Genomic DNA, 57671 nt, shown 5'->3' with positions numbered 1-57671 from the left:
CCGGAACGATGCCCGGCTGACTGGAACCGGTATTCGGGTTCACACGTTCGTCGCCGCCCTCGTATGGAGCATCCCCTTCCCAAGCCCGGATTTCGTTCGGGCTGTAGAGACGGCTGGCAATCATCGAAGCATAGGCGGTTGCTCGCGTTGCAAGGTCCACGCGGGTGATGTCGTCGCGCTCGAATACGACCTTCCAGCTTTTTTGCTCATCCCGGTTGAACAGGGCGCGGGTCAGCGCAGCCTCAAGGGCGCGAAGCCATGGCTCAAGCGTATAGGAGAGGAATTCTTTGGCCTTCTGCTCGCTGTTCGACCATGTGGCACGGGTCAGGTCGCCAATCATGGGAGCCGGGATATTGAAAGCGCGGGCAATCTCTTCGATCTGGAAACGGCGCAACTCCAAGAACTGTGCGTCCACGCTATTCAGCGTCATAGGCTTCCACTTGGCACCGTCCCATAGAACCGCCGTCTTGCCGGAATTGCTGATGCCCTCCATGGCCGCTTTCCATGCACGAAGCATCTTCTTCGCGCCGTCTTCACCGATGGGTTTTTCGTTCTCGATCACGCCGCCGGGACGTGCACCACGCTGGAATAGGTTGACGGCATGGGTTTCCATCACGTGGGCGGCTGTAATAGCCATACGGGCGAGAGTGAGCGGGCAGCGGCTGAATGGACCGCGCAGATGGATCACGTCATCGGTTTTGATCTTCTTGCCATTCAGGCGGTAGGTCGGCTCGCCGGTCCCTTTCGGATCGTACTGCACACCGATATTGCCGCTGTCGTAATGGATGATCTCATAAGGCTTGCCATCAACGCGATTGATCCACGCAAAGCCGCCTGCATCATTGCAAAGCGCCTCGGATACCAGATCGCGGATAAGCTCGAAGCCAGACAGCCAGCCGTTGGCCTGACTTGTCAGGAGGGAATAGGCAGGGTGAGAATAGTCGGGGGAGGCTTGGCCCTTGTCGTCAATGGTGACGATCTTCACTTGGAGCGTGGCGCAAGCTTCCGAGATAACACGCACGGCAGCGCTGACGGCTGGAACGGTCATGGCCGTAGCTGCGGACACTGGAGCCGCATTGGCTACCGATCCGGTGAATAGCTCGATCAGCCAGTCTTCAGGCACTGCCGTGCCGGACTTCTGTTCAACTGGTGCGGATTTGGAAAAGGGCCATATCTTCATTCATCAGTTTATGCCCTATGCCCCGCCAGTTATGATAACGGTTTAAGAACGGTATTCATGGTTTGAGCGGGGGTAATATGGATTGGATCAGGCAAACTTTACGGAACAACGAAAGAAGGCAGGAGCTAATTCAATTAAGGTACGAGTTGACTAGGTTGGGAACTGAGCTGAGTGAAAAGACAAGTAGCTTAAAGACCAAGTCAGAAGAATTTCAAAAGCTGCTTTCAGAGTACGGATTTGAAGCTGATTTAGTCATGTCTGAAATTGAAAAACTCGAAACTGAACAAATGATTGAACGCGCCGAACGATGGAAAATACCGGTGCCTAATCGACCTTATGGCTCGTATGAAGGAAAAGATGATAATTTTTGGAAACGTAATGACCTGCACGGCGTATACTACTTAACGAATGAGGCAAAGCAGATGATACGCCGTCAGGTTTTCGAAGAGAGGGAGATGCTAACGAAGCCTATTCTTAGTTGGGCAGCTCTTTTTATAAGTATAATTAGTTTAATTATTGCCCTCTTGAAATCTTAGGAAGGCGATTAGATCTTCTTCGAACGCATAATATCTTCCACCGATTTCCTTAATAGGCGTGCCTGGTTGCTTCGCTAATGTGTCGCGAACAAAATCGGGACCTACTCCTATTCGATGACCTATTGCGGGTAATGTCCAAATGATCTTGATCTTTGGATCAGTCATTTTGTCATGCGGCGTGAGGTGTTTCATAGCGGGTGCAGTTCCTCGCCGTTCGGATTGAACCATCTGACCTCAATCTTCGGGCTATCCCGGCGATAGTCGCGAACCAACTTATTGATCTCCTCGCGATACAGGTCGGTTGCTCGCAAGGTTTTTACACCGCCAGAGACGATATAGATTTGAAAGAGGCGCTCTTCTTCTTCGTCATACTTCGATAGCCATTGCGCCAAGATATGGACTTCCGTGGCTCCCTTTTTCGGGACGGACGATTTCCGGTGACTGACCGCGACGATCGGGCCGCGCCTCGGCTTGCTAGCGAGTAGGTTGCGCTCCATCGTCCGAATTTCCTCTTCTGACAGATCATCTTCAGGATTGCTCATCAGTTTGACCTCGCACGGATAAGACGGGCTTCAGTTGCCGCCAGACTGGCTTCGAGCGCCGTTAATGCGAAACGCTGGCGAAGCTCTTGGATAACCGGGTGCGGCTTCAGATGGTCGGGCGTGGTCGCCAGCCATTTCGCTGCCTCGGTCACGCGGGGATTGCCATTCTCACTCATGCGGCACCTCCATTGGAATGCGGGGCTTCGCCCCAACCCCCACTGGGGGATGATCCCCCAGACCCCATCGACCCGCTGCGCGGCTCGTTATTGGCTTCGAGAGAAGTCATCCGTTTCCTCCAGTCCGGCGGTAATTGTTTCGGATATTCATTTCTTGGCTGACAGCATCGGCCAATGCAGCTATCTCGGCTTCGACCATCTGGGCGCTCACGCCCGATGCCGCCATTTCCTTCCAAAGCCCATTTACAAGGCGGGTCCAATACGCCTTCCCCTGCGAGTAGCTTTTGACGGTCAGGGCTTCCGCTGCTTCGTTGACGAGTAAGCGTCTACGCGAGAGCGGGAATGCATGAATGGTTGCTGGCTTGCGATTGGTGAAAAGATCAAGCTGCATCGTCGCCCCCTTTACAATGGTCTATGGTAGCGGGACCACTGTTGTCCCGACCCCCTGGACCACTGTTGTCCAGACTTACGGCGTCTAAGTCGGGACCACTGTTGTCCAGACTTAGCGGCTCGTTATTCGGTAGTTTGATGTCCTCCGGCAGCGGATTAGGTAGCGACAGAAACAGTTCTCGAACGGTCAGAAACTTGTCCCTGGAGGGACGCTTCCACTCGGTTTTCGGAACAAACAAACCGAGCGCAGTGTAAATTTGGACTTCGCGGCTCATCGTTTTGGGAGAGCAGTAACCCGCCCGTTCCGCCATTTCCTCGTTACTGATCCTGATCGAGCCCGTTGCCCATCTGACCACCTTCTTTGAGATAGCCATGATGCGAAGGCCTGCTTTCTCGCGATGGATGATTTGCATCGCAACGTCATGCCAAGCATCGAACAAATCAAAGCGCTGCTTAGCCCCTTCCGGCCAGCGGAGCTTGACGCCCTTCACGGGCTTAAATTCCCGACGTTTGCCTGACCGACTATCGTTAGCTGGGCTTATTTTCGGATCAAAACGCAAATTTGCATTCAGTGTTACTGGCTTACGTACAGCACTCAACGGTCGTACCTCCGCAAGAAGTCTTCATATGAGCGGTCGGCGTTTCGGCAAGCCCAGAGCGCCAGCCACTGCCAGCAGCGGTTACGGAATGAATAGAGGAGCATCATTGATTGAACTCCGGGCTGTGCGGATAAAGCTGCTTGAGGAATTCAAACTCCAATCGGTTCGATCGGTTAAGAACGTCGTTCCATGCGAACGAAAGGCGGTCCAGGTCATCGGGCATGATCTGCACCTTGTTCATATCGTCGTAACGGCTGGTGCTGCCGATTATGGTATCCAGCATTTCCGCCAGAATGCCGGCCATGCACTTCAGATCGTGGAACTGGTATTCGATCGCCTTGAGATTGGAAATCGTGGCGTCTGGAGTGCTCATACTGATGCCCTCTTTTCTTCCACTAGCTTTTCCCAAAGACTGAAAACGTCCCGTGCCTTTTCCTGAGCTTCGAGGATTGAAAACGAAATGGCCTCGGAACGGTCATTGCTGCAAATGAGCAACTTATCGCTGGGGAAGCGCCTAATCTTTTCGATGGGCATCCCCTCCCAAACGACCTGAAGCATGTAGAGAAACGTCTTAAGCTCGCAGATCGGCGTTTCGAGATCGTACAAGCTCGGCACTCGCTGCCTTGCTTGGTCAGGAATTTCTGTGCTATTGCTATCCATGTTCTTCATTCCTTTAGGTGGTGTGAGGGAAACATGGCTCGGCGCTGAGGCTGCAACCTCTGCCGGGCCTTTTGCTTTCTGGGTCATACCTGACCCCCGATGTTGGCGCGAAGACCCAGCATTTCAGCGAGACGCATGACCGGCACTCTCTTCACACCTCCAACCGGAATGGTTGGTATATCGCCAGCACGAGCGGCTCTATAAGAAGCATCCCGTGATAGCCCAAAGAACAACTGCCCCGCCTCTAAGATTGTGATTGTGGGTTTCGTAAGCGCTTCATCAATCGTCATCATTTCTCTCCGTTTCGTGTGTTTCGTGCACACTAAACCGAATTTACACAAAATTAACTTGACCGCAACTATTTTGTGCGCACTTTATGCACTTAATAGTGGAGATTGTGATGGCGCGGCCAAAATTGGGTGAGAGTGAAACCGAGAGGCTTCACATCAAGATTACGAAGGATGAGTTGGAAGCGATTGACGACTGGCGCTATGCAAATCGCGTACCTTCGCGTTCTGAGGCCGTCCGACGCCTTATCCAAATCGGAAACACGTTAGAACAGGTGATCCCAACAGCAACCGACCATACCGAATGGTTAGTTCAAGAGGCTAGGCAGTTGTTTGATTACGCGCTGTTGAAATCGGAGAATGCTACCGAGGAGACTAAGGCAATATTTGATTACTTTGTCGGCTACTCCGAAAATATTTTGAGAAGAAGCGAAGCTATTTATCTAATGCTTGTGCGAGAAAGTAATAGAATTGTCCCCCTTCTCGATGAAAATCGTATGTCCGAGGCACTTCAAAAGGCAGGTTCTAATGAGGATAAAATAAGCAAGATCATCGATGCGTACTCATCCGACGCCGAAATATATTCCGACGCTACAGCAATTCGCCACATAAGATCAAAAATGTCTCCGGAAGAAAGGGAGGAGCACGAAAAAATGACGCCAGAAAAACGTATGGCATACTGGACTTTAAAGATTGCCGAATATCGGAAATCGTTGCCTGCATATATTGACGATGAGGAGATCGGTGAATGAAAGGCCACATTCGCGAACGCTCGCCCGGCAAATGGGCAATTGTCCTTGATGTTCCCGATCCAGAAACGGGCAAGCGCCGCCGCAAATGGCACACGTTTCATGGAACCAAGCGCCAAGCCCAAGTCGAATGCGCCCGGCTGGTTTCCGAACTCAATGGCGGCGTCTACATCGAGCCGGACAAAACCACGGTTTCGGAATTTCTGAAACGGTGGCTTGTTCACGTCAAGCCGAGCGTATCCAGTAAGACCCACGAGCGTTATACCGAACTCTGCGAACTGAACATCAAGCCGCTGCTTGGCGATGTCATTTTGAATAAGCTCAAAACTGAGCGCATTGACAACGCGCTATCAACAGCGCTCGTTTCTGGCCGCGTAGACGGCAAAGGCGGTCTATCGCCAACCACAGTCCGACATATTCGCCGTGTGCTTGTCATGGCGCTCGGTCAGGCTGTGACATGGGAATTGCTGCCGAGGAACCCGGCCACGACATCAAAGGCTCCGAAGCTGGTAAAAAAGCCAATGAAAGCTTTTGACGCCAACCAGACAGCAATGTTGTTGCAGGCCGTCGAAGGCAAGCGCCTGCATATACCGGTGCTTCTTGCGGTAATGTGCGGAATGAGGCGTGGTGAAATTGCGGCCCTGCGCTGGAAGCATGTCGATTTCGAAGGATCGCGGATATTCGTGATCGAGAGCGCCGAACAGACGAACAAAGAAACCCGTTACAAGGAACCAAAATCCGGGAAGGGGCGCGTTGTCGATCTCCCGACCTCTGTAACCAAGGCTTTGCAGACACATCGGGCCAAACAGGCGGAAAACCTTTTACTGCTTGGAATACGGCTGAACGACGACAACTTTATCGTTGCGGACCATGAAGGGAAACCGCTTCAGCCAAGATCGCTAACCGACGCATGGCAGGACTTGATCAAAAGCAATCCAGAACTGCCTCGCATCAGGTTTCATGACCTACGGCACACCCACGCCACGCAGTTACTTGCCGCTGGCGTTCATCCGAAGATTGCCAGTGAACGCCTCGGCCACTCAACTATCGGCATCACGCTCGATCTTTATTCGCATGTCATGCCGGGTATGCAGGCCAATGCGGCGGCACAGATTGACGCAATGATCACTCGTGCTGTAGGAAAGAAGAAAAAATAAATGGTAGCAAATGGGTAGCAAACTGCTAATCTGCGCAACCATCAAACTAGAAATTATGCAATAATATCAAATATCTGGAAGGGATGCATGCCCGGTGGCATGTCCGGACTTCAAATCCGGGAGGGGCTGATAGACGGTCTCTGGTGGGTTCGACCCCCATTTCCTTCCGCCATCATTCCCGCACATCTCCAGCAAAGCTGCTTCACAACTTCGCTGGAGATGAAGAAGTTCGATCAAACGCGTTCGAGCGCGATGGCAATGCCCTGACCGACGCCGATGCACATGGTAGCCAGCGCATATTTGCCGCCGTTCAGCGACAGTTCCAGCGCCGCGGTGCCCGCAATGCGCGCACCCGACATGCCGAGCGGGTGACCAAGCGCAATCGCGCCGCCATTCGGATTGACGCGGCTGTCGTCGTCGGCAATGCCCAGTTCGCGCAGCACGGCGAGGCCCTGCGAAGCGAACGCCTCGTTCAGCTCGATCACGTCGAAAGCATCGGGCGCAATGCCGATACGGGCGCTGAGCTTCCTGGTTGCCGGAGCCGGGCCGATGCCCATCACACGCGGCGGCACACCAGCCGTCGCGCCACCCACAACGCGGGCGATAGGCGTGAGGCCATATTTCTTTACCGCCGCTTCGGAAGCAACGATCAATGCGGCCGCACCATCATTGACGCCCGACGCATTGCCCGCCGTGACCGTGCCGCCTTCGCGGAAAGGCGTCGGCAGCTTGGCCAGCGCTTCGATGCTGGTGGCACGCGGATGCTCGTCCTTGTCCACGACGACAGGATCACCCTTGCGCTGCGGAATGGTGACCGCCACGATTTCCTTGGCCAGACGGCCATTGGCCTGCGCCTCAGCGGCCTTGTTCTGGCTGCGAACGGCGAAAGCATCCTGATCGGCGCGCGAGACCTTATAGTCTTCGGCAACGTTCTCGCCGGTTTCCGGCATGGAATCGACGCCATATTGCTTCTTCATCAACGGATTGACGAAGCGCCAGCCGATGGTGGTATCGAAGATTTCCGCCTTGCGCGAAAAGGCGCTATCAGCCTTTGGCATGACGAAAGGCGCGCGGCTCATGCTTTCCACGCCACCGGCAATCATCAGTTCCGCTTCGCCTGCCTTGATCGCGCGGGCAGCGGCGACGACCGCATCCATGCCCGAACCGCACAGACGGTTGATCGTGGTGCCAGAAACGCCAACCGGCAGACCGGCCAGCAGCAGCGACATACGCGCGACATTGCGGTTGTCTTCGCCTGCCTGATTGGCCGAACCGAAGATGACATCATCGACGGCTTCCCAATCGACCGACGTGTTGCGCGCCATGAGTGCTTTCAACGGAACGGCACCGAGATCGTCGGCACGGACTGCAGAAAGCGCGCCGCCATAACGACCAATGGGAGTACGGATATAATCGCAAATATAGGCTTCGGTCATGACAGGCCTCACAATTCTGGAACAACGAGATCGGCGACAGGGCCATCGATATGCAGCTTAGCGCCGGTCATAGCCTGTAGCTCTTCCAGTGTCATCGCGGCAAGCTTTTCGCGCAGCACAAAACGGCCCTTATCAACGTCAATCACCGCATGGCTGGTGTAGATGCGCGTGATGCAGCCGACGCCCGTCAGCGGAAAAGCGCATTTTTCCACCAGCTTCGGCTCGCCCTTTTTGGTGACGTGCTCGGTGATGACCACCACCTGCTTGGCACCATGGACGAGGTCCATCGCGCCGCCGACGGCAGGCACACCCTTGGCGCCGACGCGCCAATTCGCGAGATCGCCGTTTTGCGCAACCTGATAGGCGCCGAGGATCGCCACATCGAGATGGCCGCCGCGCACCATGGCAAAGCTGTCGGCATGGTGGAAGAAGGCAGCACCTGGCTTCAGCGTAACCGCCTTTTTGCCTGCGTTGATGAGATCCCAGTCTTCCTCGCCTTCCGGCGGCGCTTCGCCGAAATCGAGAATGCCGTTTTCGGTGTGGAAGATCGCCTCGCGGCCTTCCGGCTGATAGCGGGCAACCATTTCAGGAAAACCAATCCCAAGATTCACATAAGCGCCATCGGCAATATCTTGCGCCGCGCGCCAGGCGATCTGGGCGTTGGAAAGCTTGATGTCCTCACGAGTATCGACGGTCATACGTAGGCCACTCCTGCCCGAATGAGTTCTTCTTCCTGCTGCGGGTTTGTAACCTCGACAATGCTGTCGACGAAGATGCCCGGCGTGATGATGTTCTCCGGCTCGATGCCGCCGAGCGGCACGATCTGCGACGCCTGCACGATGGTCTTGCCGGCAGCCATGCACATCAGCGGATTGAAGTTGCGCGCCGCCATGCGGTAATTGAGATTGCCGTGAATATCAGCCACGTGCGCCTTGATCAGCGCGAAATCGGCCTTCAGCCAGCGTTCCTGCACATAAGAGCGGCCATCGAATTCAGCGATCACCTTGCCCTCGGCAAGCTCAGTGCCATAGGCAGTTGGCGTATAGAAGGCCGGGATGCCAGCGCCACCAGCGCGGATGCGTTCGGCGAGCGTTCCCTGCGGAACCAGCTCAAGCTCGATTTCACCAGCCAGATATTTGTCCGTGAAGGCGCGCGGATCGGACGAACGCGGAAACGAACAGATCATCTTCCTGACCAGTCCCGCGTCGATCATGGCGGCAATGCCGATGCGACCGTTACCAGCATTGTTGTTGATGACCGTCAGGTTCTTCGGCCCCTTGTCGATGAGCGCGTGAATGAGTTCAATCGGCGCGCCCGATCCACCAAACCCGCCGATCATCACGGTCGCGCCATCGCCGATCCCAGCAACCGCTTCCGCAAGGCTTCCTATTGTCTTGTCCATATTTTTCTCCTCAGACGACCGCAGCGCCAAACTCGGGCCGGGCAGTACGCATGCCGAAAATTGGGGAACCGTCTTTCAAAAATGCGCTCGAGATTGAATAAAACGATGCCCCCTCGACCACAATAGTTTTGTGCGTTATGCTTACTTTGTTCGATAATCGCACAAATACGGAGATTGCCTGCGTGCAGATCAAGGATCGCGACATGATGGGCGGGCTGGCCAAAGGCCTGAAGGTTATCGAGGCTTTCACCTTCGATCATCCGAGGCTCAGCATTTCCGATGCAGCGGAGATTTCCGGTTATGATCGCGCCACAACGCGGCGCTGCCTGCTGACATTGGCCGAGCTTGGTTATTGTGCCTATGACGGCAAATATTTTACGGTGACACCGCGCATCCTGCGGCTTGGCACAGGATGCCTCGCCTCGATGCCGCTTCCGCGTATCGTGCAGCCATTTCTCGACCGCCTGTCGGACGAAATCCGCCAAAGCACGTCCGTTTCCATTCTTGATGAGACGGAAATCGTTTATGTCGCCCGTGCGGCGCAGCAGCGCGTCATGTCGGTGATGCTGATGCCGGGATCGCGATTGCCAGCCTATTGCACCTCGATGGGGCGGGTGCTGCTGGCGGCCTTGCCTCATGAAGAGGCGCTTGAAACGCTGAATGCGAGCCAGCGCATCGCCCGCACACCCCGGACGGAAACCGATCTGGCACGCATCATGGAAGAACTGGCCCGCGTCCGCGAGCAGGGCTATGCAGGCATTGATCAGGAAGTGGAAATCGGCCTGCGCTCCATGGCGGTGCCGCTGACCAATTTTCATGGCAAGGTGGTTGCGGCGCTGAATGTCGGCCTGGCTTTGACCGATGAACCGATGGCCGACGTCATCACACGTTACCTTCCCGCGCTGAAAGCGGCACAGGCGGAAATATCCCGCACTCTGCGGTAGAGAGATTGCCAGGCGCAAAACGCCGGCCTGTTTGCGACAGACCGGCGTTACGATGGTCAGTTTTCGACCACTTCCGGCAAGGGCTTGTCCACGACCATGGCATGATCGAGCACGCGTTGCAGGTTGGCGGCATGGCGGAAACTCGGCTCCAGCCCGACACCGTCAGCCACGGCACGGGCAAAGCGCTGATAGTTCGTCTCAACGATACCGGCATCGATATCCCGCCAGACCGGCGTTTCGATATCCTCGCCGATAGAACCGCGCAGGCTTGATCCGGTGGGTGTATGGAGCACTTCCAGCGCGCCCTTGTCGCCATGGATGCGCAAGCGCAGCTCGTTCAGATGGCCGGTCGCCCAGCGGCTGGCATGAATGACACCCAGCGCACCATTGGCATATTCCGCCATCATGACGAAGCTGTCATTGGCATCCAGCACATATTCGCCAATATGGTCGTTTTCCGCCTTGTCGAAAGTTTTGAGCCGAGCGGACGCCCGCTGCACATCGCTGCCGATGGCATAGGATGCGAAGTCGAGGATATGAATGCCGACATCGCCCAGAACACCATTCGACCCATGGCGCGTGGAAAGCCGCCAGAGCCATTTGCTCTCGGTCTTCCAGTCGCCCCACGTCTTCGACACCAGCCAGCTTTGCAGATAGGACGCCTCGAAGTGGCGCACCTGTCCGATTTCTCCGGCCAGCACCATTTCGCGCGCCTTCTGCAAGGGCGCAACATTGCGATAGGTCAGATTGACCATATTGACGACATTGGCCTGCTCGGCGGCATCGGCCATTTCGGCGGCCTTTTCATAGCTTTCCGCCAGCGGCTTTTCGCAAAAGACGTGCTTGCCCGCGCCGACCAGCGCCAGCGTGGTCGGGTGATGAATGGCGTCGGGCGTCACATTGGCGATTGCATCAAAACGGCCCCATTCCAGCGCATCCTCAAGCCGCGTGAAGCGGTTGTGAATGTCGTGGTTTTCCGAAAACGCATCGACGCGCTCCGCCGACACATCACAGGCCGCGACAACCTCTACGCCATGGATCGCCCCGAAGGCTTCGGCATGGTTTTTCGCCATGCCGCCAGTACCCAGAATAAGAAGACGCATCTTGCACCTCAGCGATAGCCGGCTTCACCGGCCTTGTGCAGCTTGGGTCCACGCTCGACAATCGGCTCCAGCGCTTTTTCGACCGGAACATTCGGCGCGGCGTGGATGCCCGTCCATGCCGGTTGCGGATTGTACGCCCATTTGACCGAATTGCGCAGAACGGTTTGCACATTGGCATCGTGATAGGTCGGGTAGGTTTCATGTCCGGGGCGGAAATAGAACACATTGCCCGCGCCGCGCCGCCATGTCATGCCGGAGCGAAACACTTCGCCGCCCGCGAACCACGAAATGAACACCGTTTCCAGCGGCTCCGGCACGGAGAACTGTTCGCCATACATTTCTTCGTTCTCGAGCACGAAATTCTCATCCAGTCCCTGCGCGATTGGATGGCCGCGATTGACAACCCAGACGCGCTCGCGCTCGCCCGCCTCACGCCATTTCAGCGCGCAGGGCGTGCCCATGACCCGCTTGAAGATTTTGGAGAAATGGCCGGAATGGAGCACGATCAGCCCCATACCTTCGAAGACGCGCCTGGCCACGCGCTCCACCACCTCATCGCTGACGGCACCGTGATCCTTGTGCCCCCACCAGACCAGTACATCGGTCTCGACCAGACGCGCTTCCGGCAAGCCATGATCCGGCTCCTGCAAGGTGGCGGTCGTCGCTTGAATGGCGCTGTCGGTATTCAACGCATCGGCAATCGTGTTGTGCATGCCGTTCGGATAGACCGAACGCACCGTTTCGTTGATCTGCTCGTGGATGTTTTCACCCCAGACGATTGTGCGAATAGGCACGGATATTCTCCTTGCTGCGGGCATCACGGCCCGGTTGTTTCATCTCATTGAGCTTGGGAGGTCGGCGTCAAACGGCGCGGCCCTTTTCATCGAAGCGATGAATATTGTCTCCTGCGGGGGAAACCGAGAGCGTCTCGCCGGATTTGCGCACCGCGACACCGCTTTCACGGACCACCAGCGGTTCCTCCAGGCCAAGATCGATATAGACATAGGTGTCGGAACCGAGGATTTCGGTGTGGATCACCTGACCGGTCCAGTGGCCGCCCTCGGACACAACGGCGAGATGCTCCGAACGCAAACCCACCGTATGAGCACCGAAAGGCTCGGCATGTTGGCCGGTCAGGAAATTCATCTTCGGCGATCCGATGAACCCGGCGACGAAAAGCGAGTTCGGCTTTTCGTAAAGCTCAAGCGGCGTACCCACCTGCTCCACACGTCCATCGCGCAGCACGCAGATGCGGTCGGCCAGTGTCATCGCCTCCACCTGATCATGCGTCACATAGATCATGGTGGTGTCTTCCATGCTCTGGTGGAGCTTGGCGATCTCAAGCCTTGTAGCCACACGTAGCGCCGCATCGAGGTTGGACAAGGGTTCGTCGAACAGGAAAACCTTGGGATCGCGCACGATGGCCCGGCCGATGGCCACGCGCTGGCGCTGGCCGCCGGAAAGCTGGCGCGGCAGACGCTCCAGATAGGGCGTCAGTTGCAGCATCTCCGCAGCTTTATGAATGCGGCTCTTGCATTCGTCCTTGCTTTTGCCTGCAAGCTGCATGCCGAAGGCCATGTTTTCATAGACCGTCATATGCGGATAAAGCGCATAGGACTGGAACACCATGGCAATACCGCGCTTCGACGGGGTGAAACTGTTGACCACGGTTCCGTCAATGGCAAGACTGCCGGACGTGATCTCCTCCAGCCCGGCAATCAAACGCAGCAAGGTGGATTTTCCGCAACCCGATGGACCGACAAAGACCATGAACTCACCGGGGCGGATATCCATATCCACGCCCTTGATGACATCGAAGTTGCCGAAAGACTTGCGCACATCGCGCAATTGAAGTTCTGCCATGACTATACTCCTAGCCCTTTACGCCACCCGCCGTCAGACCGGAGACAATCCGCCGCTGGAAGATGAGCACGAGGATGACGAGGGGAACCGTGACGATGACCGAAGCCGCCATGATATTGCCCCAGGGGATTTCGAACTGGCTGCTGCCGGACAACAGTGCGATAGCCACTGGCACGGTGCGCTGACCGCCGGACGAGGTGAAGGTGAGCGCGAACAGGAACTCGTTCCATGCAGAGATGAAGGCAAGCAGACCTGTCGTCACCAAGGCGGGCCACATCAACGGCATGAACACCCGCGTTATGATGACCCAAGGCGACGCGCCGTCGACGATGGCGGCTTCCTCGATCTCCACCGGCAGATCGCGCATGAAGGTGGTGAGCACCCACACCGTGAAAGGCAAAGTGAAGATCATGTAGGAGAAGATCAGCGCCAGCGGCGTGTTGAAAATGCCCAAGAAACGGATCAGCTCGAACAGACCGGCCAGCACGGCGATCTGGGGGAACATCGACACCGAAAGAATGGTGAGCAGCAGCAGCCCCCTGCCCCTGAAGCGAACCCGCGCCAGCGCATAGGCCGCCGTTATCGCCAACAGAAGCGAGATCGCCACCACAAGTGTTGCCACCAGCAGCGAATTGCCGAGACTGCGCAGAAAGCTGCCCTGCGTCAGCACGCTGGTATAGTTTTCAATCGAGAAATTGGTCGGCCAGTAATCGACCTGAAATAGCGCCGTTCCCGATTTCACACTGGTGATAATTGCATAATAGAACGGGAACACTGCAACCAGAATAATAATCGCCACAAGAAGATAGAAGCCAGCTAACTTTATGCACCGCATCTTCTAGTCTCCCCTGCTGGTGATGTTCACACGCCCGAAGAACATGTAGAGCAAGGTGATGGCAGCGATGATGAGGAACAGCATTGTCGATGCCGCCGCGCCATAGGCAAACTTGTCGAAATCGAACAGATTTTCACGCGCAAAGACCGACATGGTTTTTGTCTGCGCATTGTTGGGCGTCAGCACATAGATAAGATCGAATATGCGCAGCGCATCCAGCATGCGGAAGATGATCGCCACCATCAGCGCCGGGCGGATCAGCGGCAGCGTCACGCGCCAGAACACTTTCAGCGGATGCACGCCATCGATCCTGGCCGCTTCATAAATATCCGTCGGCACCATCTGCAAACCGGCCAGAATAAGCAGCGCCATGAAGGGCGTCGTTTTCCAGACATCGACAATCAAAACCGCGATCATTGCTGTGTCCGGATTGGCGGTCCAGGCGATTTTCTGGCTGATAAGCCCGAGATTGAGCAGGATGTGATTGAGAATGCCGAACTGGTCGTTGAGCATCCAGTGCCAGATCTTGGCCGAGACGATTGTGGGGATCGCCCACGGGATCAGGATCGCCGCGCGCACCAGACCGCGCCCCGGAAAATTGGCGTTGAGCACCAGCGCCACGATCAGTCCGAACACCGTTTCCAGACTGACCGAAAGCAGCGTGAATTTTACCGTGTTCCAGACCGCGCCCCACCATGCCGGGTCGGCCAAAAGTCCACGATAGATGGTACGGCCGCTCTTGAGCGTCACCCAGGACAGATAATTATTGAAGCCGACAAACTCTGCTGTGCCAAGGCTGGTCAGCGAGGCATTGGTGAAGCTGAAATAAATGGTTCTAAGCAGTGGCCAACCGGCCACCAGCGCCAGCACGAACAATGTCGGGGCGAGAAACACCCATGCAGACCGGATGCGCTGGCTGCGCAGATCGGAATGCACGCGCAGCTTTGACGGCGCGGCCTCCGCACGATCGAAAGAAGTCTCTGTCATGATCCAGCTCTTGGTCCTGCCCAGAGGAATATGAGCGTTCGGGTCGCCCACCTAGGGGATGGGCGGGGCTTGGGAGGACAACCCGAACGCGGCTTGATCGGTCCTTACCAGCCGGAACCTTCCAGCTCGGTCAGCTCGACCTCAAGCATTTCGAGATTCTCCGCAGCCGTTCCGTTGCCGGAGAGTGTCTTGTGAACCGCCGTCCAGAATTTTGACGACACTTCATTATACTTCACCTTCGTCGCAGCCGACGGACGCGGCACGGCATTCTGGAAAATCGGCTTCCAATTGGCCATGAAAGGCTGCGCCGCAATGACATCCTTGTCGTCGTAAAGCGCTTCGATGGTCGGCAGGCGCGAAATCTCGACCGCCTGCACCTTCTGCACTTCCGGCGAGGCCAGATATTTCACCAGAGCGATGGCTGCTTCCTGCTTGGTCGAATATTTGGACACTGCAAGATTCCAGCCGCCAAGTGTGGAGAATGGAGCATCTCCATCGGCGCCAGCAGGCAGTGGAGCAACGTCGAACTTGCCCTTCACGCCGCTATCGGCGCTGTTGCCCAGCGCATAGGCATAGGGCCAGTTGCGCATGAAGACCGCATTGCCGGTCTGCCAGACACCGCGCGATTCCTCTTCCTGATAGGCCAGCGCGCCTTGCGGCGAGATCGATCCGATCCAGCCCTTGGCGCGGTCGATGGCTGCGGCGGCCTTCTCATTATTAATCGAAATCGTGCCGTCGGCCTCGACGATCTGGCCACCGCCCGACGACTTGATCCATTCAAGCGCGTTGCAGGTCAGCCCTTCATAGGCATTGCCCTGAAAGACAAACCCCCAGAGATCGGACTTGCCGTCGGCCCGCTCCTTATCCATGATTTCCTTGGCGGTCGCCGTCATTTCATCCCAGGTTTTGGGAACCGTCTTGCCGTATTTTTCGAGAAGATCCTTGCGGTAGAACAAGGCGGGCGCATCCGTATAAAACGGCAGCGCGACCAGCTTCCCATTGACGGTCTGCGATGCAATGATCGATGGGAAATGCGCAGCAGTAACATCCTTCGTTGCCTCGGTGAGGTCAACAAACTGGTCGGACAATTGCGGTGCCCAGACCACATCGGTCTGATAGACGTCGATATCTGCATTGCCTGCCGCCAGCCACAGGCGATACTGGCTGAACTGCTCGCTCGATGACGGCGGCATCGAAACGATATTGACCTTGTTGCCGGTATCCTTCTCGAATTTGACGATCTGGTCCTGCAAGAACTTGATGTTGTTGCCCGTCGAATTGGCAGCGAGCGAAATTTCCACCGCCTGTGCGCTGACTGTCGCAAGGCCCAAAGCCACGCAGGCCGCGAGCATTCCCTTTATTGATTTCATTGTTCCCTCCTCCCATCCATTCTGTAAGCGGTTGTTCAAAATCGAAAACGGTTTGGATAGCAAAAAGTTGCAGAGGACCGCATTTCTGTCAAGCAACAGATTCTCGCAAAATGAACAGGGTTTGGACCTCTTCATATATCTCTATATCTTTCAATATCTTGAGAAAGACACGTTCGTCGGACGATGGCCTTGCGCGCCTGACGCGAACGCGGTTTGATGCTTCTTTTTGAAACGAACTTGAAAGCGGTTTGGATTTATAGCACAATGATAATCAGCCACGTCGCTCTGCGACGGGCACGCCGATTGTTAATCGCAAGGAAGCGGCTATAATCCCGCCGCCTTGCCCGCCTCTCAACTCGACATGCCAAATGAAACTTCGTGAATTTGCCAAACAACTGGGGCTTTCAGCCACGACCGTCAGTCGTGCATTAAGCGGCTATCCTGAAGTCGCCGAGAGCACGCGCAAGCGGGTGATGGATGAAGCCGTTCGTCTCGGTTATCGCCCCAATGAAAATGCGGTCAGGCTTGCAACCGGGCGTGCCGGAGCCATCGGCGTCGTGATGGGGCGCAACAGCGAATTTCATTTTGCAGAATTCATGCGCGGCATGGCCGAGCGGCTCAGTCAGGATGAGGTGGATATTCTCGTCAGCCCAATTTCCCACAATGGTACGGATGATGAAGTTCAGATTTGCCGCCGCCTCGCGACAAGTCGCCGGGTCGATGCAATCATCGTGACCTCACCGAAGCCGAATGATGAGCGGATTCGGCTGCTGCATGAACTCGGCATGCCGTTTCTGGTGCATGGACGTTCGGAAACCGACATTCCGCATGCCTGGCTGGATATCGACAATGAAGGCGCGGTCTGTCGCTCGACGGCGCATCTGCTGGATCTTGGGCATCGCCGTGTCGCGATGATCAACGGGCGCTATGGCTTCACATTTTCGCTCCACCGCGACGAAGGCTATCGCAAGGCGCTGGAAAGCAGAGGCGTTCCCTTCGATCCCGATCTGGTGGAGCATGGCGATTTTACCGACGAAATCGGCTATCGCCTTGCACTCAAGCTCTTGGAGCGCAACCCGCGCCCGACCGCCTTTGTTGCCGGATCGATGATGACGGCGCTTGGCATCTATCGCGCGGCGCGCTCGTTCGGGCTGACCATCGGCAAGGATATCTCAGTCATCGCCCATGACGATGTCATCTCCTTCCTCAGTGCCGAAAATATGGTGCCGTCGCTGGCGGCCACGCGCTCATCCATGCGGGCGGCGGGCAAACGCTGCGCCGACCTTCTGATGGACATTCTCGACGGTCGCGCCGCGACCGATATCCACGAACTCTGGCCGGTTGAACTGATCTTAAGAGATTCCGCCACGCGGGTTCCTGAAAACAGCTGATAGAGCCAATACACAGAACATCATAGGCGAGGTTCAAGTGAATCTGGCATAATCTTCGTCATGAGACTGACAGAAGTTTCTATTAGTTAGTCGGAACAGGCGTCGTCGGGGCTGGCTATAAGGAGTTCGCCATTGACCGAAATCGAACTGAAGCTCGAAATTTCCCCTGCCGATCTCGAAAAGATCGCTCTCTCCAGCTTTTTGGGGCAGCCTGCCGCCACGCGGGAATTGCACTCGGTTTATTTCGACACTGGCGATCGCCGGCTTTTCGATAATGGTTTCACCTTGCGCATCCGCCGCTCCGGCGAGAAAACCATCCAGACCGTAAAGGCGACCGGCTCCAACGCCTCGCTTTTCGCCCGTTCCGAATGGGAAACCCCGGCGCGAACAAACACGCCCGTGTTCGACTATAACAGCCCACTTCTCAACCGCTTCGGCCCGATCGAACGCGATCTTGTCGTGCAGTTTGAAGTTGTCACCAACCGCCGCATCTGGAACCTGACTGAAGGCACCTCCAGGATCGAAGTGGCTGCCGATGCCGGAATCGTCATGGCGGGTGACAGGCAGGCGCCCTTTCACGAGATCGAACTGGAATTGAAAGGCGGCGATCCACGCCAGCTTTTCGCCCTCGCCCGCAAGGTCAACGCAATCGTTCCGGTGAAGATTGGCGTTCAATCCAAATCGGAACGCGGCTACCGTTTATTGTCGGCCATGCGCAATGCCGCCAAGGCCGAAGCAATCGGTCTGGAGCCGCGCCTGACTGCGGATGAAGGTTTCCGCATGATTGCGCTTTCCTGCTTTCGGCAGTTTCGCCTGAACGAGACCTTGCTGCTGCAAAAGGGACATGCGGGCAGCCTGCATCAGGCGCGCGTTGCCATCCGGCGGCTGCGCTCGGCGCTGTCACTTTTCAAACCCCTGCTGGATGAAAATGCAAAGCGATTTTCGGACGAATTCCGCTGGCTGGCCAACACACTCGGCGATGCCCGCAATCTGGATGTGCTTCTGCTGAAGGCCGCCGATGGAGAACTGTGGGAAAAACTGGAGACCGCCCGCAAGGGCAGCTATGCCAAAATCGTCGAAGCACTTGCGTCGGATCGCAGCCGAGCGCTGATGCTCGACTTCAACGAATGGTTGCTCTGCGGTGACTATGCCAAACATCCCGACGGTGGAAAGCCCGTCGAAGATTTTGCCGCAAAAGCGCTCGACCGGATGCGCAAGAAGCTCAAGAAGCACGGTCGCGACCTTGCTGAAATCGACGATGAACACCGGCATGAGGCTCGAAAAGACGCGAAGAAATTGCGTTATGCGGCAGAATTCTTCGCACCACTCTTTGCCGACAAGCGGGGGCTGCGCCGGTACAAGAATTTCAACAAGGCAATGGAAGCGCTGCAAGACCGGCTGGGTGCGCTCAACGATCTGGCCATCGGCCACGATGTGCTGAAACAATATGGCATTGAAGAAACGCCGGAGGCTCAGAAGCTGATCTTCCATGCCGATAAAAAACAGCTGATCGAAAAGGCGCAGACGGCGCTCGACAATGTTCTCGACGCCAAGAAATTCTGGCGCTGAAGCATAAGGGGCGCCTAATGCAAAGCCGTTTCATTTTTCGGCTTCCCGTGTTCTAACATCCTCGCGGGTGGAATGGAGGAGGACCGAAAATGAACAAAACGCCGACAGCTGATGAAAACATCTCCGCTTCGCGCCTGATCGATAAGCGCGTCGCGGAGCTTGCCGACTGGAGAGGCGAAACGCTGGCCAAAGTTCGCGCCATCATCACCAAAGCCGATCCGGCAATCATTGAAACATGGAAATGGCGCGGCGTACCCGTATGGGAGCGCGATGGCATTATCTGCACGGGCGAGACTTATAAGCAGGTCGTCAAACTGACTTTCGCCAAAGGTGCATCGCTGGACGATCCAAGCGGTCTGTTCAATTCCAGTCTCGAGGGCAATGTGCGCCGGGCCATCGATATTCGTGAAGGCGAAGAAATCGACGCCGATGCGCTCACCGCGCTCGTTCGCGCCGCCATCACGCTCAACAGCGCAAAGCCAGCCCGAAAGAAATAGGGCGGCGGAGCTTTCGCGCCGCCGCCTATTCTTCTGCAAATTCTGCGACAGATCAGTGCGCTGCTGCTTCGCTCTTGCGAACCGCAGCCACATCACCAGCCGAAACCGCGCCCGCCTTGTTGCCCCATGCGGAGCGAACGAAGGAGGCGAGGTCCGCCACTTCCTGATCCGTCAGGCGATCGGCATAGCCCTGCATCACAAGACGCATCGGACGCTTTGCCGTCGAAGGCACTTCGGCACCGTGCAGGATGACCGAGATCAGCGGCTTCACTTCCGAACCTGTCACCAGATCATTGTCAGCCAGTTCCGGGAAAATTCCCGGCGCACCCTTGCCGGTCACGAAGTGGCAGGCAGCGCAATTGTCGAGATAAAGACGCGCACCCACCGGCATGTCCGGAGAGGCTTCCGTCAGCATCTTCGCGGTTGCTTCGCCAGCGGCATCGGCAGGTGCTGCCGGAAGCGCCGTGGAAACCTTGGCCGCGAAGCTCTGCGGAACCTCGACAGTCGCCCCATCGACACCCTTGAGGAAAGCAGCAATCGCGAGATTGTCGGCATCCGTCAGGTGCTGGAGTGAATGCTCGACCACCAGACCCATTTCGCCGTTTGCGGTCGAATAGGAATTGCGACCCGTTGCGAGATAGGTGGCCATTTCCTCGACCGACCATTTCTGTGGAGCCGATTGCGGGCCGCGCAGCGCAGGCGCGTTCCAACCGTCGATGACACCGCCCGACAGGAAATTCTTGTCGCCCGCACTGACACCATCCTGCGCCATGAAGCTGTTGCGTGGGCTGTGGCAGGCCGCACAATGCGCCGAACCTTCGACCAGATACTGGCCGCGCTCCTGCACCTCGTTCTTGCCTGCGGGCGTGAAGCCAGCCTTGTGCGTCAGCGCGAGCCAGTTCCAGGCGCGGATGCCGAAGCGCATATTGAACGGGAAGCCCAGTTCGGTCTGCTGGACGTCGTTCTTCACCGGCTGCACATCGTGCATGAAGTAATCGTAGAGCGCACGAACATCTTCTTCGGTCAGCTTGCGATAGTTTTCGTAAGGCATGGCCGGGTAAAGATGCGCGCCATCGGCACGAATACCGTCATAGAGCGCGGCGCGGAACTGATCGAGCGTCCAGTTTCCGATACCGCTTTCCTTGTCCGGCGTAATATTGGTCGTCCAGATAGTGCCCATCGGGCTTGCAATGGCGCGACCACCGGCAAACGGCTTGCCGCCATCGGCCGTATGGCAGGCCATGCAGTCGGACGCATACATGACATATTCGCCCTGACCCTTGGCCGGTTTCCAGTCAGCGGCCAGTTCCTTCGTCGGCTTGGTAAGCTGCACGGGAACGAACAGGAATGCCAGGAGCGCGACGATGCCGAGAACGACGAGAACACCGATTATGCGAAGAAAAGTTTTCATCACCGTTCTCCTCAAACCAGCGGACGCGGATTGGAAAGATACTGCGTGCGGATCGCATGTGCGGTCCAGTAAGCAAGGCCGCCGAGCAAGCCGGTCGGGTTGTACTGGGTGTTCTGCACGAAGTTACCCGCGCCAAGCATGAACACATTGTGCTTGTCCCATGCCTGCGAGAAGCGATTGACGACGCCCTCACGTGCATTTTCCGACATGATGTGCCCACCGGTCGTATGCGTCGTCTGATAGGGACGAACATCGAACTGCGCACCTTCCTTCTTGAAGGAGGACTGTATCAGGTCCGGATTCATGGTCTTGGCCAGCGCTTCCGCCTTGGTCTTCATGAACTGGGTCATCCGGATATCATTCGGATTCCAGTTGAAGGTCATGCGCATCAGCGGACGACCGTGCGGGTCCTTGTAGGTCGGGTCAAGATCGAGATGGTTGGTCTTGTAGGACATGACGGAACCATGCGTTCCGATGTTCATCGAATGGCCATACCATTCGGCAATCGCCTTCTTCCAGCCAGCGCCCCAGCCAGGCGTGCCGGAGGGCAGCGTCATGCTGCGGATCGGCTGGCCGTTGGTCTGGCCCGTGCGCCAATAGGCACCGCCGATGAAGCCCTCACGACCGAAATCGATCTGGTTGATGCCGAAATCATCGATACACATGCCGTTAGCGCCAGTACCGATGAACGGATTGAATTCCTCATCCTTGAAGAACAGCGTCACGCCGCCGGTCAGCTGATAGGCGTAGTTACGGCCCGTCACGCCTTCGCCCGTTGCCGGATCGTAAGGCTGTCCGATGCCCGACAGCAGCGCCAGATGCACATTGTTCAGCTGGAACGACGACAAAATGACGAGATCGGCAGGCTGGAAGACTTCTTCCTGCGTCTTGTCGTCGAAATAGGTTACGCCGGTTGCGGTCTTGCCATCCGGGGCCATTTCAACGCGCAACACTTCCGATTCCGTGCGATAGGAGAAGTTTGGCATCCGCTTCAGCGCATCGAGGATCGTCGTTTGCGGCGACGACTTCGAATATTGATAGCAGCCATAGCGCTCGCAGAAACCGCAATGATTGCACGGTCCCATCTGCATGCCATATTCATTGACATAGGCCGTCGAAGCAATGCCCCCCGGCGATGGGAACGGGTGGTAACCGGCGGCTTTTGCCGCATCGGCAAATTTGCGACCGTCCCAGGTCGTCTTCATCGGGGGCATTGGGTATTCGTTCGAACGCCAGCCCTCAAACGGGTTGCCGCCCTCAACGATCTTGCCCTTGATGTTACCGGCCTTGCCGGAAATACCGGCGACGCGCTCGAAGCGGTCGAAGAAGGGTTCCATCTCGTCATAAGTGACAGGATAATCGCCCAGAAGCATGTCTTCCGGGATGATCTGCTCGCCCCAATGCTCGCGCACGTGAGAACGCAGTCTAAGTTCTTCGGCCTGCGGACGCCAGTTAAGGCCGTTCCAGTGCGTGCCCGCACCACCCACGCCGTTGCCCGGCAGAAACGAACCGAAGCTGCGGTAAGGCAGCGCGTTTTCATCCGCATGGCGGCGCACGGTGACGGTCTGCTGGCTGGCGCGCTGCATCATCTTCAGACGCACGCCGTATTTCAGTTCGTCGATCATGTTCGGATATTTGAAATCTGGCACGGTATTCTGATCGTGGCCACGTTCCAGCGCGACGATGTCAAGGCCTTCCTGCGCCAGTTCCATTGCCAGAATGGAGCCGGTCCAGCCGAGGCCGACAATGACCACGTCTTTCTTCTTTTCCTGACGTGCCATGGTTAAGCCCTTTCGCCCTTGATCGAAACCGGACCCAGCGGGTAGGCCACATTGTAGCGCTCAACCCATTCCTTGTAGCTGCCGCGCGCACCGGGGAAGCCGATATAGGTCCAGGCCTGCATGCCGTGATTGCCGCCATACATCGGGTCGGCGAAATAGCCTTCCTTGGTGTTCTGGAGCAGCAGCGCGAAGAACTCGCGCAGTTCCGGCTGCAAACCAACCTCGCCCTTTTGAAGAGCGGTCAGCGCTTCATCCTGCTGTTCAGGGGTCAAAGCGGTAAAAGCGGCGCTATATTTCTGCTCGCACCAGCCATTGAAGGCCGGGATGCCCTGACGGTAAATCTGCGCCGGGTTGAGCGGGGTCTGCCAGCCGCGGGTCGGATCAGCCGACGGATCGTGCGGACCAACCATGTACCAGTCATCGGCACGGCCATAATCTCCGGCAAGCTGGAGATCGATGAAGACAGGGACGCGGGTTTCAAGGGCACCGGGGCCATCGCCATCCGACGGGATCAGCCTCGCCGTCGCGGCAAGGATAAATGCCCATTCGAGATCGTTAAAATATTGGCGTTCATGGTCTTCGAGCGGAACCGGGGGCGTCTTCGGTTCAGCCTGGGCTGAGACAGCCAGTCCTGAAAGCATGACGCTTGCTGCGGAGGCTTTCAGAAAACTGCGACGACTCGGATATCCGGGGAGGTCAGTCATTGTCGTTTCCTGCCAGTTAGGTGGGTAAGACGGAGGGATGCTTTTCTGAAATGAAACCGCATGGCGCGATTAAGAAAAACATAGCGTTCGATACACACCAGACTAGAACAGTTCAAATAACTTGTACCCTAGCTGTGCAAAACATGAGGGAATTCAGGGCCGCAAAGCCGCGCCTCCGGTAAAGAAACTGCCCGCCAAATGCCGGAAAATGGCCAAATCCAGCCCGCTATCGTCTATGTGATCACATCTATGTGATCACATCCTCATATACTCGAATATCGGGGCGAAACTGCAAATTTTACCGCTTGGACAAATAACAAAAAGCTAAGAGAGACTCACTCGGCCAGCGCATCCAGCGCTGGCCGAAGTGCGTTTAACCCGTCACCTCGCCCACCAGAGCGAGGTCGAAAACATGGTGGTGGATATGGCCGTCGAACATGGCCAAAAGGCCCTTGGTGGCCTCCCGGCTTTCATAGCGGATGGGTGAAGCAAGCGCTTCCGCCAATGCTTCCCGGCTGTCATACACCGTCCATAGCACCATCGGGTAGGATGGCGCGCCTTCGTCCCGTTCCACGGCGTAAAGCACGCGCACATCGCGGATGCCAGGAAACTGAAGCCACATCGGCATCAGGGTTTTCGCGACATAAGCCTTGAACGCATCCTCGCGCCCGGCATGAATAGCGCCTTCGAAGAAAGCCTGTCTGACAATCATCGGAAAACTCAATTTACCTTGGTGGGCGGAACATCGCCTGCGAAATAGGCCTGCAAATTGGCAAGCACCAGCTCACCCATGCCGATGCGCGTTTCGACAGTTGCACTGCCCTGATGCGGCATCAAAACGGTGTTGGGAGCAGTGAAGAACTCTTCGCGGATTGTCGGCTCGTTGACGAAGACATCAAGACCGGCACCGGCAATGACGCCATCCTTGAGTGCGGCCAGAAGCGCGTCCTCATCGATGACCGTGCCGCGCGCGACATTGATCAGGTAGCCCTTGTTGCCAAGCGCCGCCAGCACATCCTTATTGACGATATTGGCCGTGGAGGCATTGGCCGCCACGCAAACCGCCAGAACATCGCTGTGTTCAGCCAGTTCCACCGGCGATGCATGGGCAATCCAGTTCGCACCCGTCACCGGCGAGCGGTTCCAGTAATGCACCTCCATGCCGAAAGCCTCGGCGCGCTTTGCCAGCGACTTGCCGATCTGGCCAAGGCCGAGAACGCCGATGCGCTTGCCCTTGGGGCTGGTGCCCAGCGGGAAGGCCTGACGTTCAGCCCATTTGCCTTCGCGAACAAATCTATCGCCAAGCGCTACATGGCGCAGGACCGCCAGCATCAGAGCAATACCGGTATCGGCAACGTCGTCGGTCAATACGCCCGGGGTCGTGCTCACATGCACATTGCGGCCACGCGCAAAGGGCAGATCGACCTTATCCGTCCCGACACCGTTGATGGCAATCAGGCCAAGCGACGGCAGACGCTCGATCCATTCATTCGACAGGCCCGAGCCACCGCCGGTCACTACCGCGCGGATCGAACCCAAAGCCTCAGCGAGCGCCGCTTTTTCGTCCGCCTGGTAAAGCCGGTGAACCTTGTAAGCCGCATCGAGGCGTTCCTCGATTGCAGGCATCATCGGCTCCACGAGCAGAATTTCGTTCGTCACGTCAAACTCCAGTTCCAGATTGGGGGGAACACAGCGCGAAAGGTGGGAAATAGCTTTCGCGCCATGCGTCAGAACATATCATTTCGGGCGGTCAGGAAATCTGGCCGATAAAAGCTCTTGTCCGCTCATGCTTCGGATTGCCGAAGAATTCCTCCGGCTCCGCCATTTCGAGAATCTGACCCTGATCCATGAAGATCACCCGGTCGGCAACCTGTCGCGCAAAGCCCATTTCGTGGGTGACGCAGAGCATGGTCATGCCCTCTCTGGCGAGATCGATCATGGTGTCCAGAACTTCCTTGACCATTTCCGGATCGAGCGCCGAAGTCGGCTCATCGAAAAGCATGATCTTCGGATTCATGCACAATGCGCGTGCAATCGCCACGCGCTGCTGCTGACCGCCGGAAAGTTGGGCAGGATATTTGTCCGCCTGTTCGGGAATGCGCACGCGCTCCAGAAACTTGCGCGCCGTCTTTTCGGCTTCCGCTTTGGCGACGCCGCGCACCTTCATCGGTGCCAGCGTGCAGTTTTCCAGAACGGTCATATGCGGGAAAAGATTGAACTGCTGGAACACCATGCCGGTTTCCTGCCGGATGATATCGACATTCTTGCCGCCCGCCGTGAGGTCGAAGCCGTCGACAACAATGCGCCCTTCCTGAATGGTTTCAAGCTGGTTGATGCAGCGGATCAGCGTCGACTTGCCCGAGCCGGACGGGCCGCAAATGACGATGCGTTCGCCGCGCGCCACAGTCAGATTGATATTTCGCAGCGCGTGATAGGTGCCATACCATTTGTTGACGCCTTCCATCAGCACCGCAGTACCGGAGTCCTGCGATGCCCCGTGAGCCGTGTTCTGAGCCGTCTTAGTCATGTCGAGAACTCGCTTTGCTGAACGTGATCGCCTGATGCGGCGTTTGCGGCCATGCCCGGCCAATGCAGGGCATGGCGCCGGTCAAAAATTACTTCGCCTTGGAAACGAAATCCGGCAACGGAGAACCGAGCCATTTTTCATGGATCTTGTTCAACTCGCCGTCGCCCTTCACCTTCTCGATGAACTTGTTGACGAATTCGAGCATTTCAGTCGAACCCTTGCGCACCGCGATGCCCTGCACCTGCTGGCTGAGCTGGATTTTCTGCTCGTAACGGCCCGGTGCTGCCTTTTCGATTTCGGCGGCAACGACATTGGAAAGACCGATCAAATCGACCTGACCCGACAGGAGAGCCTGCACGGCGCTGGCATCGTCATCGAAGCGGCGGATATTGGCATCTTTCGGCGCAACCTTGGTTACTGCGGTATCCTGCGTCGAGGCACGCGCCACGCCGATGGTCTTGCCTGACAGGTCCTCCGGCTTGGCGACTGCGGCATCCTTCGGCCCGAAAACGCCGATGGAAATACCGGCATAAGGCTGGGAGAAATCGACGCTCTTGGCGCGTTCTTCGGTGATGCCCAGCGAAGCCACCAGCACGTCAACCTGTCCGCTCTGCAAATATGGAATGCGGTTCGGGCCGGTGACCGGCACGATCTGCGCCTTTACACCCAGCTCGGCAGCGAGCAACTTGGCCACATCGGCATCGTAGCCGTCCGGCTCGTTGCTGGTGTTCATGATGCCGAATGGCGGAAAATCGACCAGCATGCCGATCTTGATCGTGCCCGCCGACTTGATGCCTTCGACGGTCTGCGCGAATGCGGCTGGCGCAAAGGCAGTGGCAAGCGCGCCCGCGCCGATCAGTGTCATCGCTATACGTCTGGTGATATTCATGTTTTTCCCTTCCCTATTGTTAGACCGGACTCCTCGCCGGCAGATTAGAGCGCGCTCTAATCCCTTTTTGACGCACATCTTATCCGAAAACCGTTTCACACTTTTCGGGATGTGCTCTTATCTCGACAAAAGCCCCCGATTACCGAGCGGTTGCGCGAGAAAATTTGGTTTCCATGTTGCGGGCTAGTATCGAAAGCGGCCAGCACAGAATGAAATAGACAACCGCCACCGTGCCAAAGACCATGAAAGGGCTGAAGGTTGCATTGTTGATGATCTGGCCCTGACGCGTCAGTTCGGTAAAGCCGATAATGGCGGCAAGCGAGGTGCCCTTGATCAGCTGCACAAGGAAGCCCACCGTTGGCGCAACCGAAATGCGTGCAGCTTGCGGCAGAATGATATAGCGCATGCGGTTGTAGTAGCGCAGGCCGAGCGCCGTTGCCGCTTCCCGCTGGCCGGGCGGCACCGCGTCGATACAACCGCGCCAGATTTCGCCGAGGAAAGCGCTGGCATGCAGGGTCAAGGCGATGGCCGCTGCAATCCATGGATTGATGCCAAGGCCGAAAATATTGAGGCCGAAGAACACCAGAAAAAGCTGCATCAGAAGCGGCGTGCCCTGAAACAGCCGGATGAAGCCAAGCGCGATATAGCGCAGCACACGATTATCCGAAACACGCATCAGCGCCACGATCATGCCGCCAATGCCGCCGCCCACAAAGGCGATGGCCGAGAGCGCGATGGTCCACTGTGCCGCATAGACGATAATGAGAAATTCGTTCCAGCCGAAAGGTCTGATCATGGCCTTGCTCCTATCGGCTCAGGGGATATTTGAACGCCAGTTTCTCGATCAGCGAAAACACCGCCGAAAAACCGATGGACATGACGAGATACATGAGCGTGATGACGATATAGACCTCGAAGCTGGCGAAGGTCGCAGACTGGAGATCGTTACCGGCGGCGGCGAGTTCATTGGCCGAAATCACCGACACGACGCTCGACGTCAGCATCAGATAGATGAACTGGCTGGTCAGCGATGGATAGACCGTACGCAGCGCCGGTTTCATGATGATGTAACGGAAGACTTGCAGGCGCGAGAGGCCGAGCGCGGTGCCCGCCTCCACCTGCCCCTTATGGATGGACTCGATGCCTGCGCGGATGATTTCCGTGCCATAGGCGCCGAAATTCACCACCAGCGCCAAAAGCGCCGCACTGTTGGGCGACAGGCGCAAGCCCGCCGAAGGCAGACCGAAGAAGATGAAGAAAATCTGCACCAGAAACGGCGTGTTGCGAATGATCTCGATATAGGCGTCGATGACGAAGCGCACCGGCTTCGAGCCGGATGTCTTGCCCCAGGCGCACACAATGGAAACGACCAGCCCGAGCACCATCGCGGCGACGGAAAGCTCAATCGTTTGCCAGGCGCCGAGAAGCAGCTTGTCCATCGACGCGAACACGGGCGCGAAATTGAAATTGTACAATGCTGGAACCTCCCGGTCGGCGAATTGACTGGTCTTCCTCCAGACCAACCAAATTTAGATCGATCTAAATTCGTTTAACCCGTCTCGTCAATCATTAATTCGGATGAGACGATCAAATTTACCGTCAGCCCACGGGGCGTCCACAGGACTGGCGAACCTGCAAATAGGTCTCGCTGACGATCCGCTCTGCCGGTTTTTCCGGTTCGGCAAGCCGTGAAAGCAGCATTCTGGCCGCGTTTTCGCCAACCGTAACCGGACGCGTCGCGACTGAACTCAGGCGCGGGCGTGTCGCCTCGGCATTGCTGACATCGTCAAAGCCGATCAACGAAAAATCCTCGCCGATTTTCCGCCCGCAATCATAAAGCCCGGCGGAGAGACCGAGCGCTATCACATCGTTAAAGCAGATCGCCGCCGTTGGTTCCGGTTCCTGCTGAAACAGCAGCGGCGCGGCCCGGGCAATTTCCGGCATCGTGCTGGGCAGATGCACGATCAGTTCCGGGTCCAGCCCCTTTTCCAGCATGGCCTCGCGAAAACCCTCGACGCGTTCGCGATAGGCGGAATGCACCGGCCCGTGCACCGCAAAGGCGATGGTCTTGTGCCCCAACCCGGACAGGTGATTGACCGCCTGCCGCATGCCGCCTGCATAATCGACCCCGGCATAGTCAATCCGGTCGGTTACGTGGCGCAGCACCTGAACGGCTGGCAGGCCCCAATCGACAATCTGCTCGATGAAGCCGGGTTCGGTTCCAGCCGTCAGCGACACGATCACGCCATCGACGCCATGCTCGCGCATGCGCTGCATCAGCGTGTTCTGATTGGCGAAATTTTCATGACTGTTGGCCAAAAGAACGACCATACCGGCCTCGCCCACCACGCGGTCGATGCCCGCCAGAAGCTCGCCATAAAACGGATTGCCCAGTGTCGGAACGATCACGCCGACTGTGTTGGACCGGTCGGCGCGCAAGCTCGCCGCGCCCATATTATAGACGTAGCCGAGTTCTTGCAGCGCCCTCTCGACCTTCTCCCGCGTTGCCGCGCCGACAAGCGGGCTCTTGCGGATGACAAGCGATGCCGTGGCCCGCGAAACATTCGCATGGCGCGCCACGTCAAGAAGCGTAACCCGGCTTTTCTTACGGTCGTCGGTTGGCATAGTTCACCTGTCAGCATGCATCTGCTGCCGCAGGAAAACATCGCAAGATGCTTCCTTCCGGCCAGATTCGAAGCCGGTATATTCAGTACAGACAGATGAAATGGTCAATCCGCAACCGGAATAGCCAGCTTTTATTGCGCGGGTTTGATCGGCTTCGGGCGAAATTCGGGCTTCAGCGCTTTGAGCGCCATGCGGTCCACCACGCGCGGCGCGATCAGCTTCAGCCAGCGCCCCAGACGCATCTGCCGGGTCATCAACACCTCGCGTTTGCGCATCCGCAAACCATTCAGCATCAGACGCACCGCTTCTTCCACCGACATCATGTCGTCTTCGCGCACGCCACTGGTTCCAAGCGCCTCGCCGCTGGCGCCATAGCCGACCTTGCGAATATCGGTTTTCACGACGCCGGGATAAACAATCGTCACGGAAATGCCGCTTGGCTCCAGTTCCGAGCGGAGCGCTTCACAAAAACCGGACAGCGCGAATTTTGTGCCGCTATAGGCCGAGCGTCCCGGCACACCGATCAATCCCGCGACGGAAGAGACCACCGCAATGCGCCCTCTGGTCATTGCCAGATGAGGCAGCGCCGCATGGATCGGCCAGACGCTGCCAAAATAGTTCAGCTCCATCAGATCATGCATCCATTGCAGATCTTCCGGCTTGATTTCCGCGAAATTGGCATGGGCCGACATACCCGCATTGACGATCAGCGTGTCGATCCGGCCAAAAGCCGATGCCGTCTTTTCGATCAGCGCAATGCAGGCATCGCGGTCGGTAACATCGGTCGGCACCACAAGCACGGTGCTGCCCTGCTGCCGCAATTCGGTTGCAAGTTTTTCGAGCTTTTCGACATTGCGCGCCGCCAGCACAAGAGCGGCCCCGGCGCGATCACGTTGCGCTATCTGGCGCGCGGTTTCAGCACCGATACCGTCCGACGCGCCCGTTATAATCGTTACATCCATGTCGGTCTCCCTGCCGATACGATGAACGATTATGCCGCCGAAATGGGCCTGCTGGAACAGGATATTTTGATAAAATCGCAGTTGCGTTAAACAGGCAGCGGAATAATTCGCCGCCTAATGATCAGTTGACCTGCGCCGCATGAAGCTGCTGATAGCGCCCGCCCGAGCGGGTCACCAGCTCGTCATGAATACCCTGCTCGATGATGCGGCCTTCCTCCACCACGACAATGCGATCCGCATTGACGATGGTTGCAAGCCGGTGCGCGATGACCAGCGTGGTGCGGCCTTCCGAAAGATCGGCAAGCGACTGCTGGATCGCCCGTTCGGTTTCGGTATCCAATGCCGAAGTCGCTTCATCGAGGATCAGGATCGGCGGGTTTTTCAGAAAGATGCGCGCAATCGCCAGACGCTGTTTCTGGCCGCCCGAAAGCTTGACGCCGCGTTCGCCCACAACCGTGTCTAGCCCGGCGGGCAAGGCGGCAATCACGCCGTCGAGACGGGCGCGCCGCGCCGCTTCGAGGATTTCTTCCTCCGAAGCCTCCAGCCTGCCATAAGCGATATTGTCGCGGATCGTTCCGGCAAACAGGAACACATCCTGGCTGACAATGCCGATATTGGACCGCAGCGATTTCAGCGTCATGTCGCGAATATCGGTGCCATCGATGCTGATCGCGCCGTCGGTCACTTCATAAAAGCGCGGCAGAAGCGAGCAGATCGTCGTCTTGCCTGCGCCGGATGAACCGACGAAGGCCACCGTTTCGCCCGCCCGGATCGACAGGGTCAGATGGGCCAGCAGCGGCTTTTCCGACCGGTAACCGAAGCTGACGTCTTTATACTCAATGCCGCCATGCAACCGCTGCACGGACATGGCGTCCGGCCTGTCGGCAATATCCGGCTCCGTATCGATAAAGGCCGAATAGCGCTGGAACCCGGCAATGCCCTTCGGATAGCTTTCGATGATCGAATTGATCTTTTCAATGGGTCGGAAGAACACACCGATGAGCAGCAGGAAGCCGACGAAACCGCCTTCCGTCAACTGGCCGCGCACGACAAACCATGCGCCTGCGAGCATGACGATGATCTGGACAAAGCGCATCGAAAGATAGGACAGCGACATGGAAGCCGCCATGATCTTGTAGGCCCGCAATTTGGTCGTCAGATAGTTGCGGTTGCTCTCGGCAAACAGCTTGCGTTCGTGGTCCTCATTGGTGAAGGCCTGTACGACGCGAATGCCGCCGACATTTTCCTCAATCCGCGCGTTGAACTCGCCAACGCGGCCATAAAGCGCGTGCCAGTTCGAGGTCATCCGGCTACCATAGCGGATACTCACAAACGCCGTCAGCGGCACAACCAGCGCCGTAATCAGCGCCAGCGGCACATGAATCCAGAGCATCAGAACAAAGGCGCCGATCAGCGTCATGATGGCGATGAACAGGTCTTCGGGGCCGTGATGGGCCACTTCGCCGATCTCTTCCAGATCCTTGGTCAGCTTGGCAACCAGATGCCCGGTCTTCTGATTGTCGAAGAAACGAAACGACAGCTTTTGCAGATGATCGAAGGCCTTGCGCCGCATCTCGGTTTCGATCTTGATGCCGAGCATATGACCCCAATAGGTCACGACGACCTGTAAACCGGCATTGAGAATATAGATCAGCAACAGCCCGGCAACGGCGAGCGCGATCAGCCCCAGCTGATTGGTCGGTAGCAGGCGATCGATGAACAGCGTCACCGCAACCGGAAAGGCCAGCTCCAGCAGACCAGCAAGAACGGCGCTTGAGAAATCAAGCGCAAACAAGCCCTTGTGTGGTTCATAATAAGCAGCAAAGCGCTTCAGCAAACTGTTCATCGAAATTCTCGGCTTACACTTTTGGGGCGGCGTTTAAAGAGGTTTGGACACGCGCCCTTCCCTAACGCCTGTTAGCAAGTTTTTGAATAGTGCGGCGTCTATTTTCTCTTTATCGACGCGAACAACCGATTTGTGATCGTTTTTGTCAACTTAATAGCCCAAGGTCGTCACAGATTGGGCAAAAGGCTCATCAGATTGTCGATCAACGGGGAGTGATTGCTCTTCATCGAGGCGAGCGCCAGACGCGCGGAAAGTGGTTCGCCTTCAATCGGTCGGTAGGTCACGCCCGCAAGCCTGATCTGTGCTATAGCGGTCGGTACGATGGAAACGCCCAGATCTGCGGCTACCAGATTGACGACCGATGGCATTTGCGGCGCTTCCTGCGCGACGATCATTTCAAAACCAGCGTCACGGCAGGCCGCAACCACGTCGTCGTAAAGACTAAGGCCGACAATGCGCGGAAACATCACAAAGGCTTCGTTCGCCAGCGCCGAAACCGGCAATATCTCATGGGTCGCCAGCGGATGATGGCTCGGCAAGGCGATCAGCATCGGCTCATCGGCCAGGCGCTTCATCCGCACATCCTTCGGGTTTTCCAGACCGGGCCGAATGAATGCGGCATCAACCTCGCCGCGCACAAGCCTTTCCATCAGGAGGCTGGTATTCATCTCGGTGAGCGTCAGCCGCACCTCCGGCCAGCGGGCGCGAAACTGCCGGATCGTGCCACTGACTACCGGATTAAAGGCGGACGACGCGGTGAAGCCCAAAGCCAGACGCCCGGTCTCGCCGCGCGCCGCACTTTGCGCGGCAAGCTTGGCTTTTTCGGCGGCAGCGACAGCAGCCTTCGCTTCCTCAAGAAAGGCCGTGCCCGCCGCCGTCAGCTCAGCCCCGTGGGGAACGCGGTGAAAAAGCGCCACACCGATTTCGTTTTCCAGATCGCGGATCTGCTGGCTCAAAGGCGGCTGACCGATACCGAGATTGGCCGCTGCCCGTGTAAAATTGCCCTCGTCGGCGACGGCCAGAAAATATCTGAGGTGACGCAGTTCCATCGGTATATCCAAAACATATCACAATCGTCTGTTCCATATATTAGACAAATGATGCGCTTTTGACTAGATCAAGGCTCGGGAGGTTTTGAAAAGGCAAAGTCATGTCCCGCGTCCAAGAACGCAGTCTCGATAGCGTCAGAACAGCAGACAGCACACTCAAGCTGGTCACCGCGCCGACACCATCCGGAGCGGCACCGGAAGAAAAGCATTATCTGGTCAAGGGTACGCCCGCGTTTCGCAATGCCAGTGTCGCGCTCTTCCTGTCAGGCTTTGCAACCTTCTCGCTTCTCTATTGCGTGCAGCCTTTGATGCCGCTCTTCGCGCATGATTTCAACATCACGCCTGCGGCAAGCTCGCTGTCGCTTTCCGTTTCAACCGGTTTTCTCGCCTTTGCGATTTTCTTTGCGGCCATCGTTTCCGAACGTTTTGGCCGCCGCTCGCTGATGTTCGCCTCCCTGCTCGGCTCCGCGCTTTGCACCATCGCCGCTGCACTGGTTCCGGACTGGCACATGCTTTTGGCACTGCGCGCCTTGCAGGGCCTGCTGCTGGGCGGCGTCCCGGCGGTCGCCATGACCTATCTTGCCGAAGAAATCGACCCGCGCGGCCTTGGTGCATCCATGGGCCTCTATATCGCCGGCAACGCCTTTGGCGGCATGGCGGGCCGTGTCATCACGGGAACGCTGGCTGAATTCTTCTCCTGGCGCGTTGGCCTTGCGGGCATGGGGCTGCTCGGCCTTGCCGCAGCCATCGGCTTTCTGATGCTTCTGCCCGCTTCGCAGAATTTCACCCCGCGTCCGGGACTGAATGCGCGGTTTCACCTTAGCGCCTGGGTTGGCCATATTCGCAATCCGGCCCTGCCGCTGCTGTTCGCCATCGGCTTCCTCGTCATGGGATCATTCGTGACGATCTATAACTATATCGGTTTCCGTCTAGTCGCCGCACCTTACAGTCTGAGCCAGACGGCACTCGGCGCCATTTTCTCGGTCTATCTTTTCGGCATTGCCGCATCCTGGATCGCGGGTCGCATGGGCGACAGGCTTGGGCACTTCATCGTTCTCCCCATCGGCCTCGGCCTTGAAGCGACTGGCGTGTTGCTGACCCTGTTTGCGCCTTTGCCTGTCATCATCACCGGCATCGTGTTCCTGACCGTCGGCTTCTTCGTCAGCCACTCGGTCGCCAGCGCTCTGGTCGGAAGGCTGGCGCTTCATACCAAGGGTCACGCATCATCGCTTTACCTCTTGGCCTATTATCTCGGCTCCAGCATTGCAGGTTCCGCAGGCGGTATCTTCTGGATCGCCGGTGGCTGGAGCGCGGTGACAGAATTCACCTTCGCCATGCTGGCCATCGCCTTTGCCGCATCGCTCGCAGCCGCGCGTTTCGCCCGTCGGGATTGAAAATGCCTCGCAAATTGCCTAGCAGGTGAATTGTCATGCAACTGACAGCGGCTTGACAGTTGCATGACAATGAATGGAGGCTGGGGCATGAGCGAATTGGCCGACTGGCTATCGGAAACACATCCGGTCAACCGGAAGAACGCCGCCGAAGTCGTGTTCGACGACATACGGTCGGCGATCATATCCGGTCGCCTTCAGGTCGGCACGCGCCTCCCCTCGGAAGCGCGACTGGCGGACCGGTTCGGTGTCAGCCGTCCCATCGTGCGCGAGGCTCTCCGCTCGCTGCAAACGCTCGGCCTCACACAAACCCGCACTGGCAGCGGCACCTATGTATTGAACGCAACGCCCGCAGCGGAACTGAGCTATGATGGCTATTCCGCGCGCGACCTGATTGAAGCGCGCCCGTTTATCGAAATTCCGGCGGCAGGCTGGGCTGCTCTTCGTCGTAGCGAAGAGCAGCTCGCCCATCTGCTGGGTCTTTGCGACAGGCTGGACCGGCAGACCGATCCACATAAGTGGGAGCTGCTCGATTCCGAGTTTCACAGCGCCATAGCCGTTGCCTCCGGCAATACGCTTTTCGCCAAGATCGTCGCCGATGCGCGCAATGCGCTCATCCAGCAATCCGAGCTCATCAATCTCATGGCAGGTCGCCGCGAAGCCTCCAATATCGAACACCGCCGGATCGTCGACGCCATCGCAGCCGGTTCGGAAGCCGACGCCCGCGCTGCCATGGAAGCGCATCTGAGCAAGGTCAAAACTGCGGTGAATGCCATCACGGGAAACAGCGCCGCTTAAACGTTTCCTGCGGAGAAGCCAGAATTCGCTCTCACTTTCGAGTTCGCCGGTGCCTGTGGACAATTGTCACCGGGACAATCTTGGGAGCCGGGTAAAATTGCTGCGAACGGAAGCTGAAAGCTAACGTCTTATTTTCAAAACAATAAATGCTTCCAAGAGAAAGCGAAGAGCCTCAAGTGGCCCGGTCCGGTCTTGTCGGTGACTTGACGCGTTAATTTCAATATGCGTTAACAGACCTCCTAATCTGTCATACAGCTTAACAGATTACCCTCATAATTGGGTGACGTAACACCCCTATTGAACGGCCAACGGCGCGCTGTAATTAGCGATTCAAGCTGTGAAATGGCCCTATCGAAAACGCGCTTGCAAAGCGCTTACCCGGGAGGAGCAATGTCGATTGATACAGTGAAGGTCGGTCTGGGGGCCAAGCCGATAGAACGAGAAATATTTATCGAAGAAGACAACGGCTACCACAAGGCACTGAAGCCGCGGCAAATCCAGATGATCGCCATCGGCGGGGCGATTGGCACCGGACTTTTCCTCGGCGCAGGCGGACGCCTCGCGCAGGCGGGGCCTGCCCTCGTTTTCGTCTATGCGCTTTGCGGCTTCTTTGCCTTTCTAGTTTTACGCGCATTGGGCGAATTGATCATGCATCGGCCAAGTTCGGGGTCGTTCGTCTCCTATGCTCGCGAGTTCTACGGCGAGAAACTGGCCTTTGCGGCTGGCTGGATGTACTGGATGAACTGGGCGATGACCTCGGTGGCCGATGTCACTGCCGTTGCGCTCTATATGAATTTCTTCAAGCACTATTTTCCCTGGCTGCAAGGGGTCGACCAGTGGATGTTTGCGCTGGCTGCCCTGTTCATCGTGCTTGCGATGAACATGATGTCGGTGAAAGTCTTCGGCGAGATGGAATTCTGGTTCAGTGTCGTCAAGGTGCTGTCGCTGGTCATATTCCTGGCGGTCGGCATTTATTTCGTGGTTTCTGGCACGCCGATTGACGGCCATGCCGCTGGTTTCAGCATCATTTCCGATAGCGGCGGCTTCTTTCCGAACGGCATATTACCGGCCTTCGTGATCATACAGGGCGTCGTCTTCGCTTATGCCTCCATCGAACTGATCGGCACAACGGCTGGCGAAACCGAAGACCCGCGCAAGGTGATGCCCGGCGCAATCCGCACCGTGGTCTTCCGCCTGCTCGTCTTCTATGTCGGTTCGGTTCTGCTGCTTTCGCTGCTGCTGCCCTATACGGCCTATTCCGCCGGTGAAAGCCCGTTCGTCACCTTCTTCAGCAAGATTGGCTTCGAAGGTGCAGATATCATCATGAACCTCGTGGTACTGACGGCGGTTCTCTCATCGCTTAATGCTGGTCTCTATTCGACAGGCCGCATTCTGCACTCCATGGCTGTTTCAGGCTCCGCGCCTGCCGCACTCGCCAAGATGAACAAGAACGGCGTTCCCTTTATCGGCATCGCGGTCACCGCCGTCGTGACAGTGATAGGCGTCGTTCTCAATGCCATCGTGCCTTCGGACGCCTTCGAAATTGCCCTCAATCTCTCCGCGCTCGGCATCATCACCGCATGGGGCGTCATCGTTCTCTGCCAGCTGAAGCTCTGGTATCTGGCGCGGCGCGGCGAAATCGAACGGCCTGATTTCAAGATGTTCGGCGCGCCCTATACGGGTATCCTGACGCTTGCTTTCCTGCTTGGCGTGCTGGTGCTGATGGCGTTCGATTATCCGGTTGGAACCATGACCATCGCCTCGCTGCTGATCATCATCCCCCTCCTCATCATCGGATGGTATCTGATGCGCGACCGTATCCATCGACTTGCTACATAACGTGCTATAGATGCAAGCACACTAAGCAAGCGAGGGGAAACGTGAACACATCGCCGATCAAGCCTGTGGTGGCGGTCATCGCCACCGGGGGCACCATTGCAAGCAAACGCGGTGAAAATGGCGCGAGCACGCCGACCTTATCCGGCGGAGACCTACTTGCGCTATTGCCGGATCTCAAGGCCGATCTGCGCCCCATCAACCTGATGGAGAAGGATTCCTCGCTGCTCACGTTGGCCGACATGCAGCATATCAGCAATGCAGTCGGCGAAGCGATGGAGAAACCCGACATCAACGGCGTTGTCGTCCTGCATGGCACCGACTCCATGGAGGAAACCGCGCTTTTGGTGCAGCTTCAGCACCGGCTTGCAAAGCCGGTTATCTTTACCGGTGCGCAGTTTACAGCGGATAGTCCCCATGCCGATGGCCCTGCCAATCTGGCTGATGCGGTCAGGCTTGCCACGGATCCGGCCAATGCCGCGCGCGGCGTGCTGATCGCTTTTGGCGGGCGGGTTTTGCCTGCATGGGGTGTTTATAAGGCCAGCAGCGACAGTGCTGATGCGTTTCATCCAACACGCATGCTAGCTGCGCTGCCGGATGTGAAGCTGCCGTCACCGCTTGATGATAGCCGCGTCGATACGGTTGCCATTGATCCCGGCTGCGATGCTACCCATATCGCGGCAAGCATCGCGGCGGGCGCGCGTGGCATCGTTCTGGCGGCACTTGGCTCCGGCAATGCGACGCCGGCAATTGTCGAAGCCGTCAAGCTTTGCACCGAAAGGGGCATCCCGGTCGTGGTATCGAGCCGCGTTCCGGAAGGTCTGCTGACGCCAAGCTATGGCGGTGGTGGCGGCGGATACGATCTTGCGGCGGCAGGGGCGATCCCTGCCCGCACACTTCGTCCCGGTCAAGCGCGCATTTTGCTCGCGGCGCTTATCGCCAATGGCAGCTCGAAAGACGCAATCATTCGCGCCTTCAGCGATAATCAATAACCCGTATGAAAAGGGCCGGATTGCTCCGGCCCTTTTATCTTTCTGTCGGCTCCGATCACTCGCCTGGCACCAGATGCGGTGCTTCGATCTTTGCCCCCGAATGCTTGAGCGGGCGTTCGCCGCTCAGCTTTCGGATCAGCACATAAAATACCGGCGTCATGAAGATGCCGAAGGCCGTCACGCCGATCATGCCCGCGAAGACCGCGATACCCATTGCGGAGCGCATTTCCGCACCGGCACCCGTGGATGTGACCAGCGGCACCACACCCATGATGAAGGCCATGGAGGTCATCAGGATCGGGCGCAGACGCAACCGGCTGGCCTCGACGGCGGCCTGCACCACACTTCGACCGGAAAGCTCCAGCTCGCGGGCAAATTCCACGATCAGGATCGCGTTCTTCGCCGATAGCCCCACAAGGACTATCAAGCCAATCTGGGTGAAGACATTGTTGTCGCCTCCCGTCAGCCAGACGCCGGTGAGCGCAGCCATGATACCCATTGGAACAATCATGATGATCGACAGGGGCAGAGCAAGGCTTTCATATTGCGCGGCCAGCACCAGATAGACGAGCAGCAGCGCCAGCGGGAAGACGAGGAAGCCTGAATTGCCAGCCAGAATCTGCTGGTAGGTCAGATCGGTCCACTCGAAGGCGATGCCCGCAGGCAAGGTTTCCTGCGCAATCCGCTCGATGGCCGCCTGCGCCTGACCGGACGAGAAGCCGGGGGCCGGATTGCCGTTGATATCGGCAGACAGGAAGCCGTTATACCGGATGGCGCGTTCCGCACCCACGGTCTGCTCCACTTTCATCAGCGCCGACAGCGGGATCATTTCGCCCGACTGCGAACGAACCTTCAGCTTGCCGATATCTTCGGCATGGCTGCGATAATTCGCATCGGCCTGAATGCGCACGCTGTAGGTGCGTCCGAACGCGTTGAAGTCGTTGACATAGAGCGAACCCAGATAGATCTGCAGGGTTTCAAACACATCAGTCACCGCCACACCCAGCTGGCGCGCCTTCACACGATCCAGATCGGCATAAAGCTGCGGCACGTTGATCTGGTAGCTCGAATAGAGACCGGCCAGTTCAGGTGTCTGATAGGCCTTGGCGAGAAACGCCTTGGTGGCATCGTCCAACGCGCGGAAGCCAAGACCGTTGCGATCTTCAAGCTGCAGCTTGAAGCCACCGGTGGTTCCCAGACCCTGCACGGGCGGCGGCGGGAACATGGCAATGAACGCATCTTGAATGGAGCCGAACTTCTGGTTCAGCTGCATGGTGATAGCGCCAGCCGACAGGTCGGGCGTCTTGCGTTCCTCGAACGGCTTCAGCGTGACGAAGACAATGCCGGAATTCGATGAGTTGGTGAAACCATTGATCGAAAGGCCCGGGAAGGCAATGGCATTGGCAACGCCCGGCTGGTTAAGCGCGATATCCGTCATGCGGCGGATGACATCTTCCGAACGGTCGAGTGTTGCCGCATCCGGCAATTGCGCGAAGCCGATCAGATATTGCTTGTCCTGTGCCGGAACGAAGCCGCCGGGCACCGCGCGGAACAGAACGAAGGTGACGCCGAGCAACACGACATAAAGGCCCATCACCAGCGATTTGCGCGAGAGAATTGCGCCCACGCCGCGACCATAGGCATTCGAGCTTGCACCGAAGAAGCGGTTGAAGCCACGGAAGAACCAGCCGAACGCCTTGTCCATGATGCGGGTCAGACGATCCTTAGGCGCATCATGGCCACGCAGCAGCAGCGCCGCCAAAGCAGGCGACAAGGTCAGCGAGTTGAAGGCCGAGATCACCGTCGAGATGGCGATGGTCAGCGCAAACTGGCGATAGAACTGGCCGGTAAGGCCGGTAATGAAAGCCAGTGGCACAAACACCGCAACCAGTACCAGCGCAATCGCGATGATCGGGCCGGACACTTCCTGCATGGCGCGATAGGTCGCTTCGACGGGCGACAGTCCCTGTTCAATGTTGCGTTCGACATTTTCAACCACCACGATGGCGTCATCGACGACGATACCGATGGCCAGCACCAGACCGAACAGGCTGAGAGCGTTGATGGAGAAGCCGAACACATACATGACCGCAAACGTACCCACGATGGAAACGGGTACCGCAACCAGTGGAATGATCGACGCGCGCCATGTCTGCAAAAACAGGATGACCACGATCACCACCAGAACGATGGCTTCCAGCAGGGTGTGAATGACGGATTCAATCGAGGCCTTCACGAACTGGGTCGTATCATAGACGATGTCGAAATCCACGCCTTCCGGCATGGTCTTCTTCAAATCGGCCATGGCCGCGTGAACATTTTCCGAAATCTGCAAAGCGTTGGAACCCGGCGCCTGAAACACGCCCATACCAACCGCCTGCTTGTTGTCGAGCAGCGAGCGCAACGAATAATCGGCGGCGCCCATCTCGACACGGGCAACGTCGCCGAGGCGGGTGATTTCGCCTTCATTGCCCGATTTCACGACGATATTGGCGAAATCTTCGGGTGTCTGAAGGCGGCCTTGCGCGTTGACGGAAAGCTGGAGATCAAGACCGGAAACAGACGGAGAAGCACCGATCACGCCAGCGGCGGCCTGTACGTTTTGCTGCCGGATTGCGTTTGCGATATCGCTGGCCGACAGTCCGCGCTCGGCCGCCTTTTGCGGATCAATCCACACGCGCATGGAATAGTCGCCGCCGCCGAATATCTGCACCTGACCGACACCCGGAATACGGGCGATACGATCCTTGACGTTCAAAACGGCATAGTTGCGCAGATAATTCACGTCATACCGGCCATCGGGCGAGATGAGGTGAACCACCAGCGTCAGGTCGGGCGAGCTTTTGGCGGTGGTGACGCCAAGGGTCCGCACCTCTTCCGGCAGGCGCGGCTCAGCCTGCGAGATGCGGTTCTGCACAAGCTGCTGCGCCTGATCGGGATCGGTGCCAAGCGCGAAGGTGACGGTCAATGTCATGACACCGTCGGCTGTCGCCTGGCTCTGCATATAGAGCATGCCTTCAACACCGTTGATCTGTTCTTCCAGCGGTGTCGCGACAGTTTCGGAAATCACGGCGGGATTGGCGCCCGGATATTGCGCGCGGACCACGATTTGCGGCGGCACCACTTCCGGATATTCCGAAATCGGCAGACCTGTCATGCCGATCAGACCGGCCACGAAGATCAAAACCGACAGAACGCCAGCGAAGACTGGTCGGTCTACGAAGAAGCGTGAAAAGTTCATCTGTTTATCCCCCTTTAGGCGGATGAGCGAAAACTCTCCCGTTCCGCGAAAACATGCGTTCTCGCGGATTGGATAGGCTGAGCTTTTGCGTTTAGCGCGCGTCGTCAGACGCGCCGTTTCAGTTAATTCTTGGCAAGTGTTTCGGTTACGGGTTGCGGTGCGACGACCACGCCCGGACGAATACGCTGCAGGCCGTTGACGACGATGTTCTCGCCAGCCTTCAGGCCGCTTTCGACAATGCGCAAGCCGTCATAATTGCGACCGAGCACCACCTGCCGGTATTCAACCTTGTTGTCCGCACCCACGACGAAGACGAATTTCTTGTCCTGATCGGAGGCAATGGCGCGGTCGCTCACCACCAGCTTTTCACCCGGTTCCGGTTCGCCGAAGCGAATGCGCACAAACTGGCCGGGAATGAGCTTGCCATCCGGATTGTCGATGGATGCGCGCACGCGGATCGTGCCCGTGGTGGCATCCACTTCATTGTTGATCAGCTGGATATGGCCGGAAATCGGCGTGCCATCATCGGCAGCTGTCCCGATCTGGACGGGAATACGTTCGATGGCGCTGCCGCCCGGCGATGCGGCAAGCTTGGCAAGCGCCTTGGTGACAACCTCTTCATTGGCGCTGAAGCTTGCATAGATCGGATCGACCGAAACGAGCGTGGTCAGCACCGGCGAAGCGGAGCTTGCGGCAACCAGATTACCGGCTGTCACCTCCAGCCGCCCGACGCGACCGGAGATCGGTGCGCGCACTTCCGTATATTGAAGATCGAGTTCAGCCGAACGCAACGCCGCCTTGGCCGACCGCAAGCTTGCCTGCGCTTCGTCAAAGGCGCTTGACCGCTGGTCCAGACCGCTCTGGGCGAGCGTACGTGAGGTTACAAGCTGGCGACCGCGATCCAGTTCCGTCTTGGCCAGCGCGACACGCGCTTCCTCGGCGGAAACCTGCGCCCTGGCTTTTTCAACCGCTGCCGCATAGGGCTCCGGATCAATGGTGACCAGCAAGTCGCCCTGTTTGACCAGCGCGCCCTCACGGAAATGCGCTTTCAGGATGGCTCCGCCGACACGCGGGCGAATTTCGACGCGCTCGATTGCCTCAAGGCGACCCGAAAACTCTTCCCAGGTCGAGATGCGGCGCGATTCCGCCTTGGCAACCGAAACCGGCACCGCGGGAGGCGGCGCGGAAATATCCGTCGCCGCATCCGCCTTCAGATGCGGAACGCCAAAAAGAATGGCACCACCGCCAGCTGCAGACAATAGGATACTCAGGCCGGCGCCCCACAGGGCCCGGCGTCCAATGATCGACGTCATGTTGTATCTCCTTGCCGGTCAGGGCCGGCTACATTCTGATCGTCAAATGAAAGCTTGGGAGGACTTTCGAACTGACGTTATGCTGCTATTGCTTTCGCACCGGCCCGCTGGAAGAAATCCGAAAACAGGCCGACAAGAGCTTCTTTCTGTGGCGACCACTCACGGTCCGCCACGTTACTTTCCGGTATCCAGCCAGCCTGACCCGGCAGGACATGGGACTGAACCTTGACGCCTGCCTGACGCAGCCGCTCGGCATAGGACTGGGTCTCGTCGCGCATCGGACATTCGGCACTGGTAACGAGCAGTGTCGGCACCAGACCGGCAAGACGCGTACACAGCGCAGGCGCAGCGTAGGGGTGAGTGAACCCTCCGCACTGACCCAGATAATGCTGCCAGCCATCCGACATGGCCTGCACCGCACTTTCCGGGCAGTATTTGCGGAAAGACGCCGTCGCAAGGCACGGGTCGAGCATGGGCGAAAGCAATATCTGACCTTTGAGATCCGTCAGATTCTGATCTCGCGCCATAAGCGCCAAACCGGCTGCGATATTACCGCCCGCCTCTTCACCGGCGACGAACAGCATCGACTTCTTGTGTGCAAATTCCGGGCAACGCGCACGCATCGAAGTCAGAATGGCATAGGCCACCTCAAGCGCCGCCGGGAACGGGTTGAGACAGGCCGACGAATATTCCGGCGAGACCACCACTGCTCCCGCATCGGCAAGAGCTTCGGCAACACCCTCGCAGGTATCTGGACAATCTGTCGAGAAAGCCCCACCATGGAGATGCAGCACCACAGGCGGCGGTGAAAGCAATTTGGCGCCGCGATAAATGCGTGCCGTGCAGGTGCAATTGCCAGCCTGCATTGTTTCAACCGTAAACTTCTCGCACATCTTTCTTAGCTTTCATGTCTAGCGGCAAACCGCCATGGTCAGATATTAGCATTGTCTATTATCTGGAATAGTCCCCCTAGATTGGTTACACTATCCAAAATCTCGAACAATGACGGTTATTGATCAATGGACCAACTTTCGGCCATGCGCGCCTTTCTCCGGGTTGTCGAAACCGGAAACTTTACGCGCGCCTCCGCGTCACTCGGCATGCCCAAGGCAACCATCAGCAATCTCATTCAGGGATTGGAAGCCCATCTGGGCGCAAAACTCCTCAATCGCACCACCCGTCGTGTTCTCGTAACACCGGACGGCGCACTTTACTATGAGCGCGCGGCGCGATTGCTGGCCGATCTGCAGGAACTCGACGGCAGCCTGTCCAGCGCACAGACCTTGCCCAAAGGCCGCCTGCGTGTGGAAATGGCAAGCGCCGTCGCCAATTTGATCGTCATTCCAGCCCTGATCGAGTTTCACCAGCGCTATCCCGATATCCAGATCGATCTCGGCGTATCGGATCGCCCGGTCGATTACGTGGCGGAAAATGTGGATTGCGCCATTCGGATTGGCGAATTGACCGACCAGTCGCTGATCGCCCGACGGATCGGCGACATGCATTCCATCGCCTGCGCTTCCGCCGAATATCTGGATCGCTGTTCCACGCCGCGGCACCCGTCGGATCTTGCCAACGGCACCTATGCGGTCGGCTATTTCCGTCCGTCCACAGGGCAGCAAATGCCATTTCAGTTCAGGCGTGGCACCGAGGAAATCGAAGTCAACGGGCGCTATGTCGTGGCCGCCAATGAAGCGACCACCTATCTGGCGGCGGTACGCGCCGGTCTGGGGGTCGCGCAGGCGCCTTTGTTCATGGTCCGGGACGATCTGGAAAAAGGCACCTTGAGGCCCGTTCTCGAAGACTGGGAGATCGACCCGATGCCGATCTATCTGGTTTACCCGCCCAACCGGCATCTCAGCAACCGGCTGCGCGTTTTTGCCGACTGGGTCGTGAAGGTCATCGCCAAATCGCAAATGGTTGAGCGCCGCTAACCGGTTCCCATCCCGCAGATTCGGAGATCCGTTCTGGAAAATTTATTTCTGGATACTGGTCTTGACGAACCCTTTTTCGCGCCTACGCATATATAAATCTGACTGTATCGAATTGAAACATATGCCTTATTGGCAACTGCTACAGTCATCTTGCCCGTTTACTTATCATTTGACATGCATTAGCTTCGGAGCCACCAATAGAGAGGGAGCATCTTAGCCAACTGTCGTACAGAGCGCATCGTGAAAAGTGACTGGCGGCTGTCGGATAAGATGTAGTTGAACACCAAAAACTAGAGTGTTTGCAAGGTTTCAAACCTCAGTGAAACCGATCTAGATCAGACGACCCGATATTCTGCCCAGAACTGCTTTCGTATCTATTCTTATTCGTTTTGTAATGAGAGGGGACTATGGCGTCAGGCGACAATCAGAAACTTCCGCTTCTCGCGCTCACCGCCATGGTTGTGGGATCGATGGTCGGCGCAGGTATCTTCAACCTGCCCGGTCGTTTTGGTGCGGCCACAGGTCCCTTTGGGGCAATCATCGCCTGGCTGATCGCTGGCACCGGCATGTATATGCTGGCGCGCGTCTTTCAGGTGCTAGCCGAGAAGAAACCCGATATCGACTCCGGCGTCTTTGCTTATGCCAAAGCCGGTTTCGGAAACTATATGGGGTTCCTTTCGGCTTTCGGCTATTGGCTCGGCAGTTGCCTCGGCAACGTGTTTTACTGGGTGCTGATCGGCTCCACGCTCGGACGCTTCTTCCCCGATATCTTCGGCGATGGCAGCAGCGTGCCCGCCATCGTCGTCTCGCTGATCGGAATCTGGTCGTTTCACATGATGATCCTGCGTGGTGTGGAACAGGCGACTTTCATTAACACTATCGTCACCGTGGCCAAGATCGTGCCGATCATCGTCTTCATTCTCATTTTGATCTTCGCATTCAATTACGATCAGTTTGCCGAAAACTTCTTCGGCGGCCCGGACATGCCTGCCAAGCCGCTGATCGCGCAGGTGCGAGACACGATGCTGATCACGGTCTTCGTGTTTATCGGCATCGAAGGCGCCAGCGTTTATTCCCGCTTCGCCAAGAAGCGCTCCGATGTGGGCACGGCAACCATTCTCGGCTTTGTCGGCGTGCTGGGCCTGATGGTTGCAGTCACGCTGCTGCCCTATGCCGTGATGCCGCAATCGGCAATCGCTGCCGTTCAGCAACCCTCGCTCGCCAGCGTCCTCGAAGTGGTGGCTGGCCATTGGGGCGCGGTGTTCATTTCCATCGGCGTGCTGGTTTCCGTTCTCGGCGCCTATCTTGCATGGTCGCTTATCTGCGCCGAAGTTTTGTTTGCCGCCGCAAAATCGGACGACATGCCGAAACTGTTCGCGGCGCAAAACAACAACCGGGTTCCAGCCAATGCATTGTGGCTGACCAATATCGTCGTCTCGCTGTTCGTCATCTCGACCTACTGGTCACGGGACGCCTTCAACTTCATGCTGGACATGACGAGCGTGACGTCGCTTTTGCCTTATCTGCTTGTGGCGGGCTACGGCATTTTGGTGACCCGTCGCGGCGAAGGTTATGAGGCCGATGCGCGCGGACGCGGGCGCGATCAGGTTTTTGCCTGGATTGCCGCCATCTACACCATCTTCATGTTCATCGCCGCCGGGCTGAAATATGTGCTGCTGGTGGCCGTGCTCTTCGTGCCCGGCACGATCCTTTATTTCTGGGCAAGGCGGGAACAGAAGGTGCAGCTCTTCACCACGGTGGAACTGGTCATCTTTGCCATCACCGTGATTGCCGGTTTGATCGGTTTCTACGGTCTGCTGACCGGCCTCATCACCCATTGAATGTTCGGCGAATAATCACGCGTAGGGAGGTTCAAGCACCATGACAAACGACACTCCGCTTGGTGTACATTCTGAAGTCGGTCAATTGCGCAAGGTGCTTGTCTGCGCACCGGGACGCGCGCACCAGCGCCTGACGCCCAGCAATTGCGACGACCTGTTGTTCGATGATGTCATGTGGGTCGATAACGCCAAGCGCGACCATTTCGACTTCATGACCAAGATGCGCGACCGCGGCATCGAAGTTCTGGAAATGCATAATCTCCTCGCCGAGACGCTGGCTGTGCCGGAAGCCAAGGCTTGGATTCTCGATCATCAGATCGTGCCCAACCAGATCGGGCTTGGGCTGATCGATGAAGTGCGTTCCTATCTCGAAGGCCTGTCAAACCGCGAGCTTGCTGAAACGCTGATCGGCGGCCTGTCCACGACGGAATTTCCGGAGGATATCGGCGGCGAACAACTGGCGCTGATCCGCGATGCCGCCGGGGCCAATGAATATCTGCTGCCGCCGCTGCCCAATACTCTCTATACCCGCGACACCACCTGCTGGATTTATGGCGGCGTGACGCTGAACTCGCTCTATTGGCCAGCGCGCCATGAAGAAACGATCCTGACGTCTTCGATCTACAAGTTCCATCCCGACTTTGCGGGCAAGGTCAATGTCTGGTGGGGCGACCCGACAAAGGATTGGGGCCTCGCCACCCTGGAAGGGGGCGATGTGATGCCCATCGGCAAGGGCAATGTGCTGATCGGCATGAGCGAGCGCACCTCCAGGCAGGCGATCAGTCAGGTCGCGCAAGCCCTGTTCGCCAAGGGTGGAGCCGAACGTGTCATCGTCGCCGCTATGCCAAAACTGCGCGCTGCCATGCATCTCGATACGGTTTTCACCTTCGCCGACCGCGATTGCGTGCTGATTTATCCGGATATCGTCGATGGGATCGATGCCTTTTCCTATCGGCCTGATGGCAAGGGTGGCGTCGAACTGCACAAGGACAAGGGCAGCTTCGTCGATACGGTGCGCGATGCGCTGGGCCTGAAGAAGATGCGCGTCGTCGAAACCGGCGGCAATGATTACATGCGTGAACGCACCCAATGGGATAGCGGCGCAAACCTTGTCTGCGCCTCGCCCGGCGTCGTCTTTGCCTATGACCGCAACACCTATGCCAACACGCTGCTGCGCAAACAGGGCATTGAAGTCATCACCATCACTGGCGCGGAACTTGGGCGCGGTCGTGGCGGCGGCCATTGCATGACCTGCCCCATCATTCGCGACGCTGTGGACTACTAGGCGAGGTTTCGTGCGAATGACGGGAGGCACGCGGACGTTCGGTGCCATCGTACCAGCCATACTGGTCCTTGCCCTGATGTATGTGGCGCAGTCGGTTTTCGCGCCGCTCGTCTTTTCGCTGTTCATCATCGCCATGGTCTGGCCGTGCCAGTCTGTTCTGCAGCGCTATATGCCGCGCGGCCTTGCCCTGCTGATAACGCTGGTGGTCTCCATGGCCGTGATGATCGTCGTCGGATCATCGCTGGTCTGGGGCGTCAGCAAACTCGGACAATGGTTCTTCATCAATGCTGATCGCTTGCAGGCGATTTATCTCAGCTGGACCGGCTGGCTTGAGGAGCATGGCATTGCGCTCGTCGGGCCATTGGCTGACCGTTTCGATGTTCTGTGGGCGGTTCGTTTCATGCAGGGCATGGCGGGACGGCTGAACAGCTTTGCCGGCTTCCTGCTTCTCGTCTTCATCTTCCTCATGCTGGGCCTTTTGGAAGTGGACGACTTCAACAAGCGCCTCACCTCCCCCCGCGCCCAGCCCTATGGCAAGACCATCCTGCTCTGCAACCGCATCATCGGCGCCAAGCTGCGGCGCTATATGCTGGTGCGCACATTTGCCAGCGTTCTCACTGGCCTGATTGTCTGGTTGTTTGCGCTGGGTGCAGGTCTGGAACTGGCGACCGCCTGGGGCGCAATCGCCTTTTCCTTCAACTATATTCCGGTGCTGGGGCCGCTCTTTGCGACGACCTTGCCAACACTGTTCGCCATCGTCCAGTTCGACTCCTGGCAATTTGCCCTGGTGGTGTTTCTCAGCCTCAATGTCATCCAGTTCGTGATCGGCAGTTATCTTGAACCCCGGCTGGCCGGTGCATCGCTGTCGATCTCGCCCTTCGCGGTCATATTCGCGGTGTTCTTTTGGAGTTTCATGTGGGGCATTGCTGGCGCATTCATTGGCGTTCCGATCCTGATCGCCGTCATCGTCTATTGCGCGGCAGCCCCTTCCGCTGCGTGGATCGCCGCGCTGATGTCGAATGACGAGCCGCTTCTGGTGGAAACAGACGCAAATTTGCATTGACGTGATTACAAGAATAAAATGTAGGAATATTCATAAGCATTGACTCTGCAATACTTATTTTCATAGAATTTCTAGCATCCGCATAGCGTTCAATTCTATTGTAAATTACCATTCCGGTAACAGAGGAGGAACCGTTATGTTTCGGCTGGGACAAAAATATCAATCCTTCGTCCATGGCTCCGGCTGCTCCTGTTTCAGCCCGTCCTTGCAACAGGTTTCCCGCCGGTTGGACAGTTTTTCACGCCGCTCCTTCCTTGCCGGGCTGGGAGCAACCGCCATCGCGGCGGCCGCCCCGAAGAAACTCCACGCCCAGACGGCCGGTCCATCAGCCAAGACCTTGTTCCGGCAGGTCAGCCTGTTTGACGGCAAGTCGGACAGCCTGCGCGCCGATGTCCAGATTCTCGTCGAAGGCAACAAGATCGTCGCCGTGGACACGACAAACAGCGCGCCGCCCGAAGGCGCCACGGTGGTTAATTGCGGCGGTCGCGTTCTGATGCCCGGTCTGATCGACGCGCACTGGCACACTTTATATGCTGCCGTGCCTTTGAATGTGCTGTTGACCGGCGATCCTGCGGGCATATTCGCCTCATCGACGGCGGAGGCTGAGCGCACGCTGGAGCGTGGCTTTACGACGGTTCGCGACATGGGCGGGCCGGTGTTCACTTTCAAACAGGCGATTGATAACGGCATTATTCCGGGGCCTCGTATTTACCCATCCGGCGCGATGATCACCACGACGGGCGGACACGGCGACCTTAGAATGCCTTTCGAGGTTCCGCGTGGCGGCAACGAGCTTAGCCTCGGTGAAAAGATCGGCGGCGCGGCCATCGTGGACGATGCGGGCAGCCTCAAGATGCGGGTCCGTGAGCAGTTGATGCAAGGCGCGTCGCAGGTGAAGCTGGTCGGTGGCGGCGGTGTTTCAACCCCGCGCAGCCCACTCGATATGTCCACTTTCGACGAAAACGAAATACGCGCCGCCAATGACGTGGCGCGCGACTGGAACACCTATATGACGGTGCATGCCTATGCACCGCACACCGTGCAGCGCTCGCTGAATGTCGGTGTAGGCTGTATTGAACATGCGCATCTGATGGACGATGAAACCGCGCGAATGTTTGTCGACAAGAATGTCTGGCTCAGCACGCAGCCCTTTCTCAGCATGGACGATACCGGCACACTGACCGGCCCTTCTGCTGAAAGAGCCCAGCAATTGTTCGCCGCAACGCCCCGTATGTATGAACTGATCCGCAAGCACGGGGTCAAGACCGCATGGGGTTCAGATATTCTGTTTTCACCCCAACTGGCTCCGCGGCAGAGCTTCATGCTCACCCATCTCAGCCAGTGGTATTCGAACGCCGAGGCGCTGCGCATGGCAACGTCCGGCAATGCGGAACTTCTGACCCTTTCCAACCTGCGTAATCCTTATCCGGGCAAGCTGGGCGTGATTGAAAAGGACGCGCTAGCGGATCTGCTTGTTGTGAACACCAACCCGCTTGAAGATATCCACGCGCTGGAAAAGCCTGCCGAAAGTCTGGCGGTCATCATGAAGGATGGCCGCATGCAGAAGAACACGCTGTGATCGGTCGCGACCGTCTCCGTATGATGCGTGAAACAAAGGGCGAAGTTTCGGCTTCGCCTTTTTTATGCGCTGTGCGTGCAACGCCAAATGGCGATTATTTAGACGAATGCCTATTTTATAATCAAAATCGTTTTCAGCGCCGGTTAAGTGCTGCCCGCCTGACGACCTTGCTTCGCTTCGCGGAATCCTGCCTCAAATTTTGACCATTTAATAAATTTTATCTTTTCAAGGCCTTAGGCCAAAGGCGCGGCCAGAAAACATACATTTTACGAAACTGGCATGACACTTGCTTTCTTATTTTACATAAGCAGGGAAGAGCATATTGACGGTTGGCTGCCCTACTGCGTTGGTTCAATACCCGTCATAAAAGAGACTAGGCGATGACAAAGTATAAGCTCGAGTACATTTGGCTTGACGGTTACACTCCGACACCCAACCTGCGTGGCAAGACACAGGTGAAGGAATTCGATGCGTTCCCGACGCTCGAGCAACTGCCGCTCTGGGGTTTCGACGGTTCGTCGACGATGCAGGCCGAAGGCCGCAGCTCCGATTGCGTTTTGAAGCCGGTCGCGGTCTATCCCGATCCAGCCCGCACGAACGGCGCTCTCGTCATGTGCGAAGTCATGATGCCGGATGGCGTCACGCCGCACCCATCGAACAACCGCGCAACCGTTCTTGACGACGACGACGCATGGTTTGGCTTCGAACAGGAATATTTCTTCTATCAGAACGGTCGTCCGCTCGGCTTCCCTGAGCATGGTTTCCCCGCACCGCAGGGCCCATATTACTGCGGCGTCGGCTCCAGCAATGTCGGTCCGATCGCCCGCAAGATCGTCGAGGAACATCTTGACCTCTGCCTGGCCGCCGGCATCAACCACGAAGGCATCAATGCCGAAGTGGCCAAGGGCCAGTGGGAATTCCAGATTTTCGGCAAGGGTTCCAAGACCGCAGCAGACCAGATCTGGATGGCGCGCTATCTCCTGCTTCGCCTTTGCGAACAGTATGAAATCGACATCGAATTCCATTGCAAGCCGCTGGGCGACACCGACTGGAACGGCTCGGGCATGCATTGCAACTTCTCGACCAAGTTCATGCGCGAAGTTGGCGGCAAGGATTATTTCGAAGCCCTGATGGCCCAGTTCGACAAGAACCTGCAGGAACATATCGACGTCTACGGACCCGACAACCATCTGCGACTGACGGGCAAGCATGAAACGGCTCCGCTGGACAAGTTCTCCTACGGCGTTGCCGACCGTGGCGCTTCGATCCGCGTGCCGCATGCCTTCGTCAAGAACGGCTATAAAGGCTACCTCGAAGATCGCCGCCCGAACTCGCAGGGCTGCCCATACCAGATTGCCTCCCAGGTGCTGAAGACCATTTCTGAAGTTCCGACTTCGGAAGACGAAGCGCTTGCCGCTTAATTTTTAGGCAGGCATCACACAAACGGATTGGCCGGGGCACAAACCCCGGCCAATTTTTTAATCCGTGAAAACCGCAATCGCTTTATCGCAAATGATGCACGGTCTGCAGTTCATAGACCGGCGTATCGATGCCCTCCATGCGGGCTTTCAGCTGCAGCGACAAATATTGCGAATAATGCCGCGACTGATGCAGGTTGCCGCCGTGGAACCACAGCGCCTCCTGCTGCGTCGGCTTCCACATATTGCGCTGTTCGCCTTCCCACGGGCCGGGGTCCTTCGGCGTTTCCGACCCGAGACCCCAGACCTTGCCGACCTTGTCCGCCGTTTCCTGATCGATGATATCCGCGACCCAGCCGTTCATCGAACCGTAGCCCGTCGCATAGACGATCAGATCGGCAGGCAGTTCGGTTCCATTGGCAAGCCGCACGGAGTTTTCGGTAATCTCCTCTATCTGCCCTGAAGCGAGCTTGATCTTGCCGTCGATGATGAGCTGCGAAGCGCCGATATCGATATAATAGCCGGAGCCGCGCCGCAGATATTTGAGGAACAGGCCCGAACCGTCCGAGCCGAAATCCAGCTGGAAACCAGCCTTTTCAAGCGCGGCATAGAAATCAGCATCGATCTCGCGGATCTTGTCATAGATGGGCTTTTGAAACTCATGCATGATACGATAAGGCAGCGAGGCGAAGATCAGATCGGCCTTGGCCGTCGTGACGCCATTTTGCACCGCCTCTTCCGAATAAAGCGCGCCGAGCCCGTGTTTCATCAGCGGCTCCGAGCGCACAATATGCGTCGATGACCGCTGCACCATGGTGACATCGACACCCGCCTCGCAAAGGGCTGCGCAAATATCATGCGCCGAATTGTTCGACCCGATGACGACGACCTTTTTGCCCTTGTAACCATCCGGCCCGGGATGGCGGGATGAATGCTGCTGTTCGCCCTTGAAGCGATCCTGTCCCTTGACGTTTGGAATATTCGCCTTGCCCGACATGCCGGTTGCGAAGACCAGTTGCTTTGGACGCAGGATGACTTCCTCGCCGTCGCGGTCTACGACGACCGACCATTCCTTCTCGTCTTCGTTCCATTTCGCCGACTTGACGGTGGAGCGCGTCCAGTAATTCAGCTCCATCACCTTGGTATAGAATTCCAGCCAGTCGCCAATCTTGTCCTTGGGCGCAAAAACCGGCCAGTTTTTCGGAAAGTCGATATAGGGCAGATGGTCGTACCAGACGGGGTCATGCAGGCAGAGCGACTTGTAGCGCTTGCGCCATGAATCGCCCGGTCGTTCGTTGCGTTCGACGATGATCGTCGGCACGCCGAGCTGCCGCAGGCGCGCGCCGAGCGCAATACCGCCCTGTCCGCCGCCGATCACCAGCACATAGGGCTGTTTTTCATAGCCGAGCGTGCGGGCTTCCTCCTCACGTTCTTCCTTCCATGTCTTGGCGCCAAGGTCGTGACCATGCTTCGCGCCCAGCGGACGGGTGAAGCCTGATTTTTCCTCATGCCCCTTCAATTCCGACATGACGGTGAGAAGGGTCCATATCTTGCCACCCTTCAGGCGAATGAGACCGTAGCCGCGCGCAACTTCCGTCTCGAAGGATATCCAGCTTTCGGTGACGCCATCGGCTTCCGTCGCTGTTTCACCAGAGGCGACGAGCCATTTGGTTGGCTTCACCAGCTGCAATTGGGATTGCAGCATGTCGCGCACCTGATCATGCCCTTCCACGGTCTTGATGTTCCAAGTGAAGGCAACCAGATCGCGCCAGTAGCAATCATCGGCAAACATCGAAACCGCTTCATCGATCCGCCCGCCTTCCAGTGCTGCGCCGAACTTGTCGAGAAAGGCCTGTACGCGGACTGTCGGTGTTTTCTCAAGCATTGCAATTTCCTCCCGTGGATGTGGATAGCGGACTTCTCCCAAGGCCCGTCGGAGAAGGATGAGCAAACGGCGTGCCAGATGGCTTGCAATCGCCAAGCTATTGTTTTTGCATTATTTTATTCAGAAGAAGCATTGCAGCCGCAAATGATGCAACAGCTATCGTGCAACAGGTGTTGCACCTGTTGCAGCATTAATGTGTGGGCTTCAGGCGGCGGTGGATCGTGGAACGATTGACACCCAGTTTTCGGGCCAGCGCGGAAATATTGTTGCCGCACTCGTCAAGTTGACGGCGCAAAACCTGCTGATCGGAACGGTCATTGTCCGCCGCGGTCACAGTCTGGAAATGTTCGGGCAGGCAATCGGTGGTGATTGTGGCGTCTGTTGCAACCGCCGCTGCAACACGCAACGTATTGTCCAGCTCGCGCAGATTGCCCGGCCAGCCATAGGCTGCAAGCGCCTTTCGCGCAGCGCGGTCAAGCGTGATTGTCTCGCCCTCTTCTTCGCCGATACGGCGCAGAAGGTGATCAACGAGGCTGTCGAAATCCTGTCTCTGTCGCAGCGGCGGCAGGGTCAGCGTCGCGGCATTGAGCCGATAGAGCAAATCTTCGCGAAAACGGCCCTCGGCAGCAAGCGCCGCCAGATCGCGATGCGATGCCGACAAAAGCCGGAACCTGACCGGCTTCGGTTTCAGCGCGCCGACTGGCTGAATTTCGTTTTCCGAAAGAACCCGCAGCAACCGGCTTTGAAGAGCGAGTGGCATGTCGCCAATCTCGTCCAGAAACAGCGTGCCACCATTGGCCGCTTCGATAAGCCCGGTCTTCCCCTTCTGCATTGCGCCGGTGAAAGCGCCGGGGACATAGCCGAACAATTCGGATTCGATCAGCTGTTCGGGTATTGCCGCGCAATTGACCGCGATAAACGGACCGGGCTTGGCGGTGCTATCATGGATGGCGCGCGCCAGATATTCCTTGCCGCTGCCGGTTTCGCCTTTGATGAGGATCGGCAGACGGCGATCCGCCAGTTTGGCGGCGCGGGCCTGCAGCGCCTCCATGGCCGGGTCGCCGAAACTCAACTGGCGCAGCGCCCCAGGCAGCCGCACCGATATGCTGCTGGTCGCAGGCGCACGGAAACTGCTGACCGGCGCAATGGCGCTTGCAAAAAGCGCCAGACCGTTGCGCGCCCGGAGCAGACGCTCGCCATTGGGGCGTCCGCGCATCAGGGCCGGAAGCTGATCGATATCGATATCGAAGACGCTGGAGATGGGTTTCCCGATGAAGTCCTTCGTCGAGACCGTGCTCAGATTCATGCCGCGCGCAACAGAGCCGAAACCGCCATGTGTCATGCCGGTGATTACGCCGTTGCCATCAATCGTCATCGCGGCATCGGGATCGACGTCCAGAAAATCTGGCAGTCGCGCCAGACGCAAAACCCAATCCTCGCGCGCCCGGGTCATGAGATTCGCAAGCTCGATCCGCCGCGCAGTGGAAGCAACCAGATGCAGCGCCAGCTGCTGGCTGGCCTTCGCGGTCGGCGAGCGCAGTTGCGAAATATCGAGCACCGCCGACAGATCGCCGAACGTATCGAAAATGGGCGCCGCCGTGCAGGTCAGGCCGATATGGCAGGCGTCGAAATGATCGTCCTGATGGATGATGACGGGCTTGCCTGAAACCATGCAGGCCCCGACGGCGCAGGTTCCCGCCCTGTCTTCCGACCATTCCGATCCGAGATAAAGCCCCGCCTTGCGCAGCTGATTGTCGAAAGTGGGGTCGCCCATGAACTCGACTGTAACGCCGCGCGCATCCGACAGCAGCAGGACGTAGCTTTGATCGGCGACTTGTCTGAAAAGCGCTTCGAGGCCGGTACGCCCGATGCGGATGAGCTCTTCCGACTGCTCGCGATGTTCCCGCAGCAATGTGTCGGGCACGATATAGGCTTCCTGCGTCTGGGCGGGATTAAGCCGATAATCATTGAGGCAGCGCAACCAGGATTGAATGACAGGGCGATCACGATCCGAGGCCCCGCCCATGGCGACGCGCTCAATCTCCTTGATGTGCGACAGTGTCGACACCATGACCATCCTCCTCCGCCTGAATGCTGGCACAAGACGGAGGGGCGTTCAAGCGAATAGAGTGTCAGCCGATGAAGGCTGCATAATTCTCATCCAGCACCTTGCCCAACAGGGCCGAATAAGCGCCATAATGATCGCCGTCCCTGGCGATACGCCCGAAGGAGGGTTCCTCAAAGGCAGATAGCGGCAAAAGCACCAGCGGCGTCGAAACCGGCGTCAGCTGCGCGCCCTGCCCCGCCCGCAACGTCGTCAGCAGGCCGAACATCTCGCCCGTAATGCTGGGTCGCGACAGAACCACCATCCGATATTGCCCGGATGTGTTGGTGACAAGATAGATATGCCCCGACCGATGCGGCACAGATACCGAGCCATGCTGGGAGAAAGACGCATCGGTGCGCTCCCGTTCCCGGAACCGCAGCCGCGTTCCCTCGTCATCCCAGACGATTTCCGTGCAATAGGCGAAGATCGCATCCGCATCGCCAAAGGACGGACGCAGGGTCAGATAGGTTCCCTCTAGCCACGCAACGGCGGGCCGCGAATAGGCACCCAGCTCCTCCGGCGCATGGCCGCTGCCTGTGCCGCTCGCAACAGGGCGCTCGATGGTGTCGCCTGCCTTGGGCGCCTGCGCCGCGCCCGGTTCGCGCAGGGCCACACCCATTGCCTGTTCCAGCCGGATGATGGTGGCGAGCGTGAAAGGACGATGCCCCGATAGCGCCTTTTCTAGCGTTGAAAGGCTGATCCGCGCGTCGTCCGCGAGTCGCTGGCGCGAAATACGCCGCCGCGCGATTTCCTCGCGAACCCGGGCCGCAACGCTACTGCTTTGATTTTCCGACAGATAAGGGTCCCCGTGGACCATGCGCCAATGTCCTGATTGCGTACTTTCTTTCACAATTCCACACATATCCGCCAGCGGCAAGACGCTTTGCGGCAAGATGCGGACGAAAGAGGTCAAAGCTGACGCTGGCGAGGCAACAGCGCGTTTCAGACAATCGCTCCAGTTCATCCATTACGGAAAGGGAGCCCGTCATGCACACCGCAATCACTGTTTCACATCAAAGGAACCGGAGAAATTTTCTCGTCCGGTTCTGCCAGTTTCTCTGGTTCGGGAATGCAATTTTGCTTCCCGCGCTCGGCGTGATACTTGCCCTGCTTCACCCCTTGCAGGCGCGTGCGGAAACCTCCGCTTTCGTATCGCCCAATGAAATGGAATCGGGCAGCCTGCTGATGCAGACCGAACAGGCCGGGCAATATGTCGAGGCCCCGCGGCTCGCCACCGATGTGGATATCACTGTCAGCGGACCGACGGCGCGGGCGCGTCTCACACAGGCTTTCGAAAACCCCACCGATGGCTGGGTCGAGGCGCTCTATGTGTTTCCGTTGCCTGAAGACAGCGCCGTTCATTCGCTGAAGCTGATCATCGGCAATCGCGTCGTCGTGGCCGATATCAAGGGAAAGCAGGCCGCACGCGCCATCTATGAGAAGGCCCGCAGCGAAGGCAAAAAAACCGCACTCGTGGAACAGCAGCGGTTCAATGTCTTCACCAATGCCGTCGCCAATATC

Annotated in this window: 53 protein-coding genes and 1 tRNA gene (2 of these 54 only partly in view); 19 read left to right on the top strand and 35 right to left on the bottom strand. The window is 57.5% G+C overall.

What is annotated here, in order from left to right:
• Nucleotides 1–1180 carry the 5' portion of a phage portal protein gene (locus tag D8666_RS14595; RefSeq protein ID WP_121538481.1) on the bottom strand. It extends 56 nt beyond the left edge of the window, so the window shows 1180 of its 1236 coding nt (coding positions 1–1180); it begins with the start codon at nt 1178–1180; the stop codon falls past the left edge of the window.
• A gap of 155 nt (nt 1181–1335) precedes the next feature.
• Between D8666_RS14595 and D8666_RS14590 the strand changes: the two genes are divergently transcribed.
• The gene (locus D8666_RS14590) at nt 1336–1716 is read left to right on the top strand and encodes a hypothetical protein (RefSeq protein ID WP_147438004.1); all 381 of its coding nucleotides are present in this window, start codon (nt 1336–1338) and stop codon (nt 1714–1716) included.
• Nucleotides 1717–1904: 188 nt separating this feature from the next.
• On the opposite strand, the gene D8666_RS14585 is transcribed toward D8666_RS14590, so the two are convergent.
• The 6 genes from D8666_RS14585 to D8666_RS14565 all read right to left on the bottom strand — a co-directional run bounded on the left by D8666_RS14585 (nt 1905) and on the right by D8666_RS14565 (nt 4170).
• A complete protein-coding gene (locus D8666_RS14585) occupies nt 1905–2258 on the bottom strand; it encodes a hypothetical protein (RefSeq protein WP_121538477.1) in 354 nt (117 codons plus the stop codon).
• On the bottom strand, nt 2258–2434 hold the full coding sequence (locus tag D8666_RS24240; protein ID WP_167836090.1) for a hypothetical protein: 177 nt from the start codon (nt 2432–2434) through the stop codon (nt 2258–2260). The genes D8666_RS14585 and D8666_RS24240 overlap by 1 nt, the downstream gene beginning before the upstream one ends.
• A gap of 106 nt (nt 2435–2540) precedes the next feature.
• Nucleotides 2541–2825, bottom strand: a complete 285-nt coding sequence (locus tag D8666_RS14580) for a DUF6074 family protein (protein ID WP_121538475.1) — start codon at nt 2823–2825, stop codon at nt 2541–2543.
• The gene (locus D8666_RS14575) at nt 2815–3423 is read right to left on the bottom strand and encodes a hypothetical protein (protein ID WP_147438003.1); all 609 of its coding nucleotides are present in this window, start codon (nt 3421–3423) and stop codon (nt 2815–2817) included. Before D8666_RS14575 ends, D8666_RS14580 begins: the two co-directional genes overlap by 11 nt.
• 103 nt (nt 3424–3526) lie before the next feature.
• The gene (locus D8666_RS14570) at nt 3527–3796 is read right to left on the bottom strand and encodes a hypothetical protein (RefSeq protein WP_121538470.1); all 270 of its coding nucleotides are present in this window, start codon (nt 3794–3796) and stop codon (nt 3527–3529) included.
• Entirely contained in the window at nt 3793–4170 is a 378-nt protein-coding gene (locus D8666_RS14565) for a hypothetical protein (protein ID WP_121538468.1), read from the bottom strand. The genes D8666_RS14570 and D8666_RS14565 overlap by 4 nt, the downstream gene beginning before the upstream one ends.
• 313 nt (nt 4171–4483) lie before the next feature.
• Here D8666_RS14565 and D8666_RS14555 point away from each other — a divergent pair, with 313 nt between their 5' ends.
• The 3 genes from D8666_RS14555 to D8666_RS14545 all read left to right on the top strand — a co-directional run bounded on the left by D8666_RS14555 (nt 4484) and on the right by D8666_RS14545 (nt 6448).
• Entirely contained in the window at nt 4484–5122 is a 639-nt protein-coding gene (locus tag D8666_RS14555; RefSeq protein WP_121538464.1) for a hypothetical protein, read from the top strand.
• On the top strand, nt 5119–6276 hold the full coding sequence (locus tag D8666_RS14550; protein ID WP_121538462.1) for a site-specific integrase: 1158 nt from the start codon (nt 5119–5121) through the stop codon (nt 6274–6276). Before D8666_RS14555 ends, D8666_RS14550 begins: the two co-directional genes overlap by 4 nt.
• A gap of 76 nt (nt 6277–6352) precedes the next feature.
• Nucleotides 6353–6448: transfer RNA gene (locus D8666_RS14545), tRNA-Sec, on the top strand.
• A gap of 61 nt (nt 6449–6509) precedes the next feature.
• Here the strand turns inward: D8666_RS14545 and pcaF are convergent.
• The 3 genes from pcaF to D8666_RS14530 are packed head-to-tail and all read right to left on the bottom strand — an operon-like array spanning nt 6510 to nt 9114.
• Complete coding sequence (pcaF, locus tag D8666_RS14540) at nt 6510–7712, bottom strand: 3-oxoadipyl-CoA thiolase (protein WP_109366918.1); 1203 nt, start codon at nt 7710–7712, stop codon at nt 6510–6512.
• 8 nt (nt 7713–7720) lie between these two features.
• Nucleotides 7721–8410 carry a CoA transferase subunit B gene (locus D8666_RS14535; RefSeq protein ID WP_109366917.1) on the bottom strand — a complete coding sequence of 230 codons (690 nt, stop codon included), beginning with the start codon at nt 8408–8410 and terminating at the stop codon, nt 7721–7723.
• Nucleotides 8407–9114 (bottom strand): 3-oxoacid CoA-transferase subunit A, encoded by a 708-nt coding sequence (locus D8666_RS14530; RefSeq protein WP_109366916.1) that lies wholly within the window; start codon nt 9112–9114, stop codon nt 8407–8409. Before D8666_RS14530 ends, D8666_RS14535 begins: the two co-directional genes overlap by 4 nt.
• A 206-nt stretch (nt 9115–9320) precedes the next feature.
• On the opposite strand from D8666_RS14530, the gene D8666_RS14525 reads away from it, so the two are divergent.
• Complete coding sequence (locus D8666_RS14525; RefSeq protein ID WP_371830825.1) at nt 9321–10058, top strand: IclR family transcriptional regulator domain-containing protein; 738 nt, start codon at nt 9321–9323, stop codon at nt 10056–10058.
• Between the two features lie 56 nt (nt 10059–10114).
• Here the strand turns inward: D8666_RS14525 and D8666_RS14520 are convergent, their stop codons facing one another.
• From D8666_RS14520 to D8666_RS14495, 6 genes are all read right to left on the bottom strand, one after another.
• Nucleotides 10115–11161 (bottom strand): Gfo/Idh/MocA family protein, encoded by a 1047-nt coding sequence (locus D8666_RS14520; protein WP_109366914.1) that lies wholly within the window; start codon nt 11159–11161, stop codon nt 10115–10117.
• An 8-nt stretch (nt 11162–11169) separates the two neighbouring features.
• Nucleotides 11170–11955, bottom strand: a complete 786-nt coding sequence (locus tag D8666_RS14515; protein ID WP_109366913.1) for a ThuA domain-containing protein — start codon at nt 11953–11955, stop codon at nt 11170–11172.
• Nucleotides 11956–12022: 67 nt separating this feature from the next.
• Nucleotides 12023–13024 carry an ABC transporter ATP-binding protein gene (locus D8666_RS14510; protein WP_109366912.1) on the bottom strand — a complete coding sequence of 334 codons (1002 nt, stop codon included), beginning with the start codon at nt 13022–13024 and terminating at the stop codon, nt 12023–12025.
• A gap of 10 nt (nt 13025–13034) precedes the next feature.
• Nucleotides 13035–13859 (bottom strand): carbohydrate ABC transporter permease, encoded by an 825-nt coding sequence (locus tag D8666_RS14505; RefSeq protein WP_121538460.1) that lies wholly within the window; start codon nt 13857–13859, stop codon nt 13035–13037.
• 3 nt (nt 13860–13862) lie between these two features.
• Nucleotides 13863–14846 carry a carbohydrate ABC transporter permease gene (locus D8666_RS14500; protein WP_121538458.1) on the bottom strand — a complete coding sequence of 328 codons (984 nt, stop codon included), beginning with the start codon at nt 14844–14846 and terminating at the stop codon, nt 13863–13865.
• 104 nt (nt 14847–14950) lie between these two features.
• The gene (locus D8666_RS14495; protein ID WP_121538456.1) at nt 14951–16216 is read right to left on the bottom strand and encodes an ABC transporter substrate-binding protein; all 1266 of its coding nucleotides are present in this window, start codon (nt 16214–16216) and stop codon (nt 14951–14953) included.
• Nucleotides 16217–16584: 368 nt separating this feature from the next.
• On the opposite strand from D8666_RS14495, the gene D8666_RS14490 reads away from it, so the two are divergent.
• The 3 genes from D8666_RS14490 to D8666_RS14480 all read left to right on the top strand — a co-directional run bounded on the left by D8666_RS14490 (nt 16585) and on the right by D8666_RS14480 (nt 19673).
• The gene (locus D8666_RS14490) at nt 16585–17607 is read left to right on the top strand and encodes a substrate-binding domain-containing protein (RefSeq protein WP_109366909.1); all 1023 of its coding nucleotides are present in this window, start codon (nt 16585–16587) and stop codon (nt 17605–17607) included.
• 132 nt (nt 17608–17739) lie between these two features.
• Nucleotides 17740–19176 (top strand): CYTH and CHAD domain-containing protein, encoded by a 1437-nt coding sequence (locus tag D8666_RS14485; protein ID WP_235858970.1) that lies wholly within the window; start codon nt 17740–17742, stop codon nt 19174–19176.
• An 89-nt stretch (nt 19177–19265) separates the two neighbouring features.
• Entirely contained in the window at nt 19266–19673 is a 408-nt protein-coding gene (locus D8666_RS14480) for a DUF1801 domain-containing protein (RefSeq protein ID WP_109366907.1), read from the top strand.
• Between the two features lie 52 nt (nt 19674–19725).
• Here D8666_RS14480 and D8666_RS14475 read toward each other — a convergent pair whose 3' ends face one another.
• The 13 genes from D8666_RS14475 to D8666_RS14415 form a co-directional block, all read right to left on the bottom strand.
• Nucleotides 19726–21084, bottom strand: coding sequence for a cytochrome c (locus tag D8666_RS14475; RefSeq protein ID WP_121538454.1), 1359 nt, complete (start codon nt 21082–21084; stop codon nt 19726–19728).
• Nucleotides 21085–21095: 11 nt separating this feature from the next.
• Nucleotides 21096–22865 carry a GMC family oxidoreductase gene (locus D8666_RS14470; RefSeq protein ID WP_109366905.1) on the bottom strand — a complete coding sequence of 590 codons (1770 nt, stop codon included), beginning with the start codon at nt 22863–22865 and terminating at the stop codon, nt 21096–21098.
• A gap of 2 nt (nt 22866–22867) precedes the next feature.
• On the bottom strand, nt 22868–23569 hold the full coding sequence (locus tag D8666_RS14465) for a gluconate 2-dehydrogenase subunit 3 family protein (RefSeq protein ID WP_109366904.1): 702 nt from the start codon (nt 23567–23569) through the stop codon (nt 22868–22870).
• Nucleotides 23570–23942: 373 nt separating this feature from the next.
• Complete coding sequence (locus tag D8666_RS14460; protein ID WP_109366903.1) at nt 23943–24281, bottom strand: EthD domain-containing protein; 339 nt, start codon at nt 24279–24281, stop codon at nt 23943–23945.
• A gap of 8 nt (nt 24282–24289) precedes the next feature.
• Nucleotides 24290–25240, bottom strand: coding sequence for a 2-hydroxyacid dehydrogenase (locus D8666_RS14455; RefSeq protein ID WP_109366902.1), 951 nt, complete (start codon nt 25238–25240; stop codon nt 24290–24292).
• Between the two features lie 79 nt (nt 25241–25319).
• Nucleotides 25320–26096 carry an amino acid ABC transporter ATP-binding protein gene (locus D8666_RS14450; RefSeq protein ID WP_109366901.1) on the bottom strand — a complete coding sequence of 259 codons (777 nt, stop codon included), beginning with the start codon at nt 26094–26096 and terminating at the stop codon, nt 25320–25322.
• 88 nt (nt 26097–26184) lie between these two features.
• A complete protein-coding gene (locus tag D8666_RS14445; RefSeq protein WP_109366900.1) occupies nt 26185–26985 on the bottom strand; it encodes a transporter substrate-binding domain-containing protein in 801 nt (266 codons plus the stop codon).
• Between the two features lie 139 nt (nt 26986–27124).
• Nucleotides 27125–27781 (bottom strand): amino acid ABC transporter permease, encoded by a 657-nt coding sequence (locus D8666_RS14440; protein WP_109366899.1) that lies wholly within the window; start codon nt 27779–27781, stop codon nt 27125–27127.
• Nucleotides 27782–27791: 10 nt separating this feature from the next.
• Nucleotides 27792–28460 (bottom strand): amino acid ABC transporter permease, encoded by a 669-nt coding sequence (locus D8666_RS14435; RefSeq protein ID WP_109366898.1) that lies wholly within the window; start codon nt 28458–28460, stop codon nt 27792–27794.
• A 124-nt stretch (nt 28461–28584) separates the two neighbouring features.
• Entirely contained in the window at nt 28585–29610 is a 1026-nt protein-coding gene (locus D8666_RS14430) for a LacI family DNA-binding transcriptional regulator (RefSeq protein WP_121538452.1), read from the bottom strand.
• A 131-nt stretch (nt 29611–29741) separates the two neighbouring features.
• Nucleotides 29742–30572, bottom strand: a complete 831-nt coding sequence (locus D8666_RS14425) for an SDR family oxidoreductase (protein WP_121538450.1) — start codon at nt 30570–30572, stop codon at nt 29742–29744.
• A gap of 121 nt (nt 30573–30693) precedes the next feature.
• The gene (locus tag D8666_RS14420; RefSeq protein ID WP_121538448.1) at nt 30694–32418 is read right to left on the bottom strand and encodes an ABC transporter ATP-binding protein; all 1725 of its coding nucleotides are present in this window, start codon (nt 32416–32418) and stop codon (nt 30694–30696) included.
• A 167-nt stretch (nt 32419–32585) separates the two neighbouring features.
• Nucleotides 32586–33467: a LysR family transcriptional regulator gene (locus D8666_RS14415; RefSeq protein ID WP_109366894.1), complete on the bottom strand. Its 882-nt coding sequence runs from the start codon at nt 33465–33467 to the stop codon at nt 32586–32588.
• Nucleotides 33468–33568: 101 nt separating this feature from the next.
• Here D8666_RS14415 and D8666_RS14410 point away from each other — a divergent pair, with 101 nt between their 5' ends.
• The 4 genes from D8666_RS14410 (at nt 33569) to D8666_RS14395 (ending at nt 38484) form a co-directional block, all read left to right on the top strand.
• Nucleotides 33569–34861 carry an MFS transporter gene (locus tag D8666_RS14410; protein ID WP_121538446.1) on the top strand — a complete coding sequence of 431 codons (1293 nt, stop codon included), beginning with the start codon at nt 33569–33571 and terminating at the stop codon, nt 34859–34861.
• A gap of 87 nt (nt 34862–34948) precedes the next feature.
• On the top strand, nt 34949–35656 hold the full coding sequence (locus D8666_RS14405; protein WP_109366892.1) for a FadR/GntR family transcriptional regulator: 708 nt from the start codon (nt 34949–34951) through the stop codon (nt 35654–35656).
• Between the two features lie 390 nt (nt 35657–36046).
• Nucleotides 36047–37495 carry an amino acid permease gene (locus D8666_RS14400; protein ID WP_121538444.1) on the top strand — a complete coding sequence of 483 codons (1449 nt, stop codon included), beginning with the start codon at nt 36047–36049 and terminating at the stop codon, nt 37493–37495.
• A 41-nt stretch (nt 37496–37536) separates the two neighbouring features.
• Nucleotides 37537–38484, top strand: a complete 948-nt coding sequence (locus tag D8666_RS14395; protein WP_167836089.1) for an asparaginase — start codon at nt 37537–37539, stop codon at nt 38482–38484.
• 55 nt (nt 38485–38539) lie between these two features.
• Here the strand turns inward: D8666_RS14395 and D8666_RS14390 are convergent, their stop codons facing one another.
• From D8666_RS14390 to D8666_RS14380, 3 genes are all read right to left on the bottom strand, one after another.
• Nucleotides 38540–41725 (bottom strand): efflux RND transporter permease subunit, encoded by a 3186-nt coding sequence (locus D8666_RS14390; RefSeq protein WP_109366889.1) that lies wholly within the window; start codon nt 41723–41725, stop codon nt 38540–38542.
• Between the two features lie 122 nt (nt 41726–41847).
• The gene (locus tag D8666_RS14385; protein WP_109366888.1) at nt 41848–43038 is read right to left on the bottom strand and encodes an efflux RND transporter periplasmic adaptor subunit; all 1191 of its coding nucleotides are present in this window, start codon (nt 43036–43038) and stop codon (nt 41848–41850) included.
• A gap of 77 nt (nt 43039–43115) precedes the next feature.
• A complete protein-coding gene (locus D8666_RS14380; RefSeq protein WP_109366887.1) occupies nt 43116–43931 on the bottom strand; it encodes an alpha/beta hydrolase in 816 nt (271 codons plus the stop codon).
• Between the two features lie 126 nt (nt 43932–44057).
• Between D8666_RS14380 and D8666_RS14375 the strand changes: the two genes are divergently transcribed.
• From D8666_RS14375 to D8666_RS14345, 6 genes are all read left to right on the top strand, one after another.
• Nucleotides 44058–44972, top strand: a complete 915-nt coding sequence (locus D8666_RS14375) for a LysR family transcriptional regulator (protein ID WP_109366886.1) — start codon at nt 44058–44060, stop codon at nt 44970–44972.
• Between the two features lie 407 nt (nt 44973–45379).
• Entirely contained in the window at nt 45380–46813 is a 1434-nt protein-coding gene (locus D8666_RS14370) for a basic amino acid/polyamine antiporter (RefSeq protein ID WP_121538440.1), read from the top strand.
• Nucleotides 46814–46853: 40 nt separating this feature from the next.
• Complete coding sequence (arcA, locus tag D8666_RS14365) at nt 46854–48098, top strand: arginine deiminase (protein WP_109366884.1); 1245 nt, start codon at nt 46854–46856, stop codon at nt 48096–48098.
• A gap of 16 nt (nt 48099–48114) precedes the next feature.
• A complete protein-coding gene (locus D8666_RS14360; protein ID WP_109366883.1) occupies nt 48115–49161 on the top strand; it encodes an AI-2E family transporter in 1047 nt (348 codons plus the stop codon).
• Between the two features lie 136 nt (nt 49162–49297).
• Entirely contained in the window at nt 49298–50740 is a 1443-nt protein-coding gene (locus D8666_RS14355; protein ID WP_109366882.1) for a metal-dependent hydrolase family protein, read from the top strand.
• Between the two features lie 380 nt (nt 50741–51120).
• Complete coding sequence (locus D8666_RS14345) at nt 51121–52161, top strand: glutamine synthetase beta-grasp domain-containing protein (RefSeq protein ID WP_109366880.1); 1041 nt, start codon at nt 51121–51123, stop codon at nt 52159–52161.
• A gap of 82 nt (nt 52162–52243) precedes the next feature.
• On the opposite strand, the gene D8666_RS14340 is transcribed toward D8666_RS14345, so the two are convergent.
• The 3 genes from D8666_RS14340 to D8666_RS14330 form a co-directional block, all read right to left on the bottom strand.
• Entirely contained in the window at nt 52244–54043 is a 1800-nt protein-coding gene (locus tag D8666_RS14340) for an NAD(P)/FAD-dependent oxidoreductase (protein ID WP_109366879.1), read from the bottom strand.
• 190 nt (nt 54044–54233) lie between these two features.
• Nucleotides 54234–56114 (bottom strand): sigma-54-dependent Fis family transcriptional regulator, encoded by a 1881-nt coding sequence (locus D8666_RS14335; RefSeq protein WP_121538438.1) that lies wholly within the window; start codon nt 56112–56114, stop codon nt 54234–54236.
• A gap of 61 nt (nt 56115–56175) precedes the next feature.
• Nucleotides 56176–56967, bottom strand: a complete 792-nt coding sequence (locus D8666_RS14330) for a helix-turn-helix domain-containing protein (protein ID WP_121538436.1) — start codon at nt 56965–56967, stop codon at nt 56176–56178.
• Nucleotides 56968–57227: 260 nt separating this feature from the next.
• Between D8666_RS14330 and D8666_RS14325 the strand changes: the two genes are divergently transcribed.
• Nucleotides 57228–57671, top strand: the beginning of a protein-coding gene (locus D8666_RS14325; protein ID WP_235858969.1) for a marine proteobacterial sortase target protein. 1731 nt of this gene lie beyond the right edge of the window; only the first 444 of its 2175 coding nucleotides appear in the window; its start codon is at nt 57228–57230; its stop codon lies off the right edge, out of view.

The organism is Ochrobactrum soli, assembly GCF_003664555.1.
Taxonomy (GTDB): domain Bacteria; phylum Pseudomonadota; class Alphaproteobacteria; order Rhizobiales; family Rhizobiaceae; genus Brucella; species Brucella teleogrylli.
Note: the sequence above shows the minus strand (reverse complement) of the source record. Positions and strands in the feature narration are given on the sequence as shown.

What these genes read in the sequence shown, in the direction of transcription:
- D8666_RS14565 (WP_121538468.1), bottom strand. Translation starts at nt 4,170, where the DNA reads ATGACCCAGAAAGCAAAAGGCCCGGCAGAGGTTGCAGCCTCAGCGCCG.
- D8666_RS14410 (WP_121538446.1), top strand. Translation starts at nt 33,569, where the DNA reads ATGTCCCGCGTCCAAGAACGCAGTCTCGATAGCGTCAGAACAGCAGAC.
- D8666_RS14530 (WP_109366916.1), bottom strand. Translation starts at nt 9,114, where the DNA reads ATGGACAAGACAATAGGAAGCCTTGCGGAAGCGGTTGCTGGGATCGGC.
- D8666_RS14330 (WP_121538436.1), bottom strand. Translation starts at nt 56,967, where the DNA reads ATGGTCCACGGGGACCCTTATCTGTCGGAAAATCAAAGCAGTAGCGTT.
- D8666_RS14510 (WP_109366912.1), bottom strand. Translation starts at nt 13,024, where the DNA reads ATGGCAGAACTTCAATTGCGCGATGTGCGCAAGTCTTTCGGCAACTTC.
- D8666_RS14440 (WP_109366899.1), bottom strand. Translation starts at nt 27,781, where the DNA reads ATGATCAGACCTTTCGGCTGGAACGAATTTCTCATTATCGTCTATGCG.
- D8666_RS14550 (WP_121538462.1), top strand. Translation starts at nt 5,119, where the DNA reads ATGAAAGGCCACATTCGCGAACGCTCGCCCGGCAAATGGGCAATTGTC.
- D8666_RS14375 (WP_109366886.1), top strand. Translation starts at nt 44,058, where the DNA reads ATGGACCAACTTTCGGCCATGCGCGCCTTTCTCCGGGTTGTCGAAACC.
- D8666_RS14430 (WP_121538452.1), bottom strand. Translation starts at nt 29,610, where the DNA reads ATGCCAACCGACGACCGTAAGAAAAGCCGGGTTACGCTTCTTGACGTG.
- D8666_RS24240 (WP_167836090.1), bottom strand. Translation starts at nt 2,434, where the DNA reads ATGAGTGAGAATGGCAATCCCCGCGTGACCGAGGCAGCGAAATGGCTG.
- D8666_RS14400 (WP_121538444.1), top strand. Translation starts at nt 36,047, where the DNA reads ATGTCGATTGATACAGTGAAGGTCGGTCTGGGGGCCAAGCCGATAGAA.
- D8666_RS14415 (WP_109366894.1), bottom strand. Translation starts at nt 33,467, where the DNA reads ATGGAACTGCGTCACCTCAGATATTTTCTGGCCGTCGCCGACGAGGGC.
- D8666_RS14380 (WP_109366887.1), bottom strand. Translation starts at nt 43,931, where the DNA reads ATGTGCGAGAAGTTTACGGTTGAAACAATGCAGGCTGGCAATTGCACC.
- D8666_RS14335 (WP_121538438.1), bottom strand. Translation starts at nt 56,114, where the DNA reads ATGGTGTCGACACTGTCGCACATCAAGGAGATTGAGCGCGTCGCCATG.
- D8666_RS14345 (WP_109366880.1), top strand. Translation starts at nt 51,121, where the DNA reads ATGACAAAGTATAAGCTCGAGTACATTTGGCTTGACGGTTACACTCCG.
- D8666_RS14425 (WP_121538450.1), bottom strand. Translation starts at nt 30,572, where the DNA reads ATGGATGTAACGATTATAACGGGCGCGTCGGACGGTATCGGTGCTGAA.
- D8666_RS14525 (WP_371830825.1), top strand. Translation starts at nt 9,321, where the DNA reads ATGGGCGGGCTGGCCAAAGGCCTGAAGGTTATCGAGGCTTTCACCTTC.
- D8666_RS14360 (WP_109366883.1), top strand. Translation starts at nt 48,115, where the DNA reads ATGACGGGAGGCACGCGGACGTTCGGTGCCATCGTACCAGCCATACTG.
- D8666_RS14370 (WP_121538440.1), top strand. Translation starts at nt 45,380, where the DNA reads ATGGCGTCAGGCGACAATCAGAAACTTCCGCTTCTCGCGCTCACCGCC.
- D8666_RS14340 (WP_109366879.1), bottom strand. Translation starts at nt 54,043, where the DNA reads ATGCTTGAGAAAACACCGACAGTCCGCGTACAGGCCTTTCTCGACAAG.
- D8666_RS14535 (WP_109366917.1), bottom strand. Translation starts at nt 8,410, where the DNA reads ATGACCGTCGATACTCGTGAGGACATCAAGCTTTCCAACGCCCAGATC.
- D8666_RS14585 (WP_121538477.1), bottom strand. Translation starts at nt 2,258, where the DNA reads ATGAGCAATCCTGAAGATGATCTGTCAGAAGAGGAAATTCGGACGATG.
- D8666_RS14505 (WP_121538460.1), bottom strand. Translation starts at nt 13,859, where the DNA reads ATGCGGTGCATAAAGTTAGCTGGCTTCTATCTTCTTGTGGCGATTATT.
- D8666_RS14490 (WP_109366909.1), top strand. Translation starts at nt 16,585, where the DNA reads ATGAAACTTCGTGAATTTGCCAAACAACTGGGGCTTTCAGCCACGACC.
- D8666_RS14445 (WP_109366900.1), bottom strand. Translation starts at nt 26,985, where the DNA reads ATGAATATCACCAGACGTATAGCGATGACACTGATCGGCGCGGGCGCG.
- D8666_RS14470 (WP_109366905.1), bottom strand. Translation starts at nt 22,865, where the DNA reads ATGGCACGTCAGGAAAAGAAGAAAGACGTGGTCATTGTCGGCCTCGGC.
- D8666_RS14555 (WP_121538464.1), top strand. Translation starts at nt 4,484, where the DNA reads ATGGCGCGGCCAAAATTGGGTGAGAGTGAAACCGAGAGGCTTCACATC.
- D8666_RS14475 (WP_121538454.1), bottom strand. Translation starts at nt 21,084, where the DNA reads ATGAAAACTTTTCTTCGCATAATCGGTGTTCTCGTCGTTCTCGGCATC.
- D8666_RS14390 (WP_109366889.1), bottom strand. Translation starts at nt 41,725, where the DNA reads ATGAACTTTTCACGCTTCTTCGTAGACCGACCAGTCTTCGCTGGCGTT.
- D8666_RS14495 (WP_121538456.1), bottom strand. Translation starts at nt 16,216, where the DNA reads ATGAAATCAATAAAGGGAATGCTCGCGGCCTGCGTGGCTTTGGGCCTT.
- pcaF (WP_109366918.1), bottom strand. Translation starts at nt 7,712, where the DNA reads ATGACCGAAGCCTATATTTGCGATTATATCCGTACTCCCATTGGTCGT.
- D8666_RS14405 (WP_109366892.1), top strand. Translation starts at nt 34,949, where the DNA reads ATGAGCGAATTGGCCGACTGGCTATCGGAAACACATCCGGTCAACCGG.
- arcA (WP_109366884.1), top strand. Translation starts at nt 46,854, where the DNA reads ATGACAAACGACACTCCGCTTGGTGTACATTCTGAAGTCGGTCAATTG.
- D8666_RS14420 (WP_121538448.1), bottom strand. Translation starts at nt 32,418, where the DNA reads ATGAACAGTTTGCTGAAGCGCTTTGCTGCTTATTATGAACCACACAAG.
- D8666_RS14520 (WP_109366914.1), bottom strand. Translation starts at nt 11,161, where the DNA reads ATGCGTCTTCTTATTCTGGGTACTGGCGGCATGGCGAAAAACCATGCC.
- D8666_RS14480 (WP_109366907.1), top strand. Translation starts at nt 19,266, where the DNA reads ATGAACAAAACGCCGACAGCTGATGAAAACATCTCCGCTTCGCGCCTG.
- D8666_RS14500 (WP_121538458.1), bottom strand. Translation starts at nt 14,846, where the DNA reads ATGACAGAGACTTCTTTCGATCGTGCGGAGGCCGCGCCGTCAAAGCTG.
- D8666_RS14580 (WP_121538475.1), bottom strand. Translation starts at nt 2,825, where the DNA reads ATGCAGCTTGATCTTTTCACCAATCGCAAGCCAGCAACCATTCATGCA.
- D8666_RS14465 (WP_109366904.1), bottom strand. Translation starts at nt 23,569, where the DNA reads ATGACTGACCTCCCCGGATATCCGAGTCGTCGCAGTTTTCTGAAAGCC.
- D8666_RS14385 (WP_109366888.1), bottom strand. Translation starts at nt 43,038, where the DNA reads ATGACGTCGATCATTGGACGCCGGGCCCTGTGGGGCGCCGGCCTGAGT.
- D8666_RS14355 (WP_109366882.1), top strand. Translation starts at nt 49,298, where the DNA reads ATGTTTCGGCTGGGACAAAAATATCAATCCTTCGTCCATGGCTCCGGC.
- D8666_RS14460 (WP_109366903.1), bottom strand. Translation starts at nt 24,281, where the DNA reads ATGATTGTCAGACAGGCTTTCTTCGAAGGCGCTATTCATGCCGGGCGC.
- D8666_RS14570 (WP_121538470.1), bottom strand. Translation starts at nt 3,796, where the DNA reads ATGAGCACTCCAGACGCCACGATTTCCAATCTCAAGGCGATCGAATAC.
- D8666_RS14450 (WP_109366901.1), bottom strand. Translation starts at nt 26,096, where the DNA reads ATGACTAAGACGGCTCAGAACACGGCTCACGGGGCATCGCAGGACTCC.